At 64.5% G+C, this 54,788-nt stretch carries 62 protein-coding genes (1 of these 62 running past the window's edge); 28 read left to right on the top strand and 34 right to left on the bottom strand.

All coding sequences use genetic code 11. From position 1 onward, the window contains the following. On the bottom strand, positions 1-565 hold the 5' portion of the coding sequence (locus V6M39_RS02810) for a BTAD domain-containing putative transcriptional regulator (protein ID WP_332642147.1). 2,573 nt of this gene lie to the left of the window's left edge; only the first 565 of its 3,138 coding nucleotides appear in the window; its start codon is at positions 563-565; the stop codon falls past the left edge of the window. 52 nt (positions 566-617) lie between these two features. On the opposite strand from V6M39_RS02810, the gene V6M39_RS02805 reads away from it, so the two are divergent. The 4 genes from V6M39_RS02805 to V6M39_RS02790 all read left to right on the top strand — a co-directional run bounded on the left by V6M39_RS02805 (position 618) and on the right by V6M39_RS02790 (position 3,187). Beyond that, entirely contained in the window at positions 618-1,046 is a 429-nt protein-coding gene (locus tag V6M39_RS02805; RefSeq protein ID WP_332642145.1) for a cupin domain-containing protein, read from the top strand. A gap of 108 nt (positions 1,047-1,154) precedes the next feature. Further along, positions 1,155-1,862 (top strand): histidine phosphatase family protein, encoded by a 708-nt coding sequence (locus V6M39_RS02800; RefSeq protein ID WP_332642144.1) that lies wholly within the window; start codon positions 1,155-1,157, stop codon positions 1,860-1,862. Between the two features lie 9 nt (positions 1,863-1,871). Next, positions 1,872-2,432, top strand: a complete 561-nt coding sequence (locus V6M39_RS02795) for a DUF3090 domain-containing protein (RefSeq protein WP_332642143.1) — start codon at positions 1,872-1,874, stop codon at positions 2,430-2,432. Then, the gene (locus tag V6M39_RS02790) at positions 2,429-3,187 is read left to right on the top strand and encodes an SCO1664 family protein (RefSeq protein ID WP_332642142.1); all 759 of its coding nucleotides are present in this window, start codon (positions 2,429-2,431) and stop codon (positions 3,185-3,187) included. Before V6M39_RS02795 ends, V6M39_RS02790 begins: the two co-directional genes overlap by 4 nt. Before the next feature lie 3 nt (positions 3,188-3,190). On the opposite strand, the gene V6M39_RS02785 is transcribed toward V6M39_RS02790, so the two are convergent. After that, positions 3,191-5,164, bottom strand: coding sequence for an acetoacetate--CoA ligase (locus V6M39_RS02785; RefSeq protein ID WP_332642141.1), 1,974 nt, complete (start codon positions 5,162-5,164; stop codon positions 3,191-3,193). A gap of 82 nt (positions 5,165-5,246) precedes the next feature. Here V6M39_RS02785 and V6M39_RS02780 point away from each other — a divergent pair, with 82 nt between their 5' ends. Genes V6M39_RS02780 through V6M39_RS02770 form a run of 3 tightly spaced genes read left to right on the top strand, consistent with a single transcriptional unit; the run spans position 5,247 to position 7,380 of the window. Further along, complete coding sequence (locus tag V6M39_RS02780) at positions 5,247-6,467, top strand: cytochrome P450 (RefSeq protein ID WP_332642139.1); 1,221 nt, start codon at positions 5,247-5,249, stop codon at positions 6,465-6,467. Next, complete coding sequence (locus V6M39_RS02775) at positions 6,464-7,027, top strand: TetR/AcrR family transcriptional regulator (RefSeq protein WP_332642138.1); 564 nt, start codon at positions 6,464-6,466, stop codon at positions 7,025-7,027. The genes V6M39_RS02780 and V6M39_RS02775 overlap by 4 nt, the downstream gene beginning before the upstream one ends. Then, entirely contained in the window at positions 7,024-7,380 is a 357-nt protein-coding gene (locus V6M39_RS02770) for a hypothetical protein (protein ID WP_332642137.1), read from the top strand. Before V6M39_RS02775 ends, V6M39_RS02770 begins: the two co-directional genes overlap by 4 nt. On the opposite strand, the gene V6M39_RS02765 is transcribed toward V6M39_RS02770, so the two are convergent. Next, on the bottom strand, positions 7,364-8,401 hold the full coding sequence (locus tag V6M39_RS02765; RefSeq protein WP_332642136.1) for an AraC family transcriptional regulator: 1,038 nt from the start codon (positions 8,399-8,401) through the stop codon (positions 7,364-7,366). The genes V6M39_RS02770 and V6M39_RS02765 overlap by 17 nt on opposite strands. A gap of 114 nt (positions 8,402-8,515) precedes the next feature. Between V6M39_RS02765 and V6M39_RS02760 the strand changes: the two genes are divergently transcribed. Next, entirely contained in the window at positions 8,516-9,106 is a 591-nt protein-coding gene (locus V6M39_RS02760; RefSeq protein WP_332642135.1) for a hypothetical protein, read from the top strand. Positions 9,107-9,151: 45 nt separating this feature from the next. Here the strand turns inward: V6M39_RS02760 and V6M39_RS02755 are convergent, their stop codons facing one another. Both V6M39_RS02755 and V6M39_RS02750 read right to left on the bottom strand, forming a co-directional pair. Continuing rightward, entirely contained in the window at positions 9,152-9,523 is a 372-nt protein-coding gene (locus V6M39_RS02755) for a DoxX family protein (protein ID WP_332642134.1), read from the bottom strand. Continuing rightward, on the bottom strand, positions 9,520-10,695 hold the full coding sequence (locus V6M39_RS02750; protein WP_332642133.1) for an NADH:flavin oxidoreductase: 1,176 nt from the start codon (positions 10,693-10,695) through the stop codon (positions 9,520-9,522). The genes V6M39_RS02755 and V6M39_RS02750 overlap by 4 nt, the downstream gene beginning before the upstream one ends. An 81-nt stretch (positions 10,696-10,776) precedes the next feature. Between V6M39_RS02750 and V6M39_RS02745 the strand changes: the two genes are divergently transcribed. Then, positions 10,777-11,400, top strand: coding sequence for a class I SAM-dependent methyltransferase (locus V6M39_RS02745; RefSeq protein WP_332642132.1), 624 nt, complete (start codon positions 10,777-10,779; stop codon positions 11,398-11,400). Between the two features lies 1 nt (position 11,401). Here the strand turns inward: V6M39_RS02745 and V6M39_RS02740 are convergent, their stop codons facing one another. Together V6M39_RS02740 and V6M39_RS02735 are read right to left on the bottom strand one after the other, a co-directional pair. Next, positions 11,402-11,755 (bottom strand): TfoX/Sxy family protein, encoded by a 354-nt coding sequence (locus V6M39_RS02740; RefSeq protein ID WP_332642131.1) that lies wholly within the window; start codon positions 11,753-11,755, stop codon positions 11,402-11,404. Positions 11,756-11,794: 39 nt separating this feature from the next. Next, positions 11,795-12,403 (bottom strand): TetR/AcrR family transcriptional regulator, encoded by a 609-nt coding sequence (locus V6M39_RS02735; protein ID WP_332642130.1) that lies wholly within the window; start codon positions 12,401-12,403, stop codon positions 11,795-11,797. 107 nt (positions 12,404-12,510) lie between these two features. On the opposite strand from V6M39_RS02735, the gene V6M39_RS02730 reads away from it, so the two are divergent. From V6M39_RS02730 to V6M39_RS02720, 3 genes are all read left to right on the top strand, one after another. After that, positions 12,511-13,764 carry a cytochrome P450 gene (locus V6M39_RS02730; protein WP_332642129.1) on the top strand — a complete coding sequence of 418 codons (1,254 nt, stop codon included), beginning with the start codon at positions 12,511-12,513 and terminating at the stop codon, positions 13,762-13,764. A 99-nt stretch (positions 13,765-13,863) separates the two neighbouring features. Beyond that, the gene (locus tag V6M39_RS02725; protein ID WP_332642128.1) at positions 13,864-14,763 is read left to right on the top strand and encodes an ABC transporter ATP-binding protein; all 900 of its coding nucleotides are present in this window, start codon (positions 13,864-13,866) and stop codon (positions 14,761-14,763) included. Beyond that, positions 14,760-15,569: an ABC transporter permease gene (locus V6M39_RS02720; protein ID WP_332642127.1), complete on the top strand. Its 810-nt coding sequence runs from the start codon at positions 14,760-14,762 to the stop codon at positions 15,567-15,569. Before V6M39_RS02725 ends, V6M39_RS02720 begins: the two co-directional genes overlap by 4 nt. Positions 15,570-15,617: 48 nt before the next feature. Here V6M39_RS02720 and V6M39_RS02715 read toward each other — a convergent pair whose 3' ends face one another. After that, a complete protein-coding gene (locus V6M39_RS02715) occupies positions 15,618-15,833 on the bottom strand; it encodes a KTSC domain-containing protein (RefSeq protein WP_332642126.1) in 216 nt (71 codons plus the stop codon). 29 nt (positions 15,834-15,862) lie between these two features. On the opposite strand from V6M39_RS02715, the gene V6M39_RS02710 reads away from it, so the two are divergent. The 3 genes from V6M39_RS02710 (at position 15,863) to V6M39_RS02700 (ending at position 17,178) form a co-directional block, all read left to right on the top strand. Further along, positions 15,863-16,231, top strand: coding sequence for a hypothetical protein (locus V6M39_RS02710; RefSeq protein WP_332642125.1), 369 nt, complete (start codon positions 15,863-15,865; stop codon positions 16,229-16,231). Between the two features lie 13 nt (positions 16,232-16,244). Then, positions 16,245-16,586 carry a DUF2200 domain-containing protein gene (locus tag V6M39_RS02705; protein WP_332642124.1) on the top strand — a complete coding sequence of 114 codons (342 nt, stop codon included), beginning with the start codon at positions 16,245-16,247 and terminating at the stop codon, positions 16,584-16,586. 61 nt (positions 16,587-16,647) lie between these two features. Next, complete coding sequence (locus V6M39_RS02700) at positions 16,648-17,178, top strand: MarR family winged helix-turn-helix transcriptional regulator (protein ID WP_332642123.1); 531 nt, start codon at positions 16,648-16,650, stop codon at positions 17,176-17,178. Between the two features lie 3 nt (positions 17,179-17,181). On the opposite strand, the gene V6M39_RS02695 is transcribed toward V6M39_RS02700, so the two are convergent. Together V6M39_RS02695 and V6M39_RS02690 are read right to left on the bottom strand one after the other, a co-directional pair. Next, positions 17,182-18,276, bottom strand: coding sequence for a DUF7064 domain-containing protein (locus tag V6M39_RS02695; protein ID WP_332642122.1), 1,095 nt, complete (start codon positions 18,274-18,276; stop codon positions 17,182-17,184). Continuing rightward, the gene (locus tag V6M39_RS02690; protein ID WP_332642121.1) at positions 18,276-19,379 is read right to left on the bottom strand and encodes a phosphotransferase family protein; all 1,104 of its coding nucleotides are present in this window, start codon (positions 19,377-19,379) and stop codon (positions 18,276-18,278) included. The genes V6M39_RS02695 and V6M39_RS02690 overlap by 1 nt, the downstream gene beginning before the upstream one ends. Before the next feature lie 176 nt (positions 19,380-19,555). On the opposite strand from V6M39_RS02690, the gene V6M39_RS02685 reads away from it, so the two are divergent. Further along, entirely contained in the window at positions 19,556-21,070 is a 1,515-nt protein-coding gene (locus V6M39_RS02685; protein WP_332642120.1) for an aldehyde dehydrogenase family protein, read from the top strand. Between the two features lie 78 nt (positions 21,071-21,148). On the opposite strand, the gene V6M39_RS02680 is transcribed toward V6M39_RS02685, so the two are convergent. The 15 genes from V6M39_RS02680 to V6M39_RS02610 form a co-directional block, all read right to left on the bottom strand. Beyond that, the gene (locus V6M39_RS02680) at positions 21,149-21,295 is read right to left on the bottom strand and encodes a DUF1059 domain-containing protein (protein WP_332642119.1); all 147 of its coding nucleotides are present in this window, start codon (positions 21,293-21,295) and stop codon (positions 21,149-21,151) included. A gap of 1 nt (position 21,296) precedes the next feature. After that, positions 21,297-22,778 carry an FAD-binding protein gene (locus V6M39_RS02675; RefSeq protein WP_332642118.1) on the bottom strand — a complete coding sequence of 494 codons (1,482 nt, stop codon included), beginning with the start codon at positions 22,776-22,778 and terminating at the stop codon, positions 21,297-21,299. A 10-nt stretch (positions 22,779-22,788) separates the two neighbouring features. Continuing rightward, positions 22,789-23,526: a glucose 1-dehydrogenase gene (locus V6M39_RS02670; RefSeq protein ID WP_332642117.1), complete on the bottom strand. Its 738-nt coding sequence runs from the start codon at positions 23,524-23,526 to the stop codon at positions 22,789-22,791. 23 nt (positions 23,527-23,549) lie between these two features. Further along, positions 23,550-24,650: an NAD(P)H-dependent amine dehydrogenase family protein gene (locus V6M39_RS02665; RefSeq protein WP_332642116.1), complete on the bottom strand. Its 1,101-nt coding sequence runs from the start codon at positions 24,648-24,650 to the stop codon at positions 23,550-23,552. Between the two features lie 20 nt (positions 24,651-24,670). Continuing rightward, positions 24,671-26,323 carry an FAD-dependent oxidoreductase gene (locus V6M39_RS02660; protein ID WP_332642115.1) on the bottom strand — a complete coding sequence of 551 codons (1,653 nt, stop codon included), beginning with the start codon at positions 26,321-26,323 and terminating at the stop codon, positions 24,671-24,673. Continuing rightward, positions 26,320-26,721, bottom strand: coding sequence for a carboxymuconolactone decarboxylase family protein (locus V6M39_RS02655; RefSeq protein ID WP_332642114.1), 402 nt, complete (start codon positions 26,719-26,721; stop codon positions 26,320-26,322). Before V6M39_RS02655 ends, V6M39_RS02660 begins: the two co-directional genes overlap by 4 nt. Then, a complete protein-coding gene (locus tag V6M39_RS02650) occupies positions 26,714-27,604 on the bottom strand; it encodes an NAD(P)-dependent oxidoreductase (protein ID WP_332642113.1) in 891 nt (296 codons plus the stop codon). The genes V6M39_RS02655 and V6M39_RS02650 overlap by 8 nt, the downstream gene beginning before the upstream one ends. Continuing rightward, on the bottom strand, positions 27,592-28,338 hold the full coding sequence (locus tag V6M39_RS02645; protein WP_332642112.1) for an SDR family oxidoreductase: 747 nt from the start codon (positions 28,336-28,338) through the stop codon (positions 27,592-27,594). The genes V6M39_RS02650 and V6M39_RS02645 overlap by 13 nt, the downstream gene beginning before the upstream one ends. Positions 28,339-28,373: 35 nt before the next feature. Further along, complete coding sequence (locus V6M39_RS02640; protein WP_332642111.1) at positions 28,374-29,837, bottom strand: aldehyde dehydrogenase; 1,464 nt, start codon at positions 29,835-29,837, stop codon at positions 28,374-28,376. Next, on the bottom strand, positions 29,837-30,439 hold the full coding sequence (locus V6M39_RS02635) for a hypothetical protein (protein ID WP_332642110.1): 603 nt from the start codon (positions 30,437-30,439) through the stop codon (positions 29,837-29,839). Before V6M39_RS02635 ends, V6M39_RS02640 begins: the two co-directional genes overlap by 1 nt. Next, the gene (locus V6M39_RS02630) at positions 30,432-30,644 is read right to left on the bottom strand and encodes a ferredoxin (protein WP_332642109.1); all 213 of its coding nucleotides are present in this window, start codon (positions 30,642-30,644) and stop codon (positions 30,432-30,434) included. The genes V6M39_RS02635 and V6M39_RS02630 overlap by 8 nt, the downstream gene beginning before the upstream one ends. Positions 30,645-30,714: 70 nt before the next feature. Beyond that, on the bottom strand, positions 30,715-32,118 hold the full coding sequence (locus tag V6M39_RS02625; RefSeq protein WP_332642108.1) for a cytochrome P450: 1,404 nt from the start codon (positions 32,116-32,118) through the stop codon (positions 30,715-30,717). Next, positions 32,115-32,903, bottom strand: a complete 789-nt coding sequence (locus V6M39_RS02620; protein ID WP_332642107.1) for an SDR family oxidoreductase — start codon at positions 32,901-32,903, stop codon at positions 32,115-32,117. The genes V6M39_RS02625 and V6M39_RS02620 overlap by 4 nt, the downstream gene beginning before the upstream one ends. Continuing rightward, positions 32,903-34,135 (bottom strand): cytochrome P450, encoded by a 1,233-nt coding sequence (locus tag V6M39_RS02615; protein WP_332642106.1) that lies wholly within the window; start codon positions 34,133-34,135, stop codon positions 32,903-32,905. Before V6M39_RS02615 ends, V6M39_RS02620 begins: the two co-directional genes overlap by 1 nt. After that, positions 34,132-34,731, bottom strand: coding sequence for a TetR/AcrR family transcriptional regulator (locus tag V6M39_RS02610; protein ID WP_332642105.1), 600 nt, complete (start codon positions 34,729-34,731; stop codon positions 34,132-34,134). The genes V6M39_RS02615 and V6M39_RS02610 overlap by 4 nt, the downstream gene beginning before the upstream one ends. 121 nt (positions 34,732-34,852) lie before the next feature. Between V6M39_RS02610 and V6M39_RS02605 the strand changes: the two genes are divergently transcribed. Continuing rightward, positions 34,853-35,332, top strand: a complete 480-nt coding sequence (locus V6M39_RS02605) for a DUF4262 domain-containing protein (protein WP_332642104.1) — start codon at positions 34,853-34,855, stop codon at positions 35,330-35,332. A gap of 89 nt (positions 35,333-35,421) precedes the next feature. Here the strand turns inward: V6M39_RS02605 and V6M39_RS02600 are convergent, their stop codons facing one another. The 5 genes from V6M39_RS02600 to V6M39_RS02580 are packed head-to-tail and all read right to left on the bottom strand — an operon-like array spanning position 35,422 to position 40,068. Further along, positions 35,422-35,739 (bottom strand): type II toxin-antitoxin system RelE/ParE family toxin, encoded by a 318-nt coding sequence (locus V6M39_RS02600; protein ID WP_332642103.1) that lies wholly within the window; start codon positions 35,737-35,739, stop codon positions 35,422-35,424. Beyond that, entirely contained in the window at positions 35,736-35,978 is a 243-nt protein-coding gene (locus V6M39_RS02595; protein ID WP_332642102.1) for an addiction module protein, read from the bottom strand. The genes V6M39_RS02600 and V6M39_RS02595 overlap by 4 nt, the downstream gene beginning before the upstream one ends. Positions 35,979-36,014: 36 nt before the next feature. Continuing rightward, positions 36,015-36,803, bottom strand: coding sequence for an enoyl-CoA hydratase/isomerase family protein (locus V6M39_RS02590; protein ID WP_332642100.1), 789 nt, complete (start codon positions 36,801-36,803; stop codon positions 36,015-36,017). Then, positions 36,800-38,455 carry an acyl-CoA synthetase gene (locus V6M39_RS02585; RefSeq protein ID WP_332642099.1) on the bottom strand — a complete coding sequence of 552 codons (1,656 nt, stop codon included), beginning with the start codon at positions 38,453-38,455 and terminating at the stop codon, positions 36,800-36,802. The genes V6M39_RS02590 and V6M39_RS02585 overlap by 4 nt, the downstream gene beginning before the upstream one ends. Continuing rightward, positions 38,452-40,068, bottom strand: coding sequence for a GMC family oxidoreductase (locus V6M39_RS02580; protein ID WP_442880661.1), 1,617 nt, complete (start codon positions 40,066-40,068; stop codon positions 38,452-38,454). Before V6M39_RS02580 ends, V6M39_RS02585 begins: the two co-directional genes overlap by 4 nt. Before the next feature lie 86 nt (positions 40,069-40,154). Here V6M39_RS02580 and V6M39_RS02575 point away from each other — a divergent pair, with 86 nt between their 5' ends. From V6M39_RS02575 to V6M39_RS02545, 7 genes are all read left to right on the top strand, one after another. Then, positions 40,155-41,003, top strand: a complete 849-nt coding sequence (locus V6M39_RS02575) for an LLM class F420-dependent oxidoreductase (protein ID WP_332642097.1) — start codon at positions 40,155-40,157, stop codon at positions 41,001-41,003. Continuing rightward, positions 41,000-42,250 (top strand): hypothetical protein, encoded by a 1,251-nt coding sequence (locus tag V6M39_RS02570; RefSeq protein ID WP_332642096.1) that lies wholly within the window; start codon positions 41,000-41,002, stop codon positions 42,248-42,250. Before V6M39_RS02575 ends, V6M39_RS02570 begins: the two co-directional genes overlap by 4 nt. A 12-nt stretch (positions 42,251-42,262) precedes the next feature. Beyond that, a complete protein-coding gene (locus tag V6M39_RS02565) occupies positions 42,263-42,943 on the top strand; it encodes a PaaI family thioesterase (protein WP_332642095.1) in 681 nt (226 codons plus the stop codon). Positions 42,944-43,159: 216 nt separating this feature from the next. Beyond that, positions 43,160-44,383: an ABC transporter substrate-binding protein gene (locus tag V6M39_RS02560; protein WP_332642094.1), complete on the top strand. Its 1,224-nt coding sequence runs from the start codon at positions 43,160-43,162 to the stop codon at positions 44,381-44,383. 57 nt (positions 44,384-44,440) lie between these two features. Then, positions 44,441-47,203: a branched-chain amino acid ABC transporter permease/ATP-binding protein gene (locus V6M39_RS02555; protein WP_332642093.1), complete on the top strand. Its 2,763-nt coding sequence runs from the start codon at positions 44,441-44,443 to the stop codon at positions 47,201-47,203. After that, entirely contained in the window at positions 47,203-47,958 is a 756-nt protein-coding gene (locus V6M39_RS02550; RefSeq protein ID WP_332642092.1) for an ABC transporter ATP-binding protein, read from the top strand. The genes V6M39_RS02555 and V6M39_RS02550 overlap by 1 nt, the downstream gene beginning before the upstream one ends. A gap of 16 nt (positions 47,959-47,974) precedes the next feature. Continuing rightward, positions 47,975-48,559, top strand: coding sequence for a TetR/AcrR family transcriptional regulator (locus V6M39_RS02545; RefSeq protein ID WP_332642091.1), 585 nt, complete (start codon positions 47,975-47,977; stop codon positions 48,557-48,559). A 4-nt stretch (positions 48,560-48,563) separates the two neighbouring features. On the opposite strand, the gene V6M39_RS02540 is transcribed toward V6M39_RS02545, so the two are convergent. From V6M39_RS02540 to arr, 3 genes are read right to left on the bottom strand one after another with little or no spacing between them, the layout of a single operon-like run. After that, on the bottom strand, positions 48,564-48,902 hold the full coding sequence (locus V6M39_RS02540) for a DUF1801 domain-containing protein (protein ID WP_332642090.1): 339 nt from the start codon (positions 48,900-48,902) through the stop codon (positions 48,564-48,566). A 20-nt stretch (positions 48,903-48,922) separates the two neighbouring features. After that, complete coding sequence (locus tag V6M39_RS02535; protein ID WP_332642089.1) at positions 48,923-49,411, bottom strand: nuclear transport factor 2 family protein; 489 nt, start codon at positions 49,409-49,411, stop codon at positions 48,923-48,925. Positions 49,412-49,430: 19 nt separating this feature from the next. Further along, positions 49,431-49,850 carry an NAD(+)--rifampin ADP-ribosyltransferase gene (gene arr, locus V6M39_RS02530; protein WP_332642088.1) on the bottom strand — a complete coding sequence of 140 codons (420 nt, stop codon included), beginning with the start codon at positions 49,848-49,850 and terminating at the stop codon, positions 49,431-49,433. 158 nt (positions 49,851-50,008) lie between these two features. Here arr and V6M39_RS02525 point away from each other — a divergent pair, with 158 nt between their 5' ends. The 3 genes from V6M39_RS02525 to V6M39_RS02515 are packed head-to-tail and all read left to right on the top strand — an operon-like array spanning position 50,009 to position 52,581. Beyond that, positions 50,009-51,028 (top strand): Rieske 2Fe-2S domain-containing protein, encoded by a 1,020-nt coding sequence (locus V6M39_RS02525; RefSeq protein ID WP_332642087.1) that lies wholly within the window; start codon positions 50,009-50,011, stop codon positions 51,026-51,028. Positions 51,029-51,052: 24 nt separating this feature from the next. Then, entirely contained in the window at positions 51,053-52,132 is a 1,080-nt protein-coding gene (locus V6M39_RS02520; protein WP_332642086.1) for an NAD(P)H-dependent amine dehydrogenase family protein, read from the top strand. Then, entirely contained in the window at positions 52,129-52,581 is a 453-nt protein-coding gene (locus tag V6M39_RS02515; RefSeq protein WP_332642085.1) for a hypothetical protein, read from the top strand. Before V6M39_RS02520 ends, V6M39_RS02515 begins: the two co-directional genes overlap by 4 nt. A 9-nt stretch (positions 52,582-52,590) precedes the next feature. Here V6M39_RS02515 and V6M39_RS02510 read toward each other — a convergent pair whose 3' ends face one another. After that, positions 52,591-53,040 carry a PaaI family thioesterase gene (locus V6M39_RS02510; protein ID WP_332642084.1) on the bottom strand — a complete coding sequence of 150 codons (450 nt, stop codon included), beginning with the start codon at positions 53,038-53,040 and terminating at the stop codon, positions 52,591-52,593. Between the two features lie 155 nt (positions 53,041-53,195). Between V6M39_RS02510 and V6M39_RS02505 the strand changes: the two genes are divergently transcribed. Continuing rightward, on the top strand, positions 53,196-54,788 hold a 1,593-nt coding region (locus tag V6M39_RS02505), incomplete at its 3' end, for a M14 family metallopeptidase (protein ID WP_332642083.1).

Below are 54,788 nucleotides of genomic sequence, written 5' to 3'. Positions count from 1 at the left end.
CGTCGTATCGGTTGGCACCCAGATCGGCCTCCGCAACGTCCAGCGCATCCAGCCACTCCCCGGCATCGAGCATAGCTGCGGCGGCGCTGTGCCGAGCCCTTTGGATGAGCCTGACGGCCGCAGCTCGGTCAGCCAGCACCCAGTCGGCTTCACTGACCGGTTCCGGCAGGGGACCACGGATCAGGCTCAAAGCGACCCGACTCGCTGCCAGCGCTCCGCCGACGTCAGCTGCGTCCCGACGGCGCTCGGCCTCCGAAGTGACGCTGGCCAGTTCGTCGAGGTCGAGCCATTCATACTGCAGCCGATAGCCGTGCTCGCCGTAGTCGATGCTGTCACGACCCAGCGCACGGCGCAGTCGGCTCACGAGCACGGCCACCTGGTCAGCGGGGCGGGCCGGCGGTGATTCACCCCAGAGCGCGTCCACCAGTGCTGCCGTGCTGACTCGACGACCGCGAGCAAAGGCCAACAGCTGCAGCACCAGCCGAGCCTTCCGGTCGGCGAGCGAACGCGTCTCAAGGCCGTCTATGGCCAACTCACCAAGCACGCGCACCGAGGGGGTACCCACCGCTGAATCCTATCGCCGTCGCGGGTGCCAGTCCGGCTGCAAGGACATTGCAATGGCCTGGGTCGATGCTCAAATGGCGGCGAAAACGTCGCGCGACAAGGAATGGAGTCGAGGCATGGGTACAACCACAATGGCTGAGCAGAAGAACTTCGCGAGTCCAGACGAAACCCGCACCTTTGAACACGGGGTGGTGGACCTGGTGTCGATCGGAGGAAGCGAGATCGGACGCCTGACCCTGCAACCGGGGTGGCGCTGGTCAGAGCACGTGAAGCAGATCGCCGGAACCGACCTTTGCGAGGCCCCTCATTTTCAGTATCACGTGCAGGGCACGCTGCGGATCCAGATGGCCGACGGCTCAGAGTTCGATGCGACGGCCGGCGACGTCACTGCCATTCCACACGGCCACGACGCGTGGGTTGTCGGCGACGAGCCAGTGATCGTCGTCGATTGGTGGGGGGCATCCAACTACGCGAAGGAGTGAGGGCGCGTTCGCGCGAATGACCCGCTCTCTCGGCCGTTCAAACCGGGAACAACCACTGGGCGGACGGGTCCGCGCGGACCCCAACGAAGCGGCACCTAGGCTCGCATCATGGCAACGGTGATCCTGGTGCGGCACGGACGTACGACCGCGAACGCCAGCGGGCTGCTCGCGGGCCGTACCCCGGGCATCCAGCTGGACGAAGTCGGGCACGAGCAGGTCGTAGGCACTGGCGCGCGCTTGGGCGACGTACCCCTCGTCGGAGTTGTCTCCAGTCCGCTCGAGCGGTGTCGGCAGACGGCCAAGGCGATCGTCGACCAGCAAGCCGACAAGCCGAAGGTCGTGACCGAAAAGGGCATAACCGAGTGCGACTACGGCGACTGGCAGGGCCGGTCCCTCAGCGACCTCGCAAAAGAAGACCTGTGGTCGATAGTCCAGAACCATCCGTCGGCAGCAGCTTTCCCGGGCGGTGAGTCGATGTCGACGATGCAGGCGCGAGCCGTGGCGGCAATCCGGCGCCACGATGCAGCCATCGAAGCCGAGCACGGCACTGGCGCTGTATGGGCTGCGGTGAGCCACGGCGACATCATCAAGGCGATCCTCGCTGACGCACTCGGTATGCACCTCGACCTCTTCCAACGCATCAACGTCGATCCGGCATCCGTGTCGATCGTTCGCTACACGTCGGCGCGACCGTACGTGGTCGCCAGCAACACCCACGCCGGAGACCTCTCCTGGATGCGCGTGAAGCCTGCATCAGAGGACGCTCCCGTGGGCGGCGGCGCGGGTCACGCGGCGGACGTTGCCAGCGACTCCTAGGCTGGTCGCATGGCTCCCATCGTCCACGGATTCGACTGGCCCGATCGACTGGTCATCGGCACCGTTGGCCAACCCGGCGAGCGTACGTTCTACATCCAGGCTCGAGCGGGCAAGCAGCTCGTCAGCGTCTCCATGGAGAAGCAGCAGTCGGCCGCGCTCGCAGAACGCATCGAGGAAGTCCTCGACGAGCTCATGGCCGAGGACGGCAACCCGTTCAGCGTGCCTGCCCTGACACCCGAGGGCCTGGTCGACAACGATCCGCTGGAGCTGCCCATCGAGGAGCAGTTTCGCGCGGGCGCCATGGGCCTGGGCTGGGACCCGACCACGGCACAGCTCGTCATCGAGGCATTCCCGATCATCGAGGTCGACGCCGAGGAGCTCGACGTTCTCGACATGGAAGAGATCGAGCCCGAAGAGGTCCTCGTCATACGCATTCCAGTCGGCACGGCGCGTGCCTTCGCCAAGCGCACGCGCGAAGTCGTCGGCGCCGGCCGACCGCTGTGCCCGCTGTGCAGCCTCCCTATGGATTCCGACGACCACATCTGCGAGCTGCCCGAAGGGTTTCGGTGACTGACCTTCTCGCCGACGAACTGGTCCTCACGAGCCGGATCATGCCAGCGTCGAATGCGACGTTCGTCGGTCACATCGGAGACGTGACAGTCGTCTACAAGCCAGTTGCCGGCGAGCGGCCACTGTGGGACTTCCCTGACGGCAACCTCGCCCGCCGCGAGACTGCTGCATACGTGGTCTCGGAGGCATTCGGCTGGAACATCGTGCCCCGTACGTGGCTCCGCGAAGGTCCGATGGGTGTTGGCATGGTCCAGCTCTGGCAGGACGTTGATCCCGGCCAGAACGCGGTCGACCTCGTGCCCGCGGATGCGATGAGAGAAGGCTGGCACCACGTACTGGACGGACTCGATGCCCGCGATCAGCCGGTGTCACTGATTCACGAGGACTCCCCCGCCCTCCGGCGGATGGCGGTGTTCGACATCGTGGTCAACAACGCCGATCGCAAGGGTGGTCACGTACTCGAGACGTTGGATGGTCACCGCTACGGCATCGACCACGGGCTGACCTTCCACGCCGAGCACAAGCTCCGCACGGTCCTGTGGGGCTGGATCGACGCCGAGCTCGATGCCGACGAGCTGGCGGGCGTCCGGCGTGTACATACGGCGCTCGACGGCGACCTCGGCACCGTACTGGCCGATCTACTGACTGGCCAGGAGCTGTCGGCGCTCAACGCACGCTGCGATCGCCTGATCAAGCGCGGCTCGTTTCCTGCCCCGTCGGGAGACATGCCCGCGGTGCCCTGGCCTCCATTCTGACTCTCAGGCTCGCTGCTTTGCGAAGTCGATGATCCAGTGCAGGGCCGCCATGTCATCGACCGCGCCCGCGCTGAGCACCTTGGCAGGATCACCGCCGATGAGCAGGCGCTTCACCGGCACCTCAAGCTTCTTGCCCGTACGCGTGTGCGGCAGCGCAGGAGCGATGATGATCTCGTCGGGTACGTGCCGTGGTGAGGTCTGCTCACGGATACGTGCCTTGATCCGGTCCGGCAGTCCCTCGACATCGCTGCCCTCTGCGGGCACGACGAACATCGGCAGCCAATAGCCACCATCAGGCTGTTCGACCCCGACGACGAGCGAGTCCACGACGTCCGGGAGCGACTCGGCGGCGGCATAGATCTCAGCGCTGCCGAGCCTGACGCCCTGCCGGTTCAACGTCGAGTCGGAGCGGCCGTGAATCACCACAGTGCCGCGCTCGGTAACGGTGATCGAGTCGCCGTGACGCCATACGCCGGGGAAGGTCTCGAAGTAGGCACCTTCGTACGCGCTGCGGTCAGGGTCGTTCCAGAACGACACCGGCATCGACGGCATGGGTCGGGTGATCACCATCTCGCCGGCCACGCCGGGCTCGACCTGCCTGCCATCGTCATCCCAGACCTCGAGCGAGACGCCGAGCGCGATCGCACTGATCTCGCCGTCGTAAACGGGAGTGGTTGGAGCACTGGCAACGAAGATCCCGACGATGTCCGTACCGCCGCTCAGCGAGGCCACCTGGATGTCCGGGCTGATGTGTTCGCGGACCCACCGGTTGCCCGATGGAGGAAGCACGGATCCAGTGATGCCGACGATCCTGATTCTCGAAAGGTCGACCTCCTTGCCCGGTTCGACACCCTCACGCTCGCACAGCTGCAGGTAGCCCGGGCTAGTGCCGAAGGCAGTGACTTTCAGCTCGGCAGCCACACGCCAGAGGGCATCAGCGGTGGGGACCGCTGGGCTTCCGTCGTACAACACGATGGTCGACCCCATGAGGAGTCCGCCGACCTGGGCGTTCCACATCATCCAGTTGGGCGAGGTGAACCAGAAGAAGACGTCGTCGTCGCGAAGTCCCACATGCAAGCCTGCCAGTACGAGCTGCTCCAAGAGGGCACCACCGTGGCCATGGACGATTCCCTTGGGCTTGCCCGTCGTGCCTGAGCTGAACAGCACCCACAGCGGGTGATCGAAGGCGACGGGGACGGGCTCCATCGACCGAGAACCGGAGATCAAGTCTGCCCATGTCGACGCGTCCGGCATCGCCGGCTCGAGGCCTGACGTCGGCACCGCGATGACATGGCGAACCGTCGGCAGCAAGGCCCGCAATGCGGCTGCCTCGTCGCGCCGGTCGACGACCTGCCCCTTGAATGTGTGCCCTGTCCCGACGATGAACACGGTCGGCTCGAGCTGAGCCAGGCGATCTGCCGCAGCCGGTGCCGCGTAGTCCATCGCGGTCTGTGCCCAGGTCGCCCCAATGGAAGCCGTCGCGAGGAACGCGACGACTCCCTCGATGCTGCTGGGAAGGTAGGCGACGACGCGGCGCCCTGGCCCTACGCCAAGGTCAGCAAGCGCAGCTGCGGCCACGCCTACCTGGCGACGCAGCTCCCGGAACGTGATCGACTCTCGTGTGCCGTCGTCGCGTACCACCACGATTGCGGTTGCGTCGTCGTCACGACGGAGGAAGTGCTCGGCAATGTTGAGCGTAGATCCGGGGAACCACTCGGCGCCGGGCATCGTCTCGTCTCCGAGCGCCACCGTCGGAGGTGTGTCGAACCTGACGTCGAAGAACGTCGCAACGGCTCCCCAGAACTCGCTCGGATTCGCCGCCGACCACGCCTGAAGCTCTCGGAAGTCGGTCGGATCAGCGAACGACGCTTTGCCCTCGGCTACGAGCCACCGAGCCAACTCGACGACACGTGCGCTCTCAATGGCGGCATTCGAGGGGACCCATGACGGAGCAACGGAGGAAGACTGGGGCGCCATATCTCACACAATCGCACACGGTCAGTGCCGCGAGTCCGGAGCCTTGCTTGACACTTCAGACTATTTGTAACACTGTTCTGACATGACCGAGACTGTGTCCCGCGAGGCCGCGTACGTCGCACGCTCCGAGTCGACCTGGCGAGACCCGTGGCCTATGTATGCGGCGCTGCGCGACCACGACCCCGTCCACCACGTCGTGCCCGAACGTGCACCCGAGAACGACTACTGGGTGCTGACCCGGCACGCTCAGGTGCACGAAGCGGCGCGCGACTTCAGCACGTTCTCCTCCGCCAACGGGCTCACGATCGAGTACGACGAACTCGAGAAGACAGGTATGGCCGACAACCCGCCGATGGTCATGCAGGACCCGCCGACGCATACCGAGTTCCGGCGGCTCGTGTCGCGCGGGTTCACCCCTCGTCAGGTCGAGGCGGTCGAGCCCGCCGTACGAGAGTTCGTACGCGAGCGACTGCAACGACTTTCGGATGCTGGCGAAGGCGACATCGTCGAGGAGCTGTTCAAGCCGCTGCCGAGCATGGTGGTCGCGCACTACCTCGGCGTACCCGAAGAAGATCGCGGCCAGTTCGACGTCTGGACCGAAGCGATCTTCGAAGCGTCGGCAGGCCAGGGATTCGCAGCAGGAGGTGAGGCCATCGCCGACCTGATGGTCTATTTCACCGAGCTGATCGCGCGTCGCCGCGTCGACCCCGAAGACGACACGATCTCTCACCTGGTCTCCAGCGGAATGGGTGTTGAGGGTGACGACGCCGGCCTGCTTTCGATCCTCGGCTTCGCGTTCACGATGGTCGCCGGCGGCAACGACACCACCACCGGAATGCTCGGCGGTGCCGTACAGCTACTCACCCAGCACCCTGACCAACGCGCGATCCTTCTGGACGACTTGAGCAGGGTCCCTGACAGCGTCGACGAGTTCCTCCGTCTGACGTCACCCGTCCAAGCACTCGCGCGCACCGCAACCAGGGACGTCGAGCTCGACGACAAGGTCATCCCTGCAGGACGCAAGGTGCTGCTGCTGTACGGCGCCGCAAACCGCGACGAGCGCATGTACGGGCCCGACGCCGGAGTGCTGAACGTCATGCGCCGCCCGCAACAGATCATGACGTTCTCGCACGGCGCCCATCACTGTCTTGGCGCAGCGGCAGCTCGTATGCAGGCACGAGTCGCCCTCGAGGAACTCCTCGCGCTCTGCCCCACTTTCGAGGTCGATATCGACGCCGTCACCTACGCGCCGGGCAGCTACGTACGGCGACCGACGTCCGTACCGTTCCGGAGTGCCTCATGACCTGGCTGCGCGAGGAGCACTCAGCGCTGGCCGCGCAGAACATCCTCGACGCCGCAACAGGGTTGTTCGTCGAACAGGGCGTGAGCGCAGTCGGAATGGCCGATGTCGCGAAGGCCGCCGGATGTTCGAGGCAGACGCTCTATCGCTACTTCGACAGCCGCCAGGACCTGCACCTGGCGTTCGCCCAGCGCGAGGCCGCACGCCTCATCGAGCTGGTCTCGGGCGAGGTCAAGTCGATCAAGGATCCGGCCGACCGACTGGTGGCGATGATCGTCGCCTTACTCCGCGAAGTCCGGACTACCGACTACCTGTCCGCGTGGTTCCGCAGCGGCGAGCCTGCGCTGGCTGCCGAGATCGCGAACTCCTCCCCCATGATCGAGTCGCTGGCACTGACGTTCTTCGCGTCGGACGACCCCAGCGATCACGCGGTCCAGCTGACGCGTTGGTGCATTCGAGTGACACTGTCACTGCTCATCACTCCGGGCGCAGACGATACTGATGAGCGGCGCCTGCTTGAGCAGTTCATCGCCCCACTCGTCAGGACCGGAGTCACCGCATGAGCGCCACAGACGCAGAGCGCATCGCGATCGCAGATTCGTACCTCCAAGCCCTGCTGTCGCGAGATGGCGCCTCAGTCCCGTTCCACCCGAAGGCCGTACGCAAGGAAGCCGGCATGCGGACGGGATTCTCCGGCGCCCACCTGACGCGAAGCCTGACGTCAGGACCGCAGTACAAGCTGGTCAAGGGCATCCGCGAGAAGAACTGGTCCGTGGACGGCGACAACGTCCTCGTCGACTTCCTCCTGGACGCGCGCGGTGTCCCCAAGCCGTTGCACGTCTACGAGACGTTTCTCATCCCTGCCGACGATCCACGCATCAGGCGGATCGATGTGAGGTTCAGGCGCCCGCGCTAGAACGCGTTGGGACGGCTGCCTGAAGTCTGGATGTTCGTCGATACACCGTGGGCGAGATCCCGCACCATCGTCGACACGAGCGGGTCAGGACACTCTGCTCGCTATAACCCAGAATCCCGGCGATCTGACTGAGCGGAATCTCCGTATCCCTGAGGTAGTGCTCCATCTGGTCTCTGCGGACACCGTCCACCAAATTCGCGAACGAGGATCCTTCTGCTGCGAGCTGACGCTGAAGCGTCCGAGGGTGCATGTCCAGCTGCATGGCAACGAGCCCGATCTCCAGCCCGCCGGTCGGGAGCATCCGCCGGATCATGAGGCGGATCCCCTCGATGAACTGGCCCTCAGCCGGGGAGGCAATAGACGTGAGGTACTCCCTGACCACCTCGTGCACGGCATTGTCCGAGTCAACGCGGCGGTCGAGATCCGAACGCCGGACGATGATGGTCGCGTGATCCTTGGAGTAGTTCACCGGACATCCGAAATAGCGTTCGTACTCGTCGGTCGACGTGAGTGGCTCATGTGGCAGCTCCACCAGGACAGGGCGGAAGTCCTGACCGGCAACCAGTCGGAATATCTGCATCCCCACACCAAGTGCAAGCTCTTCTGCCTGTCGGTGCGGCCCGAGCCGATCCAGCAGGATGCGGAACTCGAAACGGGCGAACCTCCCGTCGGGCTGCAGGTCAATGTGCGCGCTGATCGCCGGGCTGTAGACCGACAGGTACTGATCCAGAGCTTGGAAGGCGGCACCGACCGTGGGCGCCGTGCGCACGGCTACTCCAACAGGTCCGAGGATCTCTACCCCCTGGCGCAGTGCAAGTCGGCGACCGAGGTCAGGCGTTCCCGTGGCCGTCGCTGCGGCTTCCAGAGCGCGAACACCGTTTCGATAGCTGATGAACGCGTCTTGGTCGCCCACCGCTGCCCGAGGGATTCCGGCGGCGGAAAGGAGCTCGTCGGGCTTCCCGCCGAGCTCCGCGACGAGTTCCGGGAAACCGCTGAGTCCGGTGCCGCGAATCAGGGACATGTCGTACAGGGTCAAGAACTTGTCGTCTGATGTCAAGACTCGGCGGTTCCCGCACGCGCAGACTGGCAGCACCGGGATTCGTATCACCCGGCCAGCACTCGCCAAGGAGACATCATGAGCCGCTTCGACATCACCAAGACCAACGCAGCAGTTGAGCAGCTGATCCAGATCACCGAAAACCCCCGGCACCTGTGGCTACTTCACGCATACAACCGCCACCGCTACCTGGAAATGGCTGGCCGATGGGAAGAGATCTTCGCACCCGAGATGACCGTTGAGCATCCGGTCTACAACTTCAACGTGTTCGGGATCAAAACCGTCCTCGACGGCGCCGATGCGGTGCAAGCGGTCTACAGCGAATGGGCGAAGAACAGCCAATCGATCTTCTACACGGAAGACGAAAAGCTCGCAGTTGGCGACAACATGATCTGCTCCACCGCGACGATCTACCAGCAGACTCCGGGAGCGGTCCTGGTCGCCGGAGGTGCGGACCTCGACGCGAACGCTACGTACCTGTTCAAGAACGTCGAGCACATGATCTGGCCGTACGACGACGAGGGCAGGCTTGTCGGTGAGGACGTCTGGGAGATCGATGAGTCAAAGCGCGAGATCATCCCGCTCGACGAGTCCGAGGTTCTCAGCTCCGCGATGTCCCGCAAACTGCTGGATCCGCTCATCAAGCCTCTCCCTCCTCGACCCTGGTAGGACCGACTGGCGCGAGCGAGGGGACACAGAGTTCCAGCGCCCGCGCTAGAACGCGTTGGGCCCGAACCGGAAGATCGCGACGATCGCGGCGATAGCCACGATCACGGCGTTGAACGTGGCCTCGGACCATTCCACCTTGCGGAAGTGGAAGATCGCCGCCAGCAGCATCAGCAGCCCGAGTCCCGCGGCGGCCAGCGGCGACAGCCACACAGCCTTGTCGACGAGCGCCGGGACGACGACGCCGATCGCACCGAGCACTTCCGCCAGACCCACGAAGCGCACGACGGGGGTCGAGAAGTCCTTGACCCAGGGCATGAATGACTCGAGCTTGGTACGTGCCTGGGTCAGCTTCAGCGTTCCGGCCGTCAGGAACATCGCGGCGAGGAAGCCCTGCAGGACCCACAAGAAGGTGTTCATGCAGAGGGCTCCAGGACCGTGCAGCGCGTGCCGCTGTAGATCGTCGGCATGCACTGGTTGCAGTGGATGCAGATGCCCTTGGTGGTCTCGCCAGCCTGCATACGGTTGATCAGGTCAGGCTCGCGAAGCAGGGCACGACCCATCGCGACGAACTCGAAACCTTCCTCCATCGCCCGATCCATCGTCGCCTTGTCGTTGATTCCGCCGAGCATGATCAGAGGCATCGAAAGACCCTCGCGAAAGACGAGCGCCTTCTCGCGGAGATAGGCCTCCTCGAACGGGTAGGTCTTGAAGAAGCGCTTGCCCACGGGCGTCCTCAGCCCGACTCGTACGAGCGCCGGCATGTTGGCCGCGAACTCCTTGAGCGGGACATCGCCGCGGAACAGATACATGGGGTTGAGCAGCGAGCTACCAGCGCTGAGCTCGAGCGCATCGAGGTGACCGTCAGCTTCCAGCATCTGCGCGAACTCGAGGGTCTCGGGCATCGAGAAGCCGCCAGGCGAGCCCTCTGTCATCCCGATCTTCGCGGTTACGGCGACAGCATCGCCGACTTCCTCCCGTACGACGCGGGCCACGTCACGCGCGAACTTCGCCCTGTTCTCCAGCGAGCCGCCCCAGCCGTCCTTGCGCCGGTTCTGCCCCTTCGCCAGGAACGAGCTCAGCAGGTAGCCGTGCGCCATGTGGATCTCGAGCACGTCGAAGCCGGCGTCGACCATGATCCGGGCGGTTCGTACGTAGTCCTTGGTGACGCGGGCGATGTCGGCCGCTGTCGCCGACTTGATCATCTGCATGCTCAGCGGAGAGGGCATCTTCGACGCGGCGAGCGCGTGCACACCATTGGAGCGACCGTTGGCGACCGGGCCGGCGTGGCCGAGCTGGCCGGCGATCTTGGCGCCGGTCTCGTGGATCGCATCCGTGAGCCGCTGCAGACCGGGTGCCGACTTCTCGTTGACGACGATGACTTCCTTCTGCGTACGACCTTCCGGAGCAACAGCGAGGTACGCGACGGTCGTCAAGCCAACGCCGCCACGCGCCGGGGCCAGGTGGTAGTCGATCAGCTCATCGGTGACGAGGCTGTCAGGAGTTCGCCCCTCGAAGGTCGCGGCTTTCACCGTACGGTTGCGCAGCTGGATCGGACCCAGCATTGCCGGTTCGAAGACGTTGTTGACCACGGCGTGAGCCTAGCGGTGGCTGAGCCTGGCCGAGCCGGATTTCGGTCGCTTGCGAGGAGCAGTTCGGGCTACATTCAGGCCATGAGCCTTTGGGGCCGGATGTTCGCGGCCATGTACGACCGATCCATGGCCGCGACCGAGAAAGCCGTTCTCCGTGGACGTCGCGAAGGGCTGCTGAGGGACGTGACGGGTTCGGTGCTGGAGCTCGGCGGCGGGACAGGCGCCAATCTCGCGTTCTACGGCCCGACCGTCACGAAGCTCGTGCTCACCGAGCCCGAGGAGCCGATGGCTCGCAGACTGGAGCAGAAGCTGGAGAAGCACTCGTTGCCCGCGACCGTGCTGCGGGTGGCAGCCGAGGATCTTCCGTTCGAGGCCAACAGCTTTGACTTCGTCGTCTCCACGCTCGTGCTGTGCACGGTCGACGATCCCGCCAAAGCGCTGGCGGAAACCCACCGGGTACTCAAGCCAGGAGGCAAGCTCGTCTTTCTCGAGCACGTCCGCTCAGATGACCCCAAGCTGGCTCGCTGGCAAGACCGCTTTCACGGCGTCTGGCGCCGGGCCGCGTTTGGCTGTCGCTGCAACCGTCCAACTGAGGACAACATCGAGGCCGCCGGTTTCTCAGTCGTGAACCTCGAACACGACACGTTGCACAAGGCTCCTCCGATCGTCCGGCCATTGATCGTCGGCGCGGCAGTGCGCCCCTGACCTACGCTCGCTTCGCCTTGGGCTTCTTGGGTGACTTCGGCGCTTCCGACAGGGCGAAAGCCACGGCCTCGCCCACCCACGAGTCGACGGTCTCTCCCTGGCAGTCCTCGTTGGGCACCAGCACCATTCCGCGCATCGGCCGCCCAGCCATATCCATTTCGTGCGCACCCTTGGCAATTGCCGCCGCATGCCCGTCCTTGCCGACTCGGATCATGAGGCCGTCCTTCATCATCCCGCAGGCCATGTGCGTGTTGACCATGAAGGCGAGACCGCCGAACATCTTCTTCTCCTCGTACGGCGCGAGCTCGCCGACCTTGTCACGCACGCGCGCCGCGATCTCTTCGTCGTAGGCCATTCACCGATCTTGGGACCGAGCCCACGATGTTGTCCAGCGTCAGTCACGTGTCCGCAGCGTCGGGGCAACCCAGCGTCGCAGGTAGGAGCGCAGCTCCTGGCCAGTACGCGCCGGATCACCGGGATCCAGGAAGAACGACTGCAACATCCGCAGCAGGTGCTCAACCAGCTCGAGCTGCTCGTCCTCGGCCAGGCCGATGGCAGACCAGTCGATCCCGAAATCGCTCAGGATCTTGACGCCGAGCTCGATCGACGATGGTGCGGTCAGACCGGAGATCGTGTTGCGGATCTGGCCCGGAGCAACCAATCGGTTGAGAACGGGATCATCCCGAAGATGCTCGTACACATACGCAACGACTTCGACGATGGCTTCGGCAGGATCGCCGGAGCCTTTCAGGTGGTTGACCATGTGCTCGACGAGGTTGTCCTGAAGGTCTCCGACGGCGTACAGCGACGCGGCATTGAGCAGGTCGTTGGTCGTCGGGAAGTAGCGATAGACCGTTTGGCGGGTGACGCCGAGCAGGTCGGCGATCTCGGACGTGTTTGTGGTCCCGCCCTCGGCCATACGAGCGCACGTGGCAATCAGGATGCGGGTGCGCGCCTCCTCGGCATCGCACGGCGGTTGCCCGCCCCAGCCATGTGACCTCATCCGACCTCATTTCGCGTCATCGCTTGACGACCATACACTTTCGTGTTTGTGTTCATCCAGTCTTCAAAATTTGTATGCTCAGCCATTCTCGCTCACCAAGGAGCACCATGACCGTCGACATCCTGCCTGCAGGCTTCGATTTCACCGACCCGGACCTCAACCTCGATCGCGTGCCGCACGAGGAGTTCACCCTGCTGCGCAAGACGGCGCCCATCCACTGGGTCGAGCAGACTGACAACGCCCGGGCCGGAATGTCGACCGACGCAGGCACCGGCTACTGGGCCGTGACCAAGCACGCTGACATCGCCGAGGTCTCCAAGAACAGCAAGGTCTTCTCGAGCCGCGAAAACGGCGTGATCATCCGCCTCCCCGAGACCGCAACCCGCGAATCCCTCGAGATGACTCAGGTCGTGATCATCAACCAGGACGCGCCCGACCACACCGCGCTACGAGCCATCATCAGCCGCGGCTTCACTCCCCGTGCGATCGGCGCTCTGGACGAGGTCCTCGAGGAGCGTGCCCGCCGCATCGTGACCGAGGCCGTAGCGGCCGGATCAGGCAACTTCGTCGACCAGGTCGCCTCACAGTTCCCACTCGAGGTCATCGGCGACATGCTCGGCATTCCCGCCGAGGACCGCCAGAAGATCTTCGACTGGACCAACCAGATGACGGGCGCAGAAGACGCCGAGCTCGCGCGAGAGGACAACGACCCGGAGGCCGCGGCCGCCGAAGTCCTGATGTACTCGATGGGCCTCGCTGCCGACCGCAAGGCCAACCCGCGTGACGACATCGTCACGAAGCTCGTGCAGTCCGGCGAAGACGGCGGCCGCGGCCTGACCGACGACGAGTTCGGCTTCTTCGTCATTGCCCTCGCGGTCGCCGGCAACGAGACCACCCGAAACGCCACGACGCACGGTATGAAGGCGTTCTTCGACAACCCCGACCAGTGGGACCTGTGGGTACGCGAGCGTCCTGCCACGATGATCGACGAGGTCATTCGCTGGGCCACCCCCGTGACGTCGTTCCAGCGCACAGCCCTCGAGGACGTTGAGCTCGGCGGCGTACAGATCAAGGCCGGACAGCGCGTCGCCCTGTTCTACGCCAGCGCCAACCACGACGAGGACGTCTTCGACGATGCGTTCACGTTCGACATCACGCGCGATCCCAACCCTCACCTCGCCTTCGGCGGTCACGGCGCTCACTACTGCATCGGCGCCAACCTGGCGCGCTCCGAGATCAAGCTGATCTTTGATGCGCTGGCCGATCTCGCTCCGAACATCCGCCAGACGGGTGACCTCTCCCGCCTGCGATCGGGCTGGCTCAACGGCATCAAGAACCTGCCGGTCGCGTACGACGCCTGACAACGATTCGACCCCGAGGGGCCCTCAGGGTCCGGGTGGGGGTGAGTTCGGCGGTGACCCCGATGTGGTGACATGCCCGTAGCCGTGAGGCTACGAAGCATGATCACCATAGATTCCCTCACGAAAAGGTACGGCGGGTTCACCGCCGTCGACGACGTCTCGTTCACCGCTCGCTCCGGACGTGTCACTGGATTCCTCGGCCCGAACGGCGCAGGCAAATCCACCAGCATGCGCGTCATGGTCGGCCTGACAGTGCCGACCTCGGGTCAGGCTCTGATCGATGGCCGACCCTTCGCGGAGCTTCCCAACCCCGGACGCAAGGTCGGAGTTCTCCTGGATGCTTCAGCCCAGCATGCCGGGCGTACCGGCCGGGAGATCCTGACGATCGCCCAGCGCACCATGGGACTCCCCAAGCTCAGCGTCGACCACATGCTGCACAAGGTCAGCCTGACCGACGAGGAGGCTGATCGGCGCGTACGCAACTACTCACTCGGTATGCGCCAGCGCCTCGGCATCGCGACTGCCCTGATCGGAGACCCCGACGTGCTGATCCTCGACGAGCCGGCAAACGGGCTCGACCCGGCTGGCATCCGCTGGATGCGCGATCTGCTTCGCGAGTACGCCAACAAGGGCGGCACCGTGCTGCTCTCGTCGCACCTGCTTCACGAGATCGAAGTGATCGCCGATGACATCGTCGTGATCGGCAACGGCCGCATCGTGGCTCAGGGCACCAAGTCCGAGCTCCTCGACGCTGCCGGAACCGTCGTACGTGCTGAGGTGCCTGCCGACCTGGCGCGTGCGCTGAGTGCCGCCGGCATCTCCAGCACCGCTTCAACTGACGGCGCAATCCGTACCGACGCCGAACCCGCCCTGGTGGGCAGGGTCGCACTCGCGGCCGGTGTCGCCCTCACCGAGCTCAAGTCGGCCGACACCGCCGGCCTTGAGGAGATGTTCCTCGAGCTCACCGCCGAGACCCAGCGAGAAGGAGTAGCAGCATGAGCACCGCAACCCTCGAGGCGAAGGCGCCATCTGTTGCGCGCGTCGCTGCAGTCGACCAGCCGATTCCGATGTCGCGTCTTGTCTCGGTCGAGCTGCGCAAGATGTTCAACACCCGCTCGGGCTTCTGGCTCATGGCGAGCATCGGCATCGCCGCCGTGCTGGCAACCACCGCGACGATCCTGTTCGCACCTGACAGCGAGCTGACGCAGGACGCGTTCTCGGCCGCGATCGGGTTCCCGATGGCAGTGATCCTGCCGATGGTCGCGATCCTGTCGGTCACCAGCGAGTGGACCCAACGCAGCGGACTCACGACATTCACGCTCGTGCCTCATCGCGAACGTGTGATCGGCGCAAAGGCGCTGGCCACACTGATCATTGCTGTTGCCTCCATGTTCATTGCCCTCGCGGTCGGCGCGGTCGGAAATCTCTTCGGTTCGGCCGTGGTCGGGGTCGACACGGTCTGGGACGTGGGCGTCATGGACTTCGCACTGATCGTCCTCGCCAATGTTCTGGGCATGCTGGTCGGCTTCATGCTGGGCGTCCTGCTTAGGAACTCACCCGGTGCGATCGTCGGCTACTTCGTCGTGTCGTTCGTGCTCCCGGGACTGTTCATGGCACTGGGCAACGCGCAGGCATGGTTCGAGGACGTATGGCCGTGGGTCGACTTCACCTACGCCCAGGGAGCGCTGTTCGAGGGAGACGTGAGCGCCACGGAGTGGGCCAACCTCGGAGTCACCGGCCTCGTCTGGCTGGTCATCCCGATGGCTGTCGGCCTCCGCATGATCATGAGGTCCGAGGTCAAGTAGCCGCTGTCGTGCGGCCCGGGCGTTGCGACGTCCGGGCCGTTCGTGCGCCTAGACCTCGCGACAACCGAAGCGGGGCTTGATGAACTGGTTGATGTACTTGCCGATCGAGACACTGCCGAGAAGCTCCCGGTGCACGGACCGCGGCACCGGCGAGTAGACGTACGTCGCTCCGCCCTCAAAGCGAATCCAGAGCTCGTTGGTCTCCGGGGCAAAGCCGACTGCCTCCACGCTCGACGACTCAACGAGCTCCATCTCGGGCTCCATCCCTCCATCATTCCTGACAGACTCAGCAAATGACGCGACGCAAGGTGGAGCCGCAGACGAAGGCCATGGCCGGAATCGGCATGTCCGTGGCCGTCGCTGCAGTGGTCGCACCCCGCACGTTCCTGCGGACCTTTGGCATCGCGGAACCACCCACCGGCGCGACGTTGCTCGGCTGGCGGCTGTTCGCCGCTCGCACTGCCACGCTCTCGGTCCTGGCCGCACGCGGCAGCCGCACGGCCCGAGACTCGTTCTTGCCGGTCCAGTTGATGGATCAGGCTGCGTGGTGGTGGGGACACTCGCGCGGCGAGCTGCCACTGCGTACAGTTGCCATGGCGGCGAGCGCGTCCGGAGCCATCATCGCGCTGGATGTCAGTCGCAGACTGTCTGAACGCCACTGACTACTCTGATCGCGTGCACAGAGTGTTCAAGATTCCCGTCAGCTCGGTCTATCCCCACTACGTGACGAAGGCCGAGAAGAAGGGCCGCACCAAAGCGGAGGTCGACGAGGTCATCCGCTGGTTGACGGGCTTCGACCAGGCGGCTTTGCGCAAGCACCTCAAGGCGGACACGTCATTCGAAGACTTCTTCGCTGAGGCGGAGCTCAACCCGAACGCGTCGTTGATCACCGGCGTGGTCTGCGGGATTCGGGTCGAAGAGATCGAAGACCCGTTGATGAAGAAGCTCCGCTATCTCGACAAGCTCGTCGATGAGCTCGCCAAGGGCAAGGCGATGGACAAGATCCTTCGCGCCTGACCCATGGTGGTTTGATAGCGTCTTAGGACGTTAGTAATCCACATCTCCCAGGGAGCTCCTCGTGCCGAGCGCAGAGAACACACCGCGGGTCACCCCGCCGTTCGAGCTGCGCGACGCAGTCAAGGCAACCCTGCCCGATGCGAACCACGACGCTGCCCTCCTCCACCTGACGCTGCTGCATCTGGGGCGACTGGTCGAGTCATCGATCCAGAGCGTCATCACGCCCGAGGGGCTCGAGATGTCCGAGCACTCGGTCCTCACCGCGCTGGTGTTCGCCGGACCCCCGCACACGATGTCGCCGACCCAGCTGAGTCAGGTCATCCTCCAGACAACCAGCGGCATGTCCAAGACGCTTCGGCGGATCGAACGCCTCGGCCTCATCGAACGAATCGACGACCCGAACGATGGTCGCGCCCGCCTCGTCGTACTGACCGAAAAGGGTCGCGAAATGTCCGAACGGCCGCTTCGTCAGCTCGTCACCCAGTGGAGCGAACAGCTGAAAGACCTTGGCGCCGACGAGCTCAGCAACGCAGCCAACGCCGTATGGGCCTTGGTCCCGCACATGGATCCGCGGTTCAGCACCGAAGACTAAGGCCTACGGAGCCACTGACATGTAGTCGGCGAAGCCGGTCGGATCGTGTCGACCGACGCTGGCGTGCTCGAACAGTCCGTAGCCGACCTGTCCATTGCACGTCGCACGCGCGGAGTGATCAATCACGCCCCATGGGAAGCGGCCAATCATGTCCGGCTGGGTGAGGTCGTACGTTCCCGTGTCGACCCAGTCCTTGCCCTTCCACACTCCGTGATTCCACTCGGGATCACCGCCGTAGCCGCAGCCGATGTGCAGCGGGACGAACGACAGACTCTCCACTTCGACGAGCAGCGCCTCGCCCTGCGGAGTCGTCAGGTGGATGCGAGCGCCGGTCGGTATGCGAGTTCCCGACGTGTAGTCGATCTCGAAGCGAGGCCAGCCCAGCTGCTCAACTCGCCCGTCAGGGAACACGCGAATGGCGTCGTTGAGGCTACGGAAGCCGTCCGGCTGCTCCTGCACGATGACGATCACCGCGAAGTCATCGAACTGCAGCGGCGCGTACAGCCACCAGAAGCCCTCAAGCGGCTGCTCGGCAGCACGTCCTGGTGGCTCAGCCTCGCCAATCGGCCGGATACCCCATGAACGGTCGCGCGTGCCAGTCCAGTCACTGACGTCGTAGGTCGTCCCGCCGACCTGCAGCGAACCGGCCCACGTGCCGACTTGTGCGAAGCGCTGGGCGTCAAGCGTCGGACGGTCGTTGGCGTCGAGCATGATGTGCCGCTGCTCAAGGACTGCCGGGAACGAGCCTGTCCAGGTCAGGTCGAACCCGACGTGGTCGTTGTCGCAGGTCAGACGCAGCTTGTTGAGCGGTTCGACCACCTCTAGCTTCATCGGTCCGACCTGCTGGTCGAGCGATCGGGCCTCGAGCGCATCCGAGAGGCGAAGCGCGTATTGCTGGTCCTTCACTCGTACGGTCGCGAACGCATCGCGGACGCCGAGGTTCGGGTACGTTCCGATCCCGGCAATCAGGAAGACCTCACCCAGCTTGTCGTGGGCATTGAGGTAGCAGCGGTCGTAGAAGTTGCGGTCACTGCTGTCCGCCCGTGCGATCGGCAGAGGTGCCTGGTGGATCGGGAACTCGTCGAGCTCAGTCGGCATCAGGCCCATTCGTACGTACCTTCCAAGAGACGCTTGAGCAGGGCTGCGTGCATGACGAATCCATCCGGGTCGTCAGGCTGCTGCTCCTCGCCGAAATGGATCATCCTGCGCTTGACCTGACTCATGACGACGGCGTGGCGGAGCGCCGAGTAGACGATGTACCAGTCGAAGTCCCGGACAGTATGCCCGCTGAGCTCCTCGTACTTCGCGATCACGTCCTCTCGGCGACAGAAGTCCGGGATACCGGGCATCTCGAACACATTGGCAATGTCCTGGAAGAAAACGTGCAGGAACACGGTCCACGCGAGGTCGACTTCGCGCGGGGCTATCGCCGCCATCTCCCAGTCGATCACGGCAGCCGGTTCGAATCCGTCGAAGATGATGTTTCCGGGACGCGCATCTCCCCAGCTGAGGACACCCGGACCAGGATCGGCGGGCCAGTTGGCCTCGAGCCAGTCGAAGGTCTCCTCGATGATCGGGATGCGGAGCCCATCGGTGGAGCGTGTCCACTCGTAGTAGGCGCGCAGCGCATCGACGTGGGCCCGCAGCGGCTCACCCTCGGGGGCCAGCGAGGCGAAGACCGTGGAGGCATCGGCGATGCCGTGGATGCCGGCGAGCGCCTTGACGGTCCCGTCCTGGAGTTGTCGACGTTCTTCTGGCGTCGCGTCCATGAGCCAACCACCGAAGACGTACGGAGGGTTGTCAGTCGGCGTACGGCCAGCAACGGCCTTCATCACGCCGAACGGTGCGCCGACGACGTCGCCCGTCTCCTCGACTCCGACGATCGGCGGGACGGGCACATCGCTGTGGTCGGCGACGAGCTTCATGATCTCGAACTGCTGGACGATGTCGTACGACGGGAACACCGGGAACGACGTGTCCTCGGGAGGCATCCGCGCGACGAGTGGCTGGGAGTTGGCGTCGAACAGCAACGTCACGCTCGACATACCTCCACCCTGCGGCGCGTGCAGGTCGGAGATCGTGACAGGCTCTCCGCTGGTCTCTCCCAGCCACGCTGCGACGGGCTCAGCCAGAGTCGCGAAGTCGCGCTCGTGCACGGTCATCTTTGTTTCAGCGTGCACGTCGTGATCTGACGCAGTCATGTATTCTCCCTAGAAGTAGCGTCCTAGGACGGAAGTAGACCAGCATCCCCCGCTTGGGTCAAGCACTTTGGGCCACTGGACAGTTGTCTGGTCACTCTTCCAGAAAACGAGAACATGTTCTACTCTCTGCTCATACTGGTGTTGACCCACGGCTCACGAACAGAAGGCAGTCTCCGATGACCTCCACGCAACCCGTCTCCGCTCCGGTCACGTCCGGACAGTTCGATGTGGTCAACCCCGGGACCCGTGCGGTCGTGGGCACCTACCCGATTCATACGGCTGACGACATCGCCGACCGACTTGATCAGGCTCGTGAGGCGCAAGTCTGGTGGGCCGCCCAAGGGTTCAGCGGCCGCAAGCGCATCATGACCAACTGGGTGCGCTGGCTGGCTGCCAATGCCGAGGAGATCTACGCGCTGGGCAACGCCGAGACCGCGCGACCCATCGGCGACATCCAGATGGAGTTCATCGCCGGCCTCGAGGACATCCGCTGGACCGCAGCCCATGCATCGCGGGTGCTGAAGCGTCGCAAGGTCGCGCCCGGAATCGCGTTCACCAACTTCGCCGCTGACGTGGTCCACGAACCGCTCGGCGTCGTCGGCATCATCACTCCGTGGAACGTCCCGATCTACACCGTCCTGAGCGGCGCAGCATGCGCCCTGGCCGCCGGCAACACCGTGATCGTGAAGCCCAGTGAGCTCAGCGCAGGCGCTGGCGCCTTCGTGATCGAAGGGTTCTACAAGGCAAACCCCGACGTGCCTGTCGGCATCATCAGCTACGTGCACGGCCTCGGCGAGACGGGTGCCGCACTGTGCAAGTCCGGCGTGGACAAGCTCGCATTCACCGGCTCTGTCCCCACCGGCCGTCGCGTGATGGCCGCGTGCGCCGAGAAGCTCACCCCGGTGGTGCTGGAGCTTGGCGGCAAGGACGCGACCATCGTCGCCGAAGACGCTGATCTCGAAGCAGCGGCGACAGCCGTCGTCTGGGGCGCCTTCTTCAATGGTGGCCAGGCTTGCGTCGGCGTTGAGCGTGTCTACGTGGTGCGCGAGGTCCGCGACGCATTCCTGGAGCTCGTACGTACGAAGGCCGAAAAGGTCACCGCGGGGCTCGAGAGCGGCGTCAGCTACGGCCCGATGATCACTCCCGGTCAGGTCGAGATCGTGCGACGCCATATCGATGCCGCAATCGCCGGCGGCGCAACCGCCCTGGTCGGCGGGCCGGAGTCGGTGAAGCCGCCGTTCGTGCACCCCGTCGTGCTGGTCGACGTTCCCGAGGACAACGCAGCAGTGTGCGAGGAGACCTTCGGCCCGGTCGTCGTGATCAACACGGTCGAGGACATTGACGACGCGATCCGACGTACGAACGGCACGTCGTTCGGACTCGGCGCCTCGGTGTTCTCCAAGCGCCGAGGCGCTGAGATCGCCAGTCGCATGCGTTCAGGCGGCGTCACGGTGAACGCCGTGCTGTCCTTCGTCGGTATGCCGTCGGTGCCATTCGGCGGTGTCGGCGACTCGGGCTTCGGTCGGTTCCACGGCGATGCTGGCTTGCGCGAGTTCACCTTTGCCAAGAGCACGGTCCGCAAGAAGTTCAGCATGGGACCGAACGTGCAGGAGTTTCCCCGCACCGAGGAGCACTACGACGTCATCCGCAAGACGATCAAGATGAGGTACGAGCGCAAGTTCCGAGGCTGAGCAGCAACGCCCGACCCCGCGATTTGTGACGCTCACGGCGTCACGTCGCGCTGAGGCTGTGGGCGTCACAAATCGCGGTCAGAAGGCCATGAACAGGATCATGTCCCGGTCGTACTCGCGACCTTCGTGCTCCGCGGCCAGGTGCTCCTGAACCTTCGCCACGAGATCGTCCTCATCGGTTCCGACGATCTGCACTGAGCACGGGCAGTTCAAACGTGTCTTCATGTCACGACCCCTTCTGCGCCACCGCAGCGGCTGCGTGCTTCCCGGCACGACGACCGAAGAACGACCCTTCGCCCAGCTGGGTGCCGGAGCAGTAGCCGTTGCCGTCCTGAGCAATATTGGACGCACACGCGCCCGCTGCATAGAGCCCGCGTATGACGGAGCCGTCCCTCCTTTTAGCTTGCCCATCGACCGTGGTGGAAATGCCGCCAATCGTGAAGCCCGCATACAGAGCCACGCCGAGGGTGAGGTCGAGGACCGCCCACGGTGCCGTCGTCTGCGGTGCCAGCCAATCGGGGTGCTTGTGGAAGTCCGGATCCTCGCCCTTGGCCGCGTTGGCGTTGTAGGTGTCGAGGGTCTCGCGCAGAACCTCGACGGGAATGTCGAGTCCTTCGGCCATCTCCTCCACCGTCTCGTAGCCGTCCTTGAGTGGCACGAGCGGCATGAGCTGCTCGGCATAGTGCTCGGCGTCGACGATGAGGTACGCAGCGGAGTCCGGCTGCTTCATGACGTGGTACGAGCTGCGCGCGTGATAGCTGTCCTCAGCCACAAACCGCTTGCCGAGCTTGTTGATCACGAGGCCCTTGACGAGCTGTGACGGCGGATAGAACGGGGCCGTGATGAACGGCTCTTCCATGTGCTCGACAGCAGCACCCACGGACTGTCCAAGGCGGATGCCGAGACCGTCGTCGTACGTCGAGCCGAGCGTGAACAGCTTCTCGCCGAGTGCGGGGGTGTACTTCGCCACCATGTCGGGGTTCATCACGAACCCACCTGCAGCCATGACGACGGACGATGATGCGACAGTGCCCGTCTTGTCGAACGACTTCCACGCAACACCGACCACGGCATCGCCGTCGATCACGAGGTTGGTCACGCCGGTCTCGTAGCGGACCTCGACGCCTGCCTCCTCGATCTTGGTGCGCAGCAGGTCCATCACGATCCTGGTGCCCTCGGTGTCACCGGGTACGGGCACCTTGTGGCCGCGGGGCGCCGGCTTGACCTCATCCCGGTACGGCCACACCTTCTCGTTGCCTGTGAACATGAGTCCTTCCGTCCCAGGCTGGATGACGGCCTTGTCGGCGAAGAACGATCGCTCGAATTGGAATCCAAGAGCCTCAAGCCAGTCGAACAGCTCAACGGATCCCTCGCAGTAGGCGCGGATCTTCTCCTCGTCGGGATCCTTGGTGCTCGCCATCAGGTAGGCGATCATCGCCTCGACGGAGTCCTCGTGACCCGTCGCCTTCTGCACGGCGGTGCCGCCGCCGAGGTAGAAGTGACCACCGGACATAGACGAGGTGCCGCCATGGATGGCCGACTTCTCGAGCAGAAGCACGCGTGCGCCGGCACGAGCCGCTTCGAGCGCTGCGCAACCGCCAGCGATGCCGAAGCCCACGACGACAACGTCGTACGTCTCGTCGGGCTGAACGTCCGAGATGGACAAGGGAGCAGGAACTGCGAGCCCTGCGGGAATGTTCGATGACATGGATCTTCTCTCAGAGCTTGGTGGGGATCATTGACACGGTTCCGCCGTCCACGACGAACTCTGCGCCCGTGGAGAACGACGACTCGTCACTGGCGAGGAACAGCACGAAGGTCGCGACCTCCTCCGGCCTGCCCGGACGACCGAGCGGAATCGGGATCATGTCCTCGGGCATCGCGTCAGTTGCCGGGGTGCTGATGCGACCCGGGTGGATCGAGTTGACCCGGATGCCGTGCGGAGCCAGCTCCAGCGCTACCGACTTGGTCAGACCGCGCAGGCCCCACTTCGAGGCGACATAGCCGTGAGCCCACGGCGTACCGCGGAGTCCTTCGATGGACGAGGTGTTGATCATCGAGCCGCCGCCGGCCGCGATCATCGCGTCGGTGGCAGCGCGCATGCCGAGGAATGCGCCAGTCAGGTTGACGTCGAGCATCTGGTGCCAGAGGTCTGCCTTGTAGCGATTGATGGGGCCGCCGTTGAAGATGCCGGCGTTGTTGAAGAGCACGTCGAGCTTGCCGAACTCCGAAACAGTGAGCTCGACGGCCTTGCGCCAGTCTTCGTCGCTGGTCACGTCGAGGTGTACGTAGCGTGCAGCGTCGCCGAGCTCCTTGGCGAGCGCTTCGCCTTCCTCGTCGAGCAGGTCACCGATGACCACCTTGGCGCCCTCCGCAACCAGCATCCGGGCGCTCGCACCACCGATGTTGCGCGCGCCTCCGCTGATCAGGACAACCTTGCCGTCAACACGTCCCATGGGTGGTTCCTTCTTCCGTTGAACTAGCTGGCGAGCGTGGTTGCGAAAACACCACGGGCCGTACCGAATGGCAGGTCGAGCATGGTCTTGAAGCCCGGTTCAGCGGCAATGACATCCGGGATGGCGTTGACGAGGCGTCCAGCAGCGGTGGCGATCGCCGCGTAGTTGTGGTCGCCCCGCGCACTGGTGGGGCAGACGTCGACGACGTATGAGGGCTCGCCGACGATCTCGACGCGGTAGGAGCCACCCTCCTGTGCCGACTGCGGCCAGTCGGGTCGGATACCTTCCATGATGCGTGTCGTGTGCTCGATGACCAGGACTTCCTTGCCGTTCACGACACCGGCGATCTCGAAGTGCACCGCCGCAACACCGCCCTTGGGGATGTGACCCACCGCGATCTCGAGTGCCTCGGGCGCTGGCTCCTGCTCGAAGCGCTCGACGATCTCGTCGAGCTCGAATCCGAATCCCTTGGCCATCAGGCGCAGGCTCACGCCCCAGGCCGCCGTGAGCATGCCCGGCTGGAACAGCATCGGGAGATCCCCGACCTCGTTGCCGAACCCCATGACGTCGAACATCACGGGCGCGCCGTCGTACGTCGCGTAGTCGGCAATCTCCGAGCAACGGATCTGCTCGACCTTCTGGCAGGTCGACGCGATGGCGAAGGGCAGCAGGTCGTTCGCCCATCCTGGGTCGACGCCGGTGACGAAGAGGCTCACATTGCCGGCCTTGCAGGCGTCCTCAAGCGGGTCGATCATGCTGTCGGGCAGCAGGCCCCACGGGTAGACGAGCGTCGCAGGCGAGGTGCTGACGACGTCGATGCCGGCCGTGAGGAGCTTCTGGAGATCGGCCAGCGACTCGAAGAAGCGGGTCTCGGCCAGCGCACAGTAGATCGCGCAGTCCGGCTTCAGGGCGATCGCTGCGTCAAGGTCGTCGATCGCCGTGATCCCAGTGACGACATCGAGACTCGCCAGCGTGCCAGCGTCCTCACCAATCTTGGCCGGGTCAGAGACGACGAGACCGACCAGCTCGAAGCGCGGGTCCTCGATCACCTGGGAGAGCGCGATGCGTCCGACATTGCCGGTCGCAATGTGAACCACTCTGATGGGGTTGGCTCGGATGGGCACAGCACTCTCCTGTGGGTCGGTCAATGCTCTGCCCCGAGACGGATCTGCTCGTCACGGTCCGTGATCTTGAGCCTCGGCCTGCCGAGAGCCTTGCCCTCTGCCTTCTCGTGGCTGTCGAGCCGCTTCCAGGCCACGAGGTCGACGATGGCCACGCCACGCTCGATGAGCATGGCGTCGAACGACTCCTTGTCTCCGCCTGGCTCGGGCAGCAAACCCTCGTAGTAGTCATCGATCAGCGCTGTCGCGGTCTCCACCGCGCACGTGCGGTTGGTACCAATCACGCCGGACGGACCTCGCTTGGCCCATCCCGTCGTGTAGACCCGGGCAACGAGCTCACCCGACCCCGGATCAGTGACGCGTCCCCCGTCATTCGCAAAGCGACCGGCCTGCTCGTCGAACGGCACACCTTCGACCGCGGTCGAGTGATAGCCAGTGGCTCGCAGCACCAGGCCTGCCTCGATGGTCTCGACGTCGGAGGGCTCGCTCGTACGGGCGAGAACGATGCCAGTGGCCCGCGCCTCCCCCACGACTTCTTGGGGAGTCAGGCCGAAGCGCAGCACCAGGCGCTTGCTTGCACCCGTTGGGGCCATCCCGGCGGCACGCTTCAGCAGCGCAACCTTCTGGCTGGCGGCATAGGTGCCGGCGGTGCGTTCGCCGTCGGCAATCTCGGCCAGGCTCGTGAGCTCCGCGGGATCCACGATGACGTCGATGTCGGGATTGTTGACCAGCGCCAGCAGCTCAGGCGTCGTGAAGGCTGCGTGCTCGGGTCCGCGCCGTCCGACCAGGACGACTTCCCGGATGGCTGACTCGCGGAGTCCTTCGATCGCGTACGGGGCCATGTCCGACGAGCTGTGCAGGTGGTCGGGAGTGAGAAGGAGCAGGCGCGCCATGTCGACAGCCACGTTGCCGTTGCCGATGATGACTGCGCGCTCGTGATCGAGCGCCGGTGCGAGGTCGACGTGGTCGGGTTCGCCGTTGTACCAAGTGACGAACTCGGCGGCAGAGTAGCTGCCGGGCAGGTCTTCGCCCGGGATGCCGAGCGTGCGGCCGACCGATGCGCCCGTCGCATAGACGACCGCGTGATGGTGCTCGAGGAGGTCGTCGTGGCTGACGTCGCTGCCGACGTTGACGTTGAGGCGCACTGTCGTGCTCTTGTGACGCGCGATCGTGTCGAACATGATCGCCGAGTCCTTGGTGCCGAGGTGGTCAGGTGCGACGCCGTGGCGTACGAGACCGTGCGGTGTCGCCAGGCGATCAATGACGGTGATCTCGACATCTGCACGGCGCGTGGCGGCGAGCTCCTCGGTGACGAACCAACCCGCGGGACCCGATCCGACGACGGCAACCCGCAACGGGGCGCCCTGGTCCTGGACCTTGGGCCCGGCCGGCGGCGGCGCAGCGGGGAACGGGATGTCGCCGACCCAGGTGAAGTAGTCGGCGTTGATCTGGGTGTAGTCGCTGAGATGCTCCGGCAGCTCGGAGTCAGCGTGGACGGCGCTCACCGGGCATGCGGGGACACACGCGCCGCAGTCGATGCACTCGTCGGGGTTGATGTAGAGCATCTCCGCCGTGGCGAAGTCTGGATCGTCTGGCGCCGGGTGGATGCAGTCGACGGGACAGACAGCTACACATGATGCGTCGTTGCAACACGACTGAGTGATGATGAAGGTCAAGGACCAGAATCCTTTGCGTGCTTTGCGCGGGCGGCCTTGGCGATCGTCTCCTCCACAATGGAGTTGAGACGGGCGCCTTGGGGCCAGCCGGCGTAGTGACTGAGGAAGACAACAATCTCACGAAGCGCTTCGTCATCGAGATCCCCTGCCCCATATGCAGCCGGGACCTGGATTCCCAGCACGTCGGCGGCGCCTTGTCCGGCAAGCATGCCGATCAGCAACAGGCGACGATCCCGGTCTGTCAGGCCCGGACGATTCCAGATGTCGGCAAACAGGTGATCGGCCGTGTAGGCGAAGAAGTCGCCGCCGCCGTCACTCATGTCGAAGCCATAGACCTGTTCCATCTTGCGGAGGCCTTTGGCGCGCGTCTCTGGCAGGTCATCGAACTTTTCAGCCATCGTGATCTCCTTGAAGGCCGAGGGCCGGCCCAAGCCGGTCCACGGAGAGTCGGGCCAACGGTACGTCGACGCCGAGCTTGTCGGCGAGGGCAATCGCAAAGCCCAGGTCCTTCTCTCCCAACGCGCGTACGTGTGAGAAGACGCTTTCCCAGAAGTCGCCTTCGGGGATCGGCGCCGTGGTGTCTCGGTGCATGATCGCGCCGGGTCCACCGGTGATGGCATCTGTGTGCCGTACGACATCGCCGAGCACCTTGATGTCCAGCCCGGCGGCTTCAGCGAGTCGCGCGGCTTCGGCTGACGCCGTGAACGAGACGAAATGGAGGAGGTTGCGGGCGAGCTTGAACTTGGTGCCGCTGCCCAGCTCGCCTGCGTGGATGACCTTCGTACCCATGACGGACAGCACCGGCTCCACGGCCTTGAACGCCTCAGAGCTCGCGCCGACCATGATCGCCAGCGAACCATCAGCGGCGCCCATGGGACCACCGGACACCGGGGCGTCGATGATCTCGACCGCAAACCCGCACACGCCCATGACCTGGTTGACCAGCTCCGCGGGTGTCTCAGGTGCCACGGTCGAGTGGATGACGAACGACACCGGGATGAAGTCGTTGCGGGTCTGGAGATCCTTGAGGACCTCACCCAACACGCTGCGTACCTGGTCATCGTCGCGAACCATCACACAAATGACGTCAGCCCAGTTGCCCAACGCACCGATCGACTCCGCCTCGGTGGCGCCGGCCGCGACCAGCTCGGCGACGGGCTCGGGAGCGACGTCAAAGACGCGCAGGTCGATCGATTCGTCAGCAGCGAGCCGTAGCGCCATCGGCTTGCCGATGTTGCCGAGGCCGATGAAGCCAGTGCGCTTGGGCTTCACGACCGCCACGTCTGACCACCGTCGACCGCGAGAATCTGCCCGGTCACCCAGGACGACTCGTCAGAGAGAAGGAACAGCGTCGCGCCGACCATGTCCTCAGGCTGACCCATGCGCTTGAGTGCCATGGTCTTGATGATGTCCTTCGTTGCGTCACCGGCTTGAACGCGAGTTGCCTCGGTGTCAACGGGACCGGGAGCGACGGCGTTGACGCGGATGTTCATGCCACCGACCTCGTGCGCGAGCTGCTGCGTGAGACCGTTGACGCCAACCTTCGCCAGTCCGTAGAAGCCGGAATAGAGGTACGCCGCGGTGCTCGACTGGTTGACGATCGAGCCGCCGCCGCGCTTCTGCATGGACGGGTAGAGCGCACGGGTCATGACGAGTGCACCATCCATATTGACGCTCATGAACTTGCGGTAGTAGTCCCAGTCGACCGTGATCAGCAGGTCGAACTCCATAGCGCCGTAGATCGCCGCGTTGTTGACCAGCCCGTCGACGCCGCCCCATTCACCCTCAACCGTTGCGGCGAGCGCCTCGGCGGAGTCAGAGGACGAGACGTCGCACGACACGAACATTGCCGTGCCGCCATCGGCCTCGATCGACTTGGCAACCTGCTGGCCGGACTCGGCGTTGAGGTCAGCGACGACAACCTTGGCGCCTTCCGGTGCGAGAGCGCGTGCATACGCCTCTCCGATGCCCTGTGCGGCGCCGGTGACGACGATGACTTTGTCCGTGAAACGCATGCTGCTGCTCCCTGTTCTGGTGATGTCTGGCGTGGTCATGCTGGCTCTGCGATGGTCTTGGTCTCGAGGTACTCCTCGAAGCCTGCGACGCCCATCTCGCGTCCCAGACCCGACTGCTTGTAGCCGCCGAACGGCGCGTCCGGGCTGAACCAGACGCCACCGTTGACAGCCATGGTTCCGGTACGGATACGACGAGCAACGGACTTGGCCCGCTCCAGGTCGCCCGACTCGATCGACCCGGAGAGGCCGTAGTCCGAGTCATTGGCAATGCGTACGGCATCGTCGTCACCGTCGTGCGGGATGACGACCAGTACGGGGCCGAAGATCTCTTCCTGTGCGAGTCGCGAGCTGTTGTCGAGGTCTGCGACGACCGTCGGCTCGATCCAGTAGCCGGGTTGATCGATCACCTTGCCGCCCGTGACGATCCGGCCACCCTCTTCTTCGGCGATCTTGAAGTAGCTCTCGACGCGGTCGCGCTGGACCTGGGAGATCACCGGACCGCAGATCGCGCCCGGATCGGCAGGATCCTTGGCGCCAATCGACTCCATCACCGATGCAGCGGTCGCGACTGCCTCTTCGTACTTGTCCCTCGGGACGATGAGACGCGTGGTGAGCGCACAACCCTGACCCGCGTGGATCGTGGCTGCGAATGCGGTGGCACCAGCAGCGGCTGCGACATCTGCGTCGTCCAGGACGATGGCGGCGGACTTGCCGCCGAGCTCAAGGAAGACCTTCTTCAGGGTCGGCGCCGCGGCCGCCATGATCGCCCGACCAGTGTTGGTCGAGCCGGTGAACGAGACCATGTCGATCCGCGGGTCGCTGGTGAGCTGCGCCGCGACCTCATTTGAAAGCGGTGTCACAACGTTGAAGACGCCCGCCGGGATGTCGGTGTGCTCGGCAACGATTCGGGCGAGCTCGCAGGCCACCCACGGGGTGTCCGGAGCGGGCTTGAGCACGACGGTGCAGCCAGCCGCGAGAGCCGGGCCGATCTTCGCGAGGTTGATCTGGGTCGGGACGTTCCACGGCGTGATTGCAGCGACGACGCCGATCGGCTCACGAACCAAGGTGCGTCGAGACGTGATTCCCATCGGCGAAGCGACGCCGAGGTCGGACTCCCAGGAGTAGGTCTCGAGCAGGTCCGTGACCCACTTGAGCCCTTCCACGGGGACGTCGAAGCCGGCGGCACCCATCATGAAGCCGGGCATGCCAACTTCGGCTGTGGTGAGGGCCCGGAACTCGTCCGCGTGGTCGAGCAGAGCCTGGTGGAGCTGTCGGAGGCCACGGAGGCGCAGCTCGACATTCGTGGACCAATCGGTCTCATCGAACGCCCGACGTGCTGCGGCGATCGCCGCATCGACGTCGGCTGCCGAGCTGTCAGGCGCGGTGCCGATCTCCTCCCCCGTCGCCGGGTTGAGGATCGGGTAGGTCGCGCCGGTGGACGAGGCGCCGAGCTTGCCGTCGACGTACTGCTGGGCAGGTGCCGAGGTGATCGTGGTCATCAGAGTGCCTTCTGTTCGATGTAGTCGCCGCGCTCGACCGGAGGGGGCCACACGCTCGAGGGGATGTCCTTGTAGTGGTAGTGACCGGGTACGTCGTGACCTGCGACGGACATGCGCTTGAGGAGAGTGTCGGGCGCCTTGTTGGCCGAGAGGATCTCCATGAAGGTGTGAGCCGTCGACGGCATGTCGAACCAGTCACGCTGCCAGGCGATCATGACCTCGCCGCTCGGCTGGCGCTCGACGCCGAACCACGATCCGCCGAGGCCGAGGATCTCGTACTCAGCGCCGTCGTCGTCGAGGATGCCGGACTTCTGTTTCCAGAAACCGACAATCATCGCCTTCTGCTCGTCGATGACGGCTGCCTGGTAGTCGTAGTGCCAGCCATCGAGACCGTCCATCTCGATGCCGATGGCCCAGTCACGAATCTGGTCGCGACCGACGGCCATGAAGTGCTCGTCGGGCGAGTACATCCACCCGTATGTCGCGTCCTCGGCGTAGTGGTCGGCCAGCGTCCGCCAGTCACCTGTGCGCTCGGCCTCCCGGTTGGTGGCGAGCCAGGCGTCCCAGAACTCCTGGATCTCAGCACGCGTCAGATCAGACATCTTCAACCTCTTCAATCGATAGTGCGAATGCGGGGCAGTACTTGACGGCGGCGGCCACGTCGGAACGACGCGACTCGTCGGGGTGCTCGTTGAGGATCTCGACCACGTCGGCGTCCTCATCGAAACCAAAGACATCGGGCGCTTCGCCCTGGCACAGCTGGTGCCCCTGGCAAATCTCCAGGTCCGCAACCACGCGATAACTCATCGGGGCCCCCGCGAAGTTGTCGATCGGGGGAGCGAAGCGGAGGAGAGCGAGAACTTCGCGGGGAGATACTTCATGACGCGCGCCGCTTGTACTTGACGCGACACGGCTGCTCGAGCTGGATCACCATCTTGGTGAAGTCATCGCGATAGCTGTCGACAGGCTGAGCTGGCGTGAACTCGAAGTCGCGCAGGATCACCGAGAAGATCGCCTTCATCTGCATCATCGCGAACGCATTGCCCACGCAGCGGTGCTTGCCGGCGCCGAACGGGATCCAGGTCCACTTGTTCTGCAGGTCTTCCTGGCGCGGGTCGATATAGCGGCTCGGGTCGAACTCCTCCGCGTTCGGGAAGTCCTCCTCGATCCGGTTGGAGACCCGGGGTGAAGCAGCGATCAGCGTGCCTGCCGGAATGGTGTGTCCGAGCAGCTCGAAGTCCTGCTGCACCAGCCGCATCAGGATGATGAGCGGCGGGTGAAGCCGCAGTGTCTCCTTGAGAACAGCCTCCAGCGTCGGGATCTCGCGCAGTGCTTGGAACGACACCTCGGACCCGTCCGCGTACAGCTCATCCAGCTCCGAGACGACCGACTCCATGGCCTCGGGGTGCCGCATCAGCTCGATCATCGCCCAGGAAGCCGTACCGCTGCTCGTGTGGTGACCGGCGAACATCATCGAGATGAAGATGCCGGTGACGAGGTCGGCCGTGAACTGATCGGTTCCGTCCTCGTTCTTCAGGCTGATCAGGACGTCGAGCAGATCGCGGTCCTCGCGGGCGACCTTGCCTCGAAGGACCCTCTTGTCGATGATCTCCTGCACCAGCTCGACGAGCTTCAAGCGTGCCGCATCGCGCATCTTGAAGTTCTCGATGTCGGCGTACGGATCGACGTACGCGATGGCATCCGTCCCGTGCTCGAGCTCGTGATAGTGGTGCGCGAACGAGGCGTCGAGCTCCTCGCGGAACGGCTTTCCGATCAGGCAGGAGCTCGTCGTGTAGATCGTCAGCTCGGCGAAGAAGTCGAGCAGGTCGATCTCGCCCTCGTCGCCCCAGTCAGCGACCATGCGCCGGATCTCCGCCTCGATGGTCTGCGCGTGGCCGCGCATCATGTCTCCGCGCAGAGCCTGGTTCTTGAGCATCTGCTGACGCTCTTCCGGGCTGGCGTCGAACACCACGCCCTTGCCGAAGATCGGGGTCATGAACGGGTAGGCCGCGGCCTGGTCGAGCACTTCCTCGGGTGCGCGGAAGAACTCCTCGTTCGCCTCAGCTCCGGTGACGAGGACGACTTCCTTGTCGGCCAGCCGGAACCGCCCGACATCGCCGCACTCCTCGCGTACACGGGTGAACAGGCCGATCGGGTCGACGCGCATCTCCGGCAGGTGCCCCGTGCCGCGGATGATCTCGGGAACAGAAGGATCCTGGTCGTCCAGGCGCGTGGAGACCTCAGGTACGTCCGCCAGCAGGTCTGTGGCTGTCACGGTCATTTCGCTCGCTCCTGGGTCGTCACGGGTGCCTCGGGATTGACTTCGATCAAGTTGAGATGGACTCCGCGGGGTGCGGTCACCACAGTCGCGATGGCGTCTGCCTGGGCCTTGGCTTTCAAGAAGTGCGGGTGACGGGCCAAGCCGAAGCGCACCCATTCGTTGAGCACGAATGCGGCTTCTTCGGGATCCCAGTCCATGCCCATCTCAGACCAGGTCGGGCCGGGCCGTACGACGGATGCGCGTACGCCGGTGCCCTCGAGCTCCATCTGCAGAGCGCCCACCATGCCTTCGAGTCCCCACTTGCCGGCCGAGTAGCCCGCCATGAAGGGCCGGGGACGTACGACGACATCGGACGACACGAAGACGATGTCTCCACGCTGGCGCTCGATCATGGAGGGCACGAACGTGCGGATCAGCCGGTGTGCGCCGACCAGATTGAGATCGAGCTCGCGGGTCAGCCGCTCGGAGCTGATCTCGGCAAGGTTGCCGGGAGCGAGGGCTCCGGCATTGCTGATGACCACCTCGATGTCGCCGAGGTCGGCCGCGACCTTGGCACTGAAGTCCTCGACAGACGCGTCATCGGTCATGTCGAGCTGGTGCGCGACAGCCTCGCCGCCGCCTTTGCGAATCTCGGCGGCCATCTCTTCACAGATCTCGACCCGACGAGCGCCGAGCGCCACGGGATGACCGGCGGCTGCCAGCGCTTTTGCCGTCTCTGCGCCGATGCCGGACGAGGCGCCGGTGACAACGGCCGGTCGGCGATCGGGATGTGCGTACTTGGCCATCAGGGCCTCTCGATGAAGGTCGTCGGGAGGTTGGCGAAGCCGCGAACGCTGGTGGAGTGGACGCGTACAGCGCGATCGGCGTGCACCTCGAAGCTCGATGTCCGTCGGACGAGCTCGTCGAGCACCACCTTGGCCTCAAGCCGAGCAAGGTGCGCGCCAAGGCAGAAGTGGCGACCCGTGCCAAAGCTGAGGATCTGACCCATCTCGCCCTGCTCGCGATGGATGTCGAACGTGTCGGGAGCGTGGAAGATCTCTTCGTCACGGTTCGCCGAGCCAAGCAGGACGATCAGCTTCGAGCCAGCGGGCACCGTCTGACCGCCGACCTCCACATCGTCGACGACGTACCGGGCGAGCATCTGGCTGGACGTGTCGAATCGCAGAGTCTCCTCGATCCAGTCGGAAACGAGGTGTTCGGGCTCTGCGTACACCTGTTTCTGCTGCTCAGGGTTGGCAGACAGGTGGTACAGCGCATTGCCCAAGAGCTTGGTCGTCGTTTCGTTGCCGGCCACGACCATCAGGAACAGGAAGGCATTGATCTCTTCGTCCGTGAGGCGGTCACCGTCGTTCTCTGCAGCGGTGAGAGCCGAGGTGAGATCGTCACTCGGCGACTTGCGCCGCTGGCTCACCATGTTGGCGTAGTAGTCGATCAGCTCGAACGCGGCCAACATGCCAGCCTCTGGCACGTCACGAACTCCGTCTTCGCGGTGCACCACAAGGTCGGCCAGTCGACGAACTTCGTCCCGATCGGCCTGGGGCACGCCCATCATCTCCGAGATGACGTCCATCGGAAGCCTGCCCGCGAGCTCGGTGATCCAGTCGACCTCACCGTGCTCGGCGTTGACCGCCAGCGAGTGATCGAGATGCAACTCGGTGAGTCGCTGGATGGATGGTTCGAGATCGCGAACCCGGCGAGGCGTGAACGCAGCTGACACCAGCTTGCGCAGGCGGGTCTGCTCGTCGCCGTCCAGAGCGAGGAATGACATCACCCGGTGCGCATCTGTCGTCCAGGCGCTCGCATCGAGCGCAACGCCCATCCGGTTGGAGAAGGTCACATCGTCGCGCAGAACCTCGCGGATGTCGCCGTACGAGGAGACGACCCAGAGATCGTCAGCCGGAGCGTGGAAGACCGGCGCCTCGGCCCGGAGTCGTGCATACATCGGGTACGGGTCCTCGTGGAACTCGTAGTCGTACGGGTCGAACACCAGCGGTGTGCTGGACGAAACGGCGGTCATACATTGCCTCTCAAGATGACGGCGAAGGCGGACTCGAGACGATCGGCCATCTCGTCGTAGCTCATGGTCCCCATGCCCGCCTGGAGCAGCGCACCAGAGAATGTCAGGATCAAAACCTCGAGAACGGCGGCGTCAACAGGCTCGTCCGGCTTCTCGGGATCGCGCAGCGCCGCTTCGAAGCGAGAGACGAACTCGCCACCGATGCGCAGCCGCAGCCGGTCGACGTCCTCGTCACTGCCGAGGAGAGCTGGAGTGACCGCAGCGGCGAGCTCGGGCTCGGTCACGATGCGAGAGACGACGCCTTGAGACACGTTCTGGACGCGCTCAGTAACGGTGTCTCCCTCGACGGGAGCGTCGTGATCCTGGGCGATGTGACGCAGGAACAATTCGGCAAACAGATGATGCTTCGACGCGAGGTAGGTGTAGGCGGTCGCAGGTGAGACACCAGCGCGAAGGGCGACCGTGCGTATGGTCAACGCCTCGTGACCGACCTCCCGAAGCTCCTCCTGGCCTGCCGTCAGCAACCGTTCGACGGTCGAGCGCTGGCGGGCATTGAGCCTGCGTCGCGGCGATTCGTTGGTCAACTGACTAGACATGTGTCCAGTCTAACCGTAGATGCGCGCATCAGCAAGGGACTTCTCCCCTGTGGACAGACATGGTGATTTGTCGGGACCGCCGACCAGCCTGAGATTTCCGACCCGACCAAAGCGAGGACTCATGTGCTGGAAATGCGACAACCCGAATGCGACCGACACGGACTACCTGAGACTGATTCAGGAGAAGATCTCCACCTATGGATGGTTCATTCAGTTCGTGGAGAAGGATCGCAGACGCCCTCCCTTTGCCTACACGGTTGGCCTGACCCCGATCGGTCACCCAGAGCTCCTCATAACAGGGCTGGCGCCCAAGAAGTCTGGACCCATGCTCAACTCGATCGCTCACGGACTCATGTCTCACGACGATGCGCCGTACGTCGCTGGCGATCGACACGTGTGGCCTGACGGTCTCACGATCGAGGTCGTCGACGTTGCCGAGCCGACCGTGCATCTCGTCATGGCGAATGCGACCTACGGGCCAGATCTCCATGCCGTCCAACTCGTCTATGCCGACGACCGCGGCCGGTGGCCGTGGCAGGTCGGCTTCCGCGGAGTTCAACCGGTCCTCGGGCCACGCGCTGACATAGGAGCTGCCCCGTAGCGCCAAGGCACGGCTGGTGGCGATCGGCCCTCCACGACTCCCGTCGAGCGCGACGCCCAGCAAGCACGCCATGCCGATTGGAGATCTCGCTAGGGGCTGACGCGGTCGCGCCAGTAGCCAGGCCGGCGCTTGGCATGCGCAACCGCCACGACCACCAATACCTCGCCCTCGACGTAGTACGCGACGCGGTAGGGGAAATCGGCAACGCCCTTCGATCGCACGACGGACTCGCTGTCCCAACCCGGCCACTTCTCCCAGACGTTGGGGTCATCAACGGCAGCATCCACCGCTGCACGCACAGACTCCGCGAAGCGTCCACCAACGCCAACCTCGCGGTCGTCATACCAGTCAACGTCGGCAGCAAACTCAGCCTGGGCCTCCGGGTGGAAGTCGAAGCCGAGCGTCATGCGTTGCGGGCGGCCCGTCGTGTGGCGATGTCTGCGAAGACCTGCTCGCCAGGGATGGAATTCACCTTGCCGCTTCGGATGTCATCCACGCGAGAGGAAATCTCAGCCGACCAGGCTTCATCGACCGACTCCCGATCGGCCACCTCGAGCGACTCGAGCAGCCGAATCGCAACGTCCTTGCGCACAGAAGGAGGCAGCGACATCCCCGCCTCATAGGCCTCCGACTCAGTCACGGACATGTGTTGAGTCTACGTCCGGCGACCGACACGCGTCGATCACCAACCGGGCGGGAGAGCCGTGAAGTCGGGGGCTCGACCTTCGGTGAATGCGGTCAGTGCCTCGATGTTGGCTGGCCCACCCATGAGGTCGGCGAAGCACTGGTTCTCGCGGAGTCGTGCGGCGGCGATCCCCTCACGCAGCGGTTCGATCATGGTGCGCTTGATGGCACGCAGGCTCGAGATCGGCAGCGCGGCAAGGCGCGTTGCGTGGTCGCGCGCCTCATCCATGAGCTCGGCCGGCTCACACAGCCGCCAGACCAAGCCCGTCTCGAGTGCTTCAGCAGCGGTGATCCACTCCGAAGACATCAGGATCCAGGCGGCGTTCTGGCGTCCGACGAGGTGCGGAAGGAGGTAGCTCGATGCCGCCTCCGGTGCGACGCCCAGGCTGGCGAACGGGCACTTCAGCCTGGCTTCGGTCGACATGAACGCCAGATCGGCGAAGCCGATGATCGTCAATCCGATTCCCAGACCAAGTCCATTGATCGCGAGGATCAGCGGTTTGTCGAACTCCTCGAGCGCATCAATCAGCCCGGTGAAACCATGCTTCCCCGGTACGAAGTCAGGGTTGCTCACTCGGTCGGCCATCTCGGCCAGATCAGTGCCCGCACTGAACGCGCGACCCGCGCCAGTGAGCAGTACGACAGCAACCGAGTCGTCGGCGGCCGCTGAGCGCAAGGCTTCGGTCAGTTCGTCATACAGCGCCTCGTTGAACGCGTTGAGCGCATCCGGCCGGTTAAGGGTCAACGTGCGCACGCGATCTCGGTCATCGATCTGGAGATTGGTCATGCCTGCTCCCCTTCGGCGACCGAGTGGGCCCATCGGTAGTCGGCCTTGCCGGAGGGCGACCGGACGATCTTGGGCACGTACACCCAGCCCTTGGGGATCTTGTAGCGCGCAATTCGCTCACCCGCGTGCTCCGCAAGCTCTTCATCGGATACCTCCGCACCCTCCTCGATCTGGACCACGGCGACAACCTCCTTGCCCCATCTCTCGTGCGGGCGGCCGACGACCAGGACGTCACGCACATCAGCGTGGCTGGTGATGGCGGCCTCGACCTCTTCTGCAAACACCTTCTCGCCACCGGTGTTGATCGTCGCCGACTCGCGACCGAGCACCTCGACCTCGCCGTTCTCCAGCAGTCGCGCGCGGTCGCCAGGTACGGCGTACCGAGTGCCGTTGATCGTCGGGAAGGTCTTGGTTGTCTTCTCCGCGTCTCCGAAGTAGCCCAACGGAACCCATCCCGACTGTCCGAGCCAGCCGATGCCCTCGTGCCCGGGCTCGAGCAGCGCGGTCAGGTCCTCGTTGACGACGACCGCTCCGGGGCCGACGCTGAACTTGCCGGTCGAGACATTGCCCTTCGCCGAAAGATGCGAGGCCTGGGCCCCTGTCTCGGAGGCACCCATCGAGTCATTGATGAAGATGTTGGGCAGTTCTTCGAGCACCTGCTCCTTGAGCTCCGGCGAGAGTGCAGCGCTCCCGTTGCCGATGATGACCAGGGACGATAGGTCGTACCTGCCGGTCTTGATTTCGTCGAGCAGCGGGCGTACGACCGCGTCGCCGACGACGGTGATGGTCGCTGCGCTCTCACGATCGATCGTCCGCAGGATGTCTGCGGCATCCATGTGCGTGTTCTCGTTCGGGATCACGATCTTCGTGCCGCCGGCCATCATGATGAACGACGACCACTGTGCGGCGCCGTGCATGAACGGCGGAACCATGACCATCGTGCCGCTGCTGGCCGCACCCGCGACGGCACGCTCGACGAACTCGTCGTACGTGGAGATCGCGTCCCACACGCCGGGGACCTGACCACCCATCGCCGACATGAAGATGTCGTGCTGGCGCCAGAGGACGCCCTTCGGCATACCCGTGGTGCCACCCGTGTAAAGGATGAAGAGGTCATCCGGCGAGTGGCCGACGTCGGGAAGGTCGTCCGGTACAGATGCGAGTGCCTCTTCGTAGTCGACGGCGCCGGGGAGAAGCTCGTTGCCCGAGCCGTCATCAACCTGGAGAAGCACCTCGAGGTTGGGCAGCGCGTCGCGGACAGCCGCGAGCATGGGTGCGAAGGTCCCGTGATAGATCACGGCCTTCGCGTTGGCGTTGCCGAACAGGTAGCGGAGCTCCTCGCCTGTGTACCGGTAGTTGACGTTGATCGACGCGCAGCGACTCTTGAAGCAACCCAGCATGCCCTCGAGGTACTCGGTGCCGTTGTGAAGGTAGAGCGCGACGTGGTCCTGCCCAGACTCGTGATTGGCGAGTTCTGACCGCTCCTTGTGGGCACCGAGACCAGCGCGGTGAAGATACGTCGCCAGGCGTCGGCTGCGCTCGGCAAGCTGCGCGTATGTCAGGCGCCGATCCCGCCAGACCAGTACCTCGTGGTCCGCCAGCGCCTCGCCGAGCAGCTCGTGCGCGAGACCGATGTTGAACTCTGTCGTCATACCTGGTCCTTGCTCAGAATGAGATCGGCGCAGCGTTCGCCGATCATGATGGATGGTGCGTTGGTGTTGCCGCCCGTGACGGTCGGCATGATCGAGGCATCGGCGACCCGCAGTCCTTCGATGCCACGAACCTTGAGATCGGGATCAACCACGGCGCGGTCATCTGAGCCCATCCGGCAGGTGCCAACCGGGTGATAGACGCTGTGGACGATGTTCGGCAGCAGCTCCCGCAGAGCGGCGGGGTCGAAGTAGTCGGGGCCTGGCACGATCTCACCCTGGTTGTCGCCGACGCCGACCATCAGCTCGCGAACCAACGCGATGCCCTCGAGCAGCACCTCGGTGTCCTGTTCGGCGGACAGGTACGCCGGGTCGATCAGCGGCGCGAGCGTCGGGTCAGAACCTGCGAGTCGCACGGTCCCTCGGCTTTCCGGATAGATCAAGGTGGGGAGCACACAGATGCCTGGTTTGGTCGTGGGCGGACGCACGGCCTTGTCGCCATCTTGGTTGGGGAACGGGTAGATCCAGTAGAGGCCGTGCAGCTGCAGGTTGGGAGCCGCCCCCGCGTGTGAGGTTCGTACGAATCCGAGGGTCTCGAACTGTGCGCCGCTGGCCCAGCCGGTACGTCGGAAGCGGGCTTTCGCCAGACCTCGCAGGAAGTACAAGGGGGTTGGGCGGCGAAGTGCCGAGTCCATCCGGAACGAGATCGGGACGAACAGGTGGTCCTGGAGGTTCTCACCCACCGGCAGGTCAGCGACCGCACTGATCCCGTGCTCCTTGAGGTGATCTGCAGGTCCGATCCCGGAAAGCATGAGGAGCTTCGGGGAGTCGAATGTGCCGGCGGAGACGATGACCTCGTGGTCGGCGTGGATCGTTTCGACCGTTCCGTCCGCCGCGATGATCTCGACACCCGTGGCGCGCGAGCCGTCGAGGACGATCTTGGTCGCGCGCGAGTGAGTCAGCACGAGGAGGTTGTCCGGCGGATCGGTGCGAAGGTACCCGCGTGCGCTGGAGTAGCGAACGCCGCGATCAGCGCTCAGCTGGACCAATCCGATACCTTCCTGCTCGCTGCCGTTGTAGTCCTCGAGGAACGGCACTCCGAGCCGATCGACGGCCGCTTTCAAATACGACTTCGCCGCCTCGGTCGTGCCGGTGTGGCGACGCACCTTGATCGGTCCTCCGGAGCCGCGGACCGCGCTGGCGCCGTCCTCCCAGTCCTCCATCTTCTTGAAGAACGGAAGGACGTCGTCGTACGACCAACCCGGGCAGCCATCCGCTGCCCAGTCGTCGAAGTTCTGCCGGTTGCCGCGGACGAAGAGCATGCCGTTGACCGAGCTCGAACCGCCGATCACCTTGCCGCGGGTCATGGGAATGACGCGATTCAGGGCGTGCGTCTGAGGGACGGACTTGTAGCCCCAGTCGACGCGCTTCTTGAGCTGTGGGGTGGACAGCAGGGCCGCGACGGCGCCGGGGATCTCGATCAGGTTCTTGAGACCGCGGGCCGTGTCGCTTCCGCCAGCCTCCAGGAGAACGACGCTGGCGCCGCTGTCGGCCAATCGTCGCGCCAGGGCGCACCCAGCACTGCCTGCACCCACGACGACGTAGTCAGCCTGAATCACCGGCACACCTCTCTCGGACATCCAAACTAGACAGGTGTCCAGCCGGTATTCCGAGATAGTAGAACAGGTTCTACAGTGAGTCCATGCGCAACGGAATTGTTCTCTTCACCTCTGACCGCGGCATCAGGCCGGCCGATCTCGCCAAGGCCGCTGAGGAGCGCGGCTTCGACACGATCTACGTGCCTGAGCACACCCACATCCCGGTGAAGCGGGAGGCGTTGCACCCGACCGGCGGCGAAGAGCTCCCCGACGACCGCTACATGCGCACGCTTGATCCGTGGACCACTCTGGCCACCTGCGCCGCGGTCACCACGAAGATCGGGCTCTCCACCGCCGTCGCGCTGCCCGTCGAGTCCGACCCGATCACGCTCGCGAAGACCCTGGCCACTCTCGACTTCCTTTCCGATGGACGCTTGACGATCGGTGCCGGCTTCGGATGGAACACCGACGAGCTGACGGATCACAACGTCCCAGCCAACAAGCGCCGTACCGTCCTCAAGGAGTACCTCGAGGCGATGCGTGCACTGTGGACCGAGGAAGAGGCTTCGTACGACGGCCAGTTCGTGTCGTTCGGCAAGAGCTGGGCCTACCCCAAGCCGCCGCAGGGACGCATTCCCGTGATCATCGGTGCAGGTGGCGGCCCCAAGACCATGAAGTGGATCGCCCAGAACGCCGAGGGTTGGATGACCACGCCGATCGAGACCGACACCGCTGCCAAGGCCGAGCTGCTTCGCAAGGAATGGGCAGACGCTGGCCGTGAGGGCGAGCCGGACGTACGGATCCTCGTCGCCAAGAAGCCTGAGCCGGACGACTTTGCCGACTGGATGGCCGCAGGCGCCACCGAGCTGATCTGGGGCGTGCCGGACTCCGACGAGGACAAGGTGCTCGCCTACCTCGACAAGCTTTCTTCGCGCATGGGTCTGACTGCATGACTCCCCCGGTGAGCCGCTACGCGGACCTGACCCGCGAACAGCTCGCGATCCTGGTTCCGGAGCTGCTGCTGTCGGGACACCTGATCGACAGGTCCGGTATGGCGTGGTGCATCAGCGCGTTCGGCCGCGACGAGATGCTGCAGATCGCGATCGCGGAGTGGGCCGGCGCCAGCCCGATCTACACCCGCAGAATGCAGCGCGCGTTGGGATTCGCGCCCGCCGTCGACGGTCAGGGTGACGTCGTGACGATCTTCAAGGGCATCCAGATGGAGATCGGCGCCCCGCCACAGTTCCTTGACTTCCGTTACACCGTGCATGACCCGCACCACGGCGAGTTTCACCTCGATCACTGCGGCGCGCTCATGGACGTCGAGCCGATGGGCGAGGACTACGTGCAGGGCATGTGTCACGACATCGAGGACCCGACCTTTGATGCGACCGCCGTCGCCTCGAACCCCAGGGCACAGGTTCGGCCAATCCACCGACCGCCCCGGGTACCAGCAGGACGTACACCCGCCTGCGCGTGGACCGTCATCATCGACGAGACCTATCCCGAGGCTGAAGCCATCCCCGCGGTGGCGCTCAACGCCAAGACCCAGGCCGCGCTGGTCGAGCTCGCCCCGATCGACCAGTCAGACGAAGGGCTGGGCGACTACTCAGGCCCGCTGCTCTCCGACCTCGACTTCGCCGCGTTCTCGCGATCGGCGCTGCTCCGCATTGCTGATGAGGTGTGCCTGCAGATGGCGCTGCTCGACAACAGCTTCGCCCTGGCGCTCGCCGAGCGAAGTGACTCGGCCGAGCAGATCCTCGACATCCGCCGCAAACAGACCACCGGATCGGCGGCCATGTCGGCCTACCGGATTGCCCGCGCGCTCGACATCCCGAAGGACGAGCAGGGCGCGCTCCAGCTGCTGACCCTGCATCCGATTCTCAACCCCAGCGCGTACGTCACCGCAGACATCAGCGACCACTCGATCCTCGTACGTCGGTCACCGGCACACGACGACGCCGCGTGGATCTCCCTATGCGGACCTGACTGGTTCGCTCCCCTGCAGGCATCCGTTCGCGTACTCGATCCTCATCTCGATGTCGAGGTCGAAGCGCTCTCCGGCGACGAGTGGACTCTGACCGTGGTCCGCAGGGATGAGCCGGCCCCCGAGGCGCAGGAACTGGTCATAGCCAAGTTCAGCACCGGAACGGACTTCGCGTTCGAAGGCCGCCGCTCACTTCCCATCACACCGGTCTAGGAGCCTTACGACGTGTCCAGCCTTTCATCGATGTCCTTCTCGGAGTCACCGCTCACGACCACAGAGGTCGAGGCAGCCGAGCGGCTGTACGGCGACCTCGCTCAAGACATTCGTGACGTACGCGACCTGACGATACGTACCCGCGTCGATGCCGATCGGGTCGCGGCCGCCCGCGCGCTCGTGCAGCAGGCATCGCAGATCCTTGCCGAGGATGCACCCCCCGAACCGGCCGGCATTCACTACAACGCCGATGGCAGGTCGTGGAACTGGGGCAACGCGGTCGTCGGCGTCCGCAATGCGATCGCCCCGCCGGTCGTCCTGAGCTGGGATGACAATGACGTCGTGAGTTCCGAGCTCGACCTCGGCGTCGCGTACGAGGGCCCGCCGGGATGTGTGCACGGAGGTGTCTCGTCCCTGCTTCTCGACCACCTGATGGGCGAGACCGCGAGTGATCGTCACACTCGGCTGATCGTCACGGGCACGCTGACCTTGCGCTACGTGCTTCCATTGCCGCTCGGGCGCGTACGCATGAGGGGCTGGATCTCCAACGAGGACGGCCGAAAGGTCACCGTCACAGCGCACATCGGACCAGCAGACAGCGACGTACCAGCAGTCGAGGCATCAGGCCTGTTCATCGTCCCGCGCTGGGCACAGTCCGTCACCGATTCGGCCGATGTCGGCTCGCTCGACTGACGCACTTCGAGGGCACTGAACCCCTCTCGTGCGAGCATCAGATCAGAACTCCTGCGAGGATTTGCGCCATTTCGTTGACGCGTGTCTGAACAGTGTTTAGATTCAACGTCGAGTGACTCAGGTCACTCGTACCGACTTGAGGGAGTCGGAGACCGGTTCGAGGGAACCGGAGGGAGCCCGGATGCCACTACGGCACCGGTGAAATTGAGGGAGACCATGAAACTCACACGTTCTGGCCGTATGGCCGCGCTCACCATCGGTGTCAGCCTCGCGCTGACACTCTCCGGCTGCGGAGGCAGCTCGGGCTCCGACGACCCGGCAACCACCAACGTGGACCTGGGCAAGGTCAACAAGGCCACCGGCTCGCCCGTCAAGGTTGGATTCATCGGCGACGCCGAGGCAGGATCCGGCGCGTTGGGCAACGGGATCGGTGCGGCACAGGCTTCGGCCGACTACGCCAACGAATACCTCGGTGGCCTCGGTGGCAACAAGATCGAGCTCGTCACCTGCTCCACGGAAGCCACCCCGGCAACCGCCACGTCATGCGCGGTCAAGCTGGCCAAGGAGGGCGTCGTCGCCGTCACAACCGGTGTCACCGGCCAGGACCACGCGATCTTCGAGGCTCTCGAGGGCACGGGAGTCCCGTTCATCGTCTCTCTCACAGCTGACGAAGCGATCATGTCCAGCAAGACCGGCTTCGTCTTCCAGAACCCGCTCGCCATCGCATCGGCGAGCGCCGCGCTGATCAAGAAGGCCGGCGCCAAGACGGGCGGCTTCATCGTCGTCGACGCACCGGCCGCCACCGGTCCGGTCGAAGCGCTGACCAAGCCCCTGTTCGCAGCGCAGGGAATCGGATTCGAGATGGTGCCGCTGTCGCTGCAGGTGGCTGACCCGACGTCCGCGATCCAGCAGTCGATCAACAACGGTTCGGATGCCTTCACGATCCTCGGCGACAACGCGTTCGTCACGAGGGCCATCAAGTCGCTCAACCAGCTGGGATTCAAGGGCCCGATGATCACGAACATCTCGGCGTTCCAGAAGGACCAGATCGACAGCATGCCCAACGGGCTCAAGGGCGTGACGACCATGTCGTCGATCACCCGCATCCCCGAGCGCGAGGGACTTTCGGAGTTCGCCACGATCATGGACAAGTTCGGCGACGACATCGACACGGGCGCTGACAGCGGCCAGGTCGCCTACCAGACCTTCCTGGGCTTCGTGGAGTCAGTGAACCTGACTCCCGGCGCTGGAACATCGGCCAAGGACGTCGTCGCTGCGCTGAAGAACATGCCGAAGGCAGTGCCACTCCGACTCGCACCGGGTCTGAGCCTGAACTGCGACGGAAAGGCTGTGGCCGTCCTCCAGGGCGTGTGCAACGCGAAGACGATTGCCGCCACGCTCAACGCTGAGGGCTTCGCCACCACGGAGGCCCTGCTCTGACGCAGCGGGTGGGCCGGACCTCGGTCCGGTCCACCCAAGCTCCGGGAGGGAACCCCCATGGATCAGCACATACTCTTCTTGTTGTTCGGCCTTGCCAACGGCGCGATCTACGCAGCCTTGGCCCTGACCTTGGTGGTGACCTACCGCTCCAGCGGTGTCATCAACTTCAGCTCCGGAACCCTCGCACTGCTGGGCGCGTACACGTACGCGTTTCTTCGTCGCGGCGAGTTCTTGATACCCGTCCCTGGCTTTCCCAAGACCGTGGACATCGGCACCGAGCTGGGCTTCGTGCCAGCCGCCGTCATCTCCGTGGCGATCTGTGCTGTCACGGGCTTGCTGATCTACCTGCTGGTCTTCCGCCCACTGCGTGACGTGCCGCCCGTCGGCAAAGCCGTCGCGTCCATCGGCGTGATGCTGGTGCTTTCCGGCATGTTCACGCTCCGGATCGGCGTTGACGGCGTACAGACACAACCCATCCTTCCGGTGGACTCCTGGAAGGTCGCCGGCGTCAACGTCACGAGCGACCGCGTCTGGTTCGCGATCATCATCGTGGCGATCGCTGCCGCACTTGCCGCCGCCTATCGGTTCACGCGCTTTGGCCTTCTGACCCGAGCGGCAGCCAACAGCGAGAAAGGCGCGTACGTAAGTGGCATCAATCCAGACCGCATCGCCGCCGCCAACTGGATGATCTCCGGCGCCGTCGCAGCACTGGCCGGCATCCTCATCTCGCCGATCCTGCCGCTCACCCCCAACTCGTTCACGCTGCTCATCGTCCCGGCGCTTGCCGCCGCCGTTGTCGCCGGGTTCGACCGGATCTTGCCCGCTGTCGTGGCGGGAATCGCGATCGGCATGGTGCAGTCCGACCTGACCTATCTCTCCGGTACCTGGACCTGGCTCCCGACCTCAGGTCGCAGCGAGCTGGTTGTCCTCCTGCTGATCCTGTTCGTCCTCGTCGCTCGGGCGAAGCCATTGCCCAGCCGAGGCCTCAACCTGCGACCGTCGCTCGGCCGCGCTCCGCGCCCGCAGTCGATCACCCTGCCCACTGTGGTCAGCTCGGTCGTCGGCGTCGCCGCAGTGTTCCTCTTCAGTGGCGACTGGCTCGTGGCTCTGATCACCAGCTTGATCTTCGCGATCATCTCGCTGTCGCTCGTCGTGGTCACGGGTTATGCCGGTCAGGTGTCGTTCGCACAGCTGACGCTGGCGGGAGTGGCCGGGTTCTCACTCGCGACACTCACCGACAGCTGGGGAGTTCCATTCCCGCTGGCCCCGCTGATCGCAGCGATCATTGCGTCGATGGTCGGCGTGATCGTGGGTCTGCCGGCGCTTCGCGTACGAGGTCTACCCGTCGCGATCGTCACCCTCGCGACCGCTGTCGCACTCGAGGCATTCTGGTTCGCCAACTCCGACTTTGTCGGCAGCTCGGGCAAGGACGTCACTGGGCCCGAACTCTTCGGACTCGACCTCCGATCCCGCGTCGGCCTCGACTACCCGCGCGTCCAGTTCGGCTTGCTGGTGCTCACTGTTCTCGTGCTTGTCGGAGTTGCCGTCGCCAAGCTGCGCATGTCGCGCCTCGGCTCACAGATGCTCGCCGTGCGCGCCAACGAACGATCGGCAGCCGGAGCCGGCGTGGCTGTCGTCCGGGTCAAGCTCATCGCCTTCGCCATCGGCTCGTTCATCGCCGGTCTGGGTGGATCGATGCTGGCCTACTTCCAGGGCAACGTCACGTTCGTCAGCTTCTCCACCTTCATCGGCCTGACCCTGTTTGCCACGGCATACCTCGCGGGCATCACGAGCATCTCCGGCGGCGTCGCAGCCGGCCTCATCGGCATCGGCGGCATGGTTCCGCTGATCCTCAACAAGGTCGGCGGACTCAGCGGCGAGTGGTTCGCGGTCATCGCGGGCCTCGGCCTCATCCTCACCCTGATCGGCAACCCCGAGGGTGTCGTCGGGCCAATTCACGAACGATTGCAGAGACGCCGCCGAGACAAGGCGCCAAGCGCTGGTGCAACCGAGCCCCTGGACGGCAATGGGGGTCCCCCCAACAAAGAGGGCGTAGCCGTTGGGGGATTGATTGCGCTCGAACCTGTCACAGGTGGAAATGTCGTACTGCAGGCTCGCGATCTGGGTGTCCGTTACGGCGGCGTTGTCGCCGTCAACGGTGTCGACCTCGACGTACGAGAGGGAACCATCGTCGGTCTCATCGGCCCGAACGGCGCCGGCAAGACGACCCTCCTCGACGCGTTGTCCGGGTTCACACCGAGCACCGGCACCATCACGCTCGACGGAACAGACCTCAAGGGTCAGGCTCCTCACCAGCGCGTACGCAATGCGTTGGGACGAACGTTCCAGCACGCCGAGCTGTACGAAGACCTCTCGGTGCACGAGAACGTCATCGTCGGCGCATCAGCGGCGCACGGGAGGACAGCGCGTTCGGTCAACGAGACTCTCGAGCTTCTCGGCCTGGCCGATGCAGCCCAGCTCCCCGTCGCCGAGCTGTCCCAAGGACGCCGTCAGCTCGTCTCGATCGCGCGAGCGCTGATCGGCAACCCGAAGGTCCTCCTGCTCGACGAGCCTGCAGGTGGTCTGGACAGCCGCGAGAGCCAGTGGCTGGGAATGCGACTTCGCAAGATTCGCGACAGCGGCGTGACGATCCTGCTGATCGACCACGACATGCACCTGGTCCTCAACCTCTGCGACGACATCTACGTCCTCAACTTCGGAGAGGTCATAGCGCATGACAAGCCTTCGGAGATTCGAGCCGATTCCCGGGTCGCCGAGGCGTACCTCGGGTCAGCCCACGCCGAGCAGGAGGTTGTCTGATGACAACGATCGCGGAGAACCAAACAGCTCACACGCCGGAGCCGTCCGACGACCTACTGGTGTGTACCGGGCTCAAGGCTGGCTACGGGATCGTCGAGGTGGTTCGCCAGTTCGATCTCGCCGCTCCTGGCGGCTCAGTTGTCGCAGTGCTCGGTCCCAACGGAGCAGGCAAGACCACGCTTCTCAACACGCTGTCGGGCCTACTGCCAGCGCAGGCTGGAAGCGTCCGTGTTGGCGGTCGCACCATCAAGAACGGCCGTCCCGCCGACGCGTCCGAGGCCAGGATCGTCCTGGTTCCCGATGACCGCGCACTGTTCACCGCACTCACGGTCGAGGAGAACCTCCTCGCAGCGCGCGGGCGCCATGGCACCACGGTCGACGGCGCATTCGACCGATTCCCCGCCTTGGCGGTCCGGCGCAAGTTGGCAGCCGGTCACCTATCTGGCGGTGAACAGCAGATGCTCGCGGTTGCTCGCGCGCTCATGCAGAAGCCGCGCGTACTGCTCCTCGACGAGATGTCGATGGGACTCGCGCCGATCATCGTCGAAGAGCTGATGCCCATGGTTCGCCGAGTCGCCGAGGACACCGGCGCTGTCGTGGTCCTCGTCGAGCAGCACGTCCACCTCGCACTCGAGGTGGCCGATCGGGCCATCGTGCTGGTTCACGGCGAGGTCGTCCTGGATCGCACCGCGGCTGAGCTCGCAGCGGATCCGGCGGTGCTCGAGTCGGCGTACCTGGGTGGCTCGATCTCATGACGGGCCGAACCTTCGTATGACCAACCGTCCCGCATCGGTCCCACGTCGTGGCCTGAACGACAAGCAGGCCGCGACCGTCGAGCGGCTCTACTCCGAGGCCATGGCGCTGCTCAAGGAGGTCGGGCACGACGACCTCGCAATGCGCGCCGTCGGTCAACGTGCTGGCGTCTCGCCCGCGACGGTCTACACCTACTTCTCGTCGAAGGACCACCTGTTCGCCGAGCTCTTTTGGCGCGTGATCGAGCAGCAGGGCGTCATCGCCCTGAGGGCGCCGACGCCGACGGGCCGGCTGCAGGAGCTCGTACGGCACCTGTCTGATGTCGTGGCTGGCGTTCCCGAGCTCACCGCCGCCGTGCACAAAGCCCTCTTGGCTGGAGACCCCGAAGTCCACCGCGTACGTGCGGACATCGGCCTGTGGTGCGTCAGACAGTTCCACAACGCCGTCGGGCCCGATGCGCGGCTTCCGCCGCAGGTCGTCATGACTCTGTCGTTCGCCATGACCGGTGCACTGATGCAGTCGGGAATGGGAATCTTCGGCTACGACAAGCTCGGAGACCACCTCGTGGACACCGTCACGGTCATCATGCGCAACGTCGCGTGAGCCGCTAGCGCTCGTTGAGCGCGACTGCGCTTTTCACGAGCTCGACGAATGCCGTCTCGTTCAGCATGTCGTCCACCTGGATGTCGATGGCCCGTCGGGTCCCGGCGTCGAGACTCGCATTGAACACACTCGCGGGATCAGGGAGTGACGCGCCCTTGGCAAACGTCACCTTGACCTTGTCCTTGTACGTCTCGACCGTGCAGACCAGGCCCGATCGCGAGAACGTCGGCACTCCCCCGGGGTTCGAGGGCTTGACCCACTTGATCTCCTCGACGACGTCGGGAACGGCCTCGTGGATCAGGTGACGTACTGAGTCGACAGTCGTGCTGCGCCAGTCATCCATGAGCGCGACTGTACTGAAACTCAGCCGCCCAGGGCAGCGAGCATCTTCTTGCCGATGTCGCTCAGTGTTCCGTGCGCGTCTGCGACGCGGCACCAGTCACGGGTCATGTCGGCGAACTTCTGCGGGTTGTAGATGTCCTCTTCGCGGATCAGTCTGCCATCGTCGTCGAACGTCAGGATTGTGATGTTCGAGGCTTCGTGAACCGAGCCGTCACCCGGGTCTCGCATGATGTTGCGGATGTCGCAGATGACGCGGTTCGTCGGCGCATCGATGACGGACCAAGCTGCGGGGAAGCCGATCATCTCGCTGCCTGGGAACGTGGTCATCGTCTTGATGATCCAGGGCCGGATCTCTTCACGGCCGGTGAAGTCGCCGTACGCGTGCTCGATGTACGTCGCGTCCTCGGTGAACATGTCAGCGAACGCCGACCAGTCCTTGGTCACGCAGATCTCTTCGACCTTCGTCGTGTAGCGATCGAACGCTTCCTGCAACATGTTCTCGTTTTCCACGACGACAGCCAACCACACGTCAGTCGTAGATGATCGTGGTGCCTTCACGCCGCATCCCGGCCAGGCCGTCCTTCATCCCCTGGATCTGCTCGGGCGTGTGACCATCCCAGTCGACGAGCTCGCCGACGATCCTCACGGGCTTACGGCTGCGATAGGACCGAGTCGGATTGCCCGGGAGCTTCTTGTCGGTCACGTTGGGGTCGTCCTCGATCTCGCCAGTCGGTTCTACGACGTAGATCCGGCCCGGGCCTTCGCCAGCTGCCAACTCAGCACCCCAAGCCGCAGCATCCAAGGTCTCGGTCACGTAGATGTGGTTCATGATCCGCCCGGTTTCGAAATTGGATTCGCGACCAGGCACCAGCAAGTCACCGACCGCGAGGTCCGCCTTCGTACCGTGCAGCAGCGCCCCCGACTCATGGACTTCGAACGGCGTTGGCATGCGCACCCCCCCTGAAAGCTTTGAGCTCGAGAGTAGCCCTGGTGCGGACGAGCGCCATCCCTGCGATCATCGCTAGACACCTGTCCAGCTCTCCCCTACGATCACAACTAGACACCTGTCCAGTTTCAGGCGTTGACGTCGAACCGAGGAGACTCTCCGTGCCCAAGCCACCGCTCTCGATGAAGCCCACGGGTTGGTTTCAGGTCGCCTGGGCCGCTGAAGTTGCGGTCGGTCAGGTCCATCGCGTCGAGGCCTTCGGCGAAGAACTGATCGCGTGGCGCGGACATTCCGGCGAGGTGACCGTCATGGATTCCTATTGCCAGCACCTCGGCGCCAACCTTGGATTCGGCGGGACGGTCATCGACGACACCATCCAGTGCCCGTTCCATGGCTGGCAGTGGAATCTCGCCGGCAAGAACGTGTGCATCCCGTATGAGGACCGGCCCAATATCGGCAAGAAGATCCGTACCTATCCGACGGTTGAGCTCAACGAAGCGATCTACATCTGGCACGACGTCGAGAAGCGAGCCCCATTCTTCGAGGTGCCGGACATCTTCGACAGCTGGCCCGATGGTCGCACCGCAGCCGACTACCACCAGCCCTATCCGGACTCGATCCTGTTCAACGAGCGCCTCTCCTTGCATCCGCAGTACGTCATCGAGAACGGCGTCGACTTCGCCCACTTCAAGTACGTGCACAAGGTGCCGCTGATCCCGCAGTTCACTCGCCAGGAGTTCGACGCCCCCATCTCGTACGTCGACTTCACTGTCGCATTCGAGGGTGAGCCAGGAACGATCGAGGAGGTCGACAGCGGCGTCGAGGCAATCAACTGCGGACTCGGCCTCGCCATCACTCGCAGCCACGGGATGATCGACAACCGCACCGCAACCGCGGTCACCCCGGTCGACGACGAGACCTGTGACGTTCGGTTCTCGGTCTGGATCGGTCGCGAACCCGGGCTCAACGAGGACGACTCCCGTGCGCGCGCGATCAAGTACGCCCGCGGCGTCATCGAGCAGTTCGAGGCCGACATCTACATCTGGTCGCACCAGAAGTATGCAGACCCAGCCGCCCTCGCCCGAGGCGAATACGCCGGATTCACCGCCCTCCGCAACTGGGCCCAGCAGTTCTACCCACAAGCCGAGCGCATCCCCGTCGGTCTCACGCCCCCAGCCTGAACAGCCCTCCCCGAAAGGCACGACATGACCACCAAACCCATCCGGGTCTTCCAGGTCGCCACCGGCAACGTCGGCAGCGAGATGATCAAGCGGATCGGCACGCAGCCCGACCTTGAGCTGATCGGCGTACACGTCTACTCCCCCGACAAGATCGGCCGCGACGTCGGCGAGCTTGCTGGCATCGGCCCTGTCGGCGTCATCGCAACCGGCACGGTTGAGGAGATCATCGCGGCCAATCCCGACGTACTGACCTTCCATGGCGTCTTCCCGGACGAGGACCTCTACCTCCAGGTGCTGGAGGCCGGAATCAACATCGTCACGACCGCAGACTGGATCACCGGGCACCACCGCAACGAGAACCATCCGCATCCCTCTGGTCGGCCCTGGACCGAGATCATCGACGAGGCGGCCAAGAAGGGCGGGGTCACCTTCTACGGCACCGGCATGAACCCGGGCCTCAACCAGATCCTCGGCATCGTCGTCTCGGCTGACGTGGCGAACATCGAGAACGTCACAACGATCGAGTCGGTCGACGTGTCCTGCCACCACTCAGCCGACACGTGGACCGAGGTCGGCTACGGCCTTCCCATCGAGGATCCGGAGCTTCCCGGCAAGCTGAAGAAGTACACCGAAGTCTTCGCCGACTCGGTCTGGATGATGGCCGACGCGTTCGGCCTTGAGCTCGACTCCGTCGAGTTCTCGTACGAGGTGGGCGCTTGCACGAAGGACATAGACCTGGGTTGGTACAAGCTCCCCAAGGGATCCCTGGGCGCCAATTACATCAAGTACCAGGGCATGGTCGATGGCGTCTCCCGCGTCGAAACCCACCTCGAGTGGCAGATGACGCCTCATACCGAGCCGAGCTGGGACATCAAGGGTTGCTACGTAACCCAGATCAAGGGCGATCCCCAGATCTACAACAAGCACATGATCTTCCCGGCCGAAGGCGTCGACCTGTCCAATCCGGAGGACTTCGCCTCCATCGGCATGACCGTCACCGGTATGCCGGCCCTGAACTCGATCAAGTCCGTCGTTGCGGCACGACCCGGTGTCATCACCAGCGCAGACCTACCTCTACGCGGCTTTGCCGGGCGCTTCAAGTGAGCATTCCGACCCGCGAGGCCCGTCTCGCACACGCGAAGATTCACTGCGACTTCTGGAACGACGGTCGCAAGTACGAGTGGCTGGCGTCGTGGAGCACGATTGCACGCGGCGAGGTTCGAATGTTCGACCCAGTCGGTACGAAGGAAAAGCACGGACTGGCACACGCCACATCGGAAGCGTGGGACATGTTCCAGGAGTTCCTGAAGATGTCGATGGTCGTCGTTCACGTGAACGGGAACGAGATGGCTTGGGTGATCGAGTGCTTGTTCACTGCAAACGGGGAGACGCTGCGAACTCACAGCATCGAAACCTTCGCGTGGGACGACAACGGCGGTCTCACGATCAAGACGTACTACGAGATTCCGGAGTCCGTCGGCGAGGGCGACGATCCATACGAACTTCTACTGGGTGCGGAGAACGTCATCGCCAACGATCTCCCGACGCGCTGACCACAGCCTTCAGCCCATCACTCGCATTTGGTAGTAGCCGCGCGTACGGGCGACGACGGTCCCGGCTTCGTCGGTGACCTCGCAGGCGAGCTCATAGTTCGACTTGCCGTTGGCAGTCGCTTCCGTCTGAACCCGGTCAAACTCTTCCTCCGACAGCGTGGTTCGGGCCGTCACTGCCGTCAACGCCGGCCTGATGAAGTCGATCTCGACCCGCTTGACCAGCGGCAACGCACCAGGCACGTCCATGAATCCAGCCATCAGTCCGCCGAGCACCTCAGCGACCGTGAACAGACAACCCGCATACATCGCGCCGAAGTGGTTGACGTTCGGCTCGGCCGGGATCCGCGCCGTCGCACTGTGGGGCGTCACCTCGAGCACTTCAAGCTCCATGGCACCCAGGATCGGGATCAGCGAACGGGCTTGGGATGTCGGTTCGGGAAGTGCCAAGGGTTCGGTCATGCTCGAATACTAGAGGTGTTGCCACCTGCCAATCCGTGGCCGAAGGGCATCGCGAGAATAGCCGGCAGAGGCCCTATGCAGGTGCAGTGGCGAGAACTAGTCTGTGAGAAATCCAGCAGTCAGGTGCTGCGCCGCGGCGCCGGATCGGGGAGCTGATGAGGCCAGGCACCAACACCAGTCGCGCGGGCCGACGACCTTCCACGTGGATCCGGGGGACGCTCGGGATCGCCTGTGCCGCCACCATTGGCGCCGCACTCACCCAGACACCTGCCCAAGCGGCAGACAGCCAGAAGGTCACGGCCGCGAAGGCCGTCGACCGCTCGTGTCATGCCAAGTACGTCAGCGGAGCCGACGGCACGCAGACTGTCACGACGACCGCTCCCTCGACGGGCCTCATCCGAGCGCGCCTTTCGGGCAATGGCGACTGGGACCTCGGCGTCTTCGACTCCAACTCAGGTCGTTTCGTGGCCGGCTCGGCCGGATTCGCGTCCAACGAGCTGGCTGAGGGCTTCGTCAAGAAGGGCCAGAAGCTGCGCGTGCAGGCGTGCCGCTTCCGCGGCAGCGCGTCGAGCGCCAACCTGTCGATCAGCTTCGACGCCATTGCAGAGCGTTCCACGGGCAAGAAGAAGATCGTCGACGTCGACACTCCCACCCGCAAGCAGAAGCAGCGGCTGCAGAGCCTCGGCCTCGATCTCACCGAGCACGGCGACGCGAACTCGGTCGAGGTCGTCTTGCATGGCGCCGCCGACGAGCGTAAGCTGCGCGACGCCGACTTCACCTATGACGTCCGGATCGCCGATCTCGAGGCGCGCTCGAAGTCCAACCAGACCGCCGACGCCAAGTTCGCGGCGAAGAACCCCAAGACCAAGCTGCCCAGCGGCAGCAACGCGTACCGTCATCTCGCGGACTACAACCTCGAGCTCAAGCAACTGGCCATCCGCTATCCGGGCCTCGTCAAGGAGCTGACGCTCAACAACCAGTCGGTCGAGGGCCGCGACGTTTACGGTGTCGAGATCACACAGAACCCCAACGCGCAGGACGGCAAGCCGATCTTCCTGCAGATGGGGGCACATCACGCGCGTGAATGGCCATCGTCGGAGCACGCGATCGAGTTCGCGTACGACCTCGTCACGAACTACGGAAAGAGCAGCCGGACGACAGATCTCGTCAACACAACACGCACGATCGTCGTACCGATCGTCAATGTGGACGGGTTCAACATCTCGCGCGAGGCGCGTCACGCCGGGTTCAGCGCCTCCTTCGGCCTGTTCGACTACGAGATGAAGCGCAAGAACTGTCGTATCTCGTCGGACACACCGGCGCAGTACACGACCGGCACCTGCGAGGACAATCCCGCCGGGCGCCTGCGCGGCACCGACCCCAACCGCAACTACGGAGGCCTGTGGGGTGGCGCCGGCGCCAGCACGGAGTGGTCCAGCGACACGTTCCGTGGCGACGAGCCGTTCTCGGAGCCGGAGATCCAGAACATCCGCGAGCTGCAGAGCACGCGGTCCATCACGAACCTGATCACGAACCACACGTTCTCGAACCTGATCCTGCGCCCGCCGGGCGTTGCCGCCATGGGCCCCCCGCTCGAGGAGGCGCTCGTGAAGGAGCTCGGAGCTGACATGGCCAGCCACAACGGCTACGCCAACATCCCGGGCTACGGGCTCTACGACACGACGGGCGGCACCGAGGACTGGACGTTCTGGACCGCCGGCTCGCTCGGCTACACGTTCGAGATCGGG

This window comes from Aeromicrobium sp., from assembly GCF_036675695.1.
In the GTDB taxonomy this organism is placed as follows: Bacteria; Actinomycetota; Actinomycetes; order Propionibacteriales; family Nocardioidaceae; genus Aeromicrobium.
This window is presented reverse-complemented; position numbering and strand designations above follow the sequence as displayed.

What these genes read in the sequence shown, in the direction of transcription:
- V6M39_RS02805 (WP_332642145.1), top strand. Translation starts at nt 618, where the DNA reads ATGGCCTGGGTCGATGCTCAAATGGCGGCGAAAACGTCGCGCGACAAG.
- V6M39_RS02800 (WP_332642144.1), top strand. Translation starts at nt 1,155, where the DNA reads ATGGCAACGGTGATCCTGGTGCGGCACGGACGTACGACCGCGAACGCC.
- V6M39_RS02795 (WP_332642143.1), top strand. Translation starts at nt 1,872, where the DNA reads ATGGCTCCCATCGTCCACGGATTCGACTGGCCCGATCGACTGGTCATC.
- V6M39_RS02785 (WP_332642141.1), bottom strand. Translation starts at nt 5,164, where the DNA reads ATGGCGCCCCAGTCTTCCTCCGTTGCTCCGTCATGGGTCCCCTCGAAT.
- V6M39_RS02780 (WP_332642139.1), top strand. Translation starts at nt 5,247, where the DNA reads ATGACCGAGACTGTGTCCCGCGAGGCCGCGTACGTCGCACGCTCCGAG.
- V6M39_RS02775 (WP_332642138.1), top strand. Translation starts at nt 6,464, where the DNA reads ATGACCTGGCTGCGCGAGGAGCACTCAGCGCTGGCCGCGCAGAACATC.
- V6M39_RS02770 (WP_332642137.1), top strand. Translation starts at nt 7,024, where the DNA reads ATGAGCGCCACAGACGCAGAGCGCATCGCGATCGCAGATTCGTACCTC.
- V6M39_RS02765 (WP_332642136.1), bottom strand. Translation starts at nt 8,401, where the DNA reads ATGTCCCTGATTCGCGGCACCGGACTCAGCGGTTTCCCGGAACTCGTC.
- V6M39_RS02760 (WP_332642135.1), top strand. Translation starts at nt 8,516, where the DNA reads ATGAGCCGCTTCGACATCACCAAGACCAACGCAGCAGTTGAGCAGCTG.
- V6M39_RS02755 (WP_332642134.1), bottom strand. Translation starts at nt 9,523, where the DNA reads ATGAACACCTTCTTGTGGGTCCTGCAGGGCTTCCTCGCCGCGATGTTC.
- V6M39_RS02745 (WP_332642132.1), top strand. Translation starts at nt 10,777, where the DNA reads ATGAGCCTTTGGGGCCGGATGTTCGCGGCCATGTACGACCGATCCATG.
- V6M39_RS02740 (WP_332642131.1), bottom strand. Translation starts at nt 11,755, where the DNA reads ATGGCCTACGACGAAGAGATCGCGGCGCGCGTGCGTGACAAGGTCGGC.
- V6M39_RS02735 (WP_332642130.1), bottom strand. Translation starts at nt 12,403, where the DNA reads ATGAGGTCACATGGCTGGGGCGGGCAACCGCCGTGCGATGCCGAGGAG.
- V6M39_RS02730 (WP_332642129.1), top strand. Translation starts at nt 12,511, where the DNA reads ATGACCGTCGACATCCTGCCTGCAGGCTTCGATTTCACCGACCCGGAC.
- V6M39_RS02725 (WP_332642128.1), top strand. Translation starts at nt 13,864, where the DNA reads ATGATCACCATAGATTCCCTCACGAAAAGGTACGGCGGGTTCACCGCC.
- V6M39_RS02720 (WP_332642127.1), top strand. Translation starts at nt 14,760, where the DNA reads ATGAGCACCGCAACCCTCGAGGCGAAGGCGCCATCTGTTGCGCGCGTC.
- V6M39_RS02715 (WP_332642126.1), bottom strand. Translation starts at nt 15,833, where the DNA reads ATGGAGCCCGAGATGGAGCTCGTTGAGTCGTCGAGCGTGGAGGCAGTC.
- V6M39_RS02710 (WP_332642125.1), top strand. Translation starts at nt 15,863, where the DNA reads ATGACGCGACGCAAGGTGGAGCCGCAGACGAAGGCCATGGCCGGAATC.
- V6M39_RS02695 (WP_332642122.1), bottom strand. Translation starts at nt 18,276, where the DNA reads ATGCCGACTGAGCTCGACGAGTTCCCGATCCACCAGGCACCTCTGCCG.
- V6M39_RS02690 (WP_332642121.1), bottom strand. Translation starts at nt 19,379, where the DNA reads ATGACTGCGTCAGATCACGACGTGCACGCTGAAACAAAGATGACCGTG.
- V6M39_RS02685 (WP_332642120.1), top strand. Translation starts at nt 19,556, where the DNA reads ATGACCTCCACGCAACCCGTCTCCGCTCCGGTCACGTCCGGACAGTTC.
- V6M39_RS02680 (WP_332642119.1), bottom strand. Translation starts at nt 21,295, where the DNA reads ATGAAGACACGTTTGAACTGCCCGTGCTCAGTGCAGATCGTCGGAACC.
- V6M39_RS02675 (WP_332642118.1), bottom strand. Translation starts at nt 22,778, where the DNA reads ATGTCATCGAACATTCCCGCAGGGCTCGCAGTTCCTGCTCCCTTGTCC.
- V6M39_RS02670 (WP_332642117.1), bottom strand. Translation starts at nt 23,526, where the DNA reads ATGGGACGTGTTGACGGCAAGGTTGTCCTGATCAGCGGAGGCGCGCGC.
- V6M39_RS02655 (WP_332642114.1), bottom strand. Translation starts at nt 26,721, where the DNA reads ATGGCTGAAAAGTTCGATGACCTGCCAGAGACGCGCGCCAAAGGCCTC.
- V6M39_RS02645 (WP_332642112.1), bottom strand. Translation starts at nt 28,338, where the DNA reads ATGCGTTTCACGGACAAAGTCATCGTCGTCACCGGCGCCGCACAGGGC.
- V6M39_RS02640 (WP_332642111.1), bottom strand. Translation starts at nt 29,837, where the DNA reads ATGACCACGATCACCTCGGCACCTGCCCAGCAGTACGTCGACGGCAAG.
- V6M39_RS02635 (WP_332642110.1), bottom strand. Translation starts at nt 30,439, where the DNA reads ATGTCTGATCTGACGCGTGCTGAGATCCAGGAGTTCTGGGACGCCTGG.
- V6M39_RS02630 (WP_332642109.1), bottom strand. Translation starts at nt 30,644, where the DNA reads ATGAGTTATCGCGTGGTTGCGGACCTGGAGATTTGCCAGGGGCACCAG.
- V6M39_RS02625 (WP_332642108.1), bottom strand. Translation starts at nt 32,118, where the DNA reads ATGACCGTGACAGCCACAGACCTGCTGGCGGACGTACCTGAGGTCTCC.
- V6M39_RS02620 (WP_332642107.1), bottom strand. Translation starts at nt 32,903, where the DNA reads ATGGCCAAGTACGCACATCCCGATCGCCGACCGGCCGTTGTCACCGGC.
- V6M39_RS02615 (WP_332642106.1), bottom strand. Translation starts at nt 34,135, where the DNA reads ATGACCGCCGTTTCGTCCAGCACACCGCTGGTGTTCGACCCGTACGAC.
- V6M39_RS02610 (WP_332642105.1), bottom strand. Translation starts at nt 34,731, where the DNA reads ATGTCTAGTCAGTTGACCAACGAATCGCCGCGACGCAGGCTCAATGCC.
- V6M39_RS02605 (WP_332642104.1), top strand. Translation starts at nt 34,853, where the DNA reads ATGTGCTGGAAATGCGACAACCCGAATGCGACCGACACGGACTACCTG.
- V6M39_RS02600 (WP_332642103.1), bottom strand. Translation starts at nt 35,739, where the DNA reads ATGACGCTCGGCTTCGACTTCCACCCGGAGGCCCAGGCTGAGTTTGCT.
- V6M39_RS02595 (WP_332642102.1), bottom strand. Translation starts at nt 35,978, where the DNA reads ATGTCCGTGACTGAGTCGGAGGCCTATGAGGCGGGGATGTCGCTGCCT.
- V6M39_RS02590 (WP_332642100.1), bottom strand. Translation starts at nt 36,803, where the DNA reads ATGACCAATCTCCAGATCGATGACCGAGATCGCGTGCGCACGTTGACC.
- V6M39_RS02585 (WP_332642099.1), bottom strand. Translation starts at nt 38,455, where the DNA reads ATGACGACAGAGTTCAACATCGGTCTCGCGCACGAGCTGCTCGGCGAG.
- V6M39_RS02575 (WP_332642097.1), top strand. Translation starts at nt 40,155, where the DNA reads ATGCGCAACGGAATTGTTCTCTTCACCTCTGACCGCGGCATCAGGCCG.
- V6M39_RS02570 (WP_332642096.1), top strand. Translation starts at nt 41,000, where the DNA reads ATGACTCCCCCGGTGAGCCGCTACGCGGACCTGACCCGCGAACAGCTC.
- V6M39_RS02560 (WP_332642094.1), top strand. Translation starts at nt 43,160, where the DNA reads ATGAAACTCACACGTTCTGGCCGTATGGCCGCGCTCACCATCGGTGTC.
- V6M39_RS02555 (WP_332642093.1), top strand. Translation starts at nt 44,441, where the DNA reads ATGGATCAGCACATACTCTTCTTGTTGTTCGGCCTTGCCAACGGCGCG.
- V6M39_RS02550 (WP_332642092.1), top strand. Translation starts at nt 47,203, where the DNA reads ATGACAACGATCGCGGAGAACCAAACAGCTCACACGCCGGAGCCGTCC.
- V6M39_RS02545 (WP_332642091.1), top strand. Translation starts at nt 47,975, where the DNA reads ATGACCAACCGTCCCGCATCGGTCCCACGTCGTGGCCTGAACGACAAG.
- V6M39_RS02540 (WP_332642090.1), bottom strand. Translation starts at nt 48,902, where the DNA reads ATGGATGACTGGCGCAGCACGACTGTCGACTCAGTACGTCACCTGATC.
- arr (WP_332642088.1), bottom strand. Translation starts at nt 49,850, where the DNA reads ATGCCAACGCCGTTCGAAGTCCATGAGTCGGGGGCGCTGCTGCACGGT.
- V6M39_RS02520 (WP_332642086.1), top strand. Translation starts at nt 51,053, where the DNA reads ATGACCACCAAACCCATCCGGGTCTTCCAGGTCGCCACCGGCAACGTC.
- V6M39_RS02510 (WP_332642084.1), bottom strand. Translation starts at nt 53,040, where the DNA reads ATGACCGAACCCTTGGCACTTCCCGAACCGACATCCCAAGCCCGTTCG.